We start from the raw sequence: 57,671 nt of genomic DNA, 5'->3' as shown, positions 1-57,671 counted from the left end.
AAATCTGGATCACGATTAGAGACAAGCCTTGGGATTTTTTTGATCATACGGATTTGCTCGATTTTCCCGGTTATCGCAGCCGTGGGCTGAAGGCGGCCGATTTCGACGGGGATGATGAAGCCGAAGGGCTCACGGGTATTGCCAAATATCTGGAGCAGAATGCCGACAAAACCCTGCAGACGCTGCTGTTGCGCGGCAAGGTGGAATATCTGTTTCAGCGGTATGTGGCGGAGCAGGAAATCACCTCCATGCTATTGTGTGCTCAGCCGAATAATCTTGATGTCGACCAACTGCCTCAAGTGGTTGCCAAATGGATCGCCGCCACCCACGGCGCGACCCCTATGGATCGCATCGACAAGGAAAGCTTATTGTTTTTTGTATTCACCAAGTTTGATTTGCATTTCAAACAGAAGACCAGCGACAGCTCCTTTGGGTTGGAAGGGCGATTGGAAGGGGCCATCGACAATCCACTGATCCAGTCTTATGGCAACAGCGCGGACACATGGGTGAAAAACTGGACACCGGGGGCGTCCTTCAAAAATAGCTTTTTGATGCGCAATCCGAACGTTCTTAATGGTGAGATTTTCGACATTGCTGATGAGCGCGAACAGGCGATCCTTGATGGCAAAAAAGACTTTCTTTCGAACCTGAAAACCACCTTTATCAATGTGCCATCGGCCATAGAGCATTTTGCAGATCCTGCTCGTGCTTTTGATGAAATGATGGAGCTGAATGACGGTGGTGCGAGCCATATCGCGCGCAATCTTGCCCCAATTTGTGAACCCGAAATCAAAGAAAAACAGATCAAGTTCAAACTCGCCAAGCTCAAGCAAAGATTGTTCGAGCGCCTCTCGCCTTTCTATGTCAGTTCCAACACGGACACGCGGCTGGAAGAGCGTTTGGTGGTGGCAGATCGGGTGCTGCAAGAGCTTTATGTTTGTGACGAGAATTTCCGGTTCGGTTCCTTATTAAAGGGCTTCATGATTGAGGCAGGGGACTTGGCCGATCGCCTTTATGACGCAAGCCTGTCTCGCGTCGTGGAACCCAAAGCGGATCAAGCTGTAGCCGATGCTCCGCAATCGACTGTGAGTGCTGTACCAGCGCGTCCGCGCCCGGGGGCAAACCGACCGCGACCCAGACCTGGCGCAAGTCGGACATCCGGCTCCGCGGCACCTTCGTCTGTTGCATCCTCGGTCACGGCTTCAGCTTCCGAAGAGGCGCGGCAGGCTGTGCGCAAAAGTCGCGAACGGTTGATGGCGGAGGCCGCAACCGCCGCGATGATCGAAAATCTATTTGACCGTGCGGATAACCCCAGTTTTTCTATGATGACCGGAGTGTCGGGTGAAGGGCTTCGCGAGATCGCTAAAGAAATTGCGCAGGCAGGCCAGAGGGTAGCGCTCGCCGATTTGCTGGAAAAACAAATCGAGCGCATTGCCTTTGTCGACCGCAGGGATGAACTCATCGACAAGGCAACTGTTGCCGCCGAACGTTTGCTCAATGGCTTTATATCAGATCTGGGCATGACGCGTTTGCCTGAAGAAAAGCGCGCAGCGATTCAATATGAGAGCGATAGCAGACCTGTCTTTAAAGCGCGACCAATTGCCTTTGACGCCAGCGGCATTGCCAGCGAGGCCGAGCCCTTTACCAGCCGTTATGTCGACGACTGGATCCATGCCTTCTACAAAACCGTTGAGGACAACGCAAAAGGCGGGACTCTGGATGTTGATCCAATCCTCAATGCCAAGCTGGGTGACATTATCGCTCAATTCTCCAACTAAAACACCAAAAGAGCCGATCAGGGACGCGATATTCCATGACCATAACTTCCGCACACAGAGAGCACGGACCGGGCCACGCTTGGCTCGATATTGGACAAGACGCTTCGCCACAAATGCGAGTGGTTGTGGAACGCGAAGCCGACAAAGATCGGTATTTGGGATTGGATTGTTGGCAGAGTACGCCACTAGAGCTGGCTGTCGAAGACGCCTCTGACAACAGATTGTTGTTAGGCCCCAATGTTGTCGATCATCTAAAAGAGGGCGATTTTATCAAGATTACAGTGCCTCAATTGGCGGCAATGGTCGAAGATTTTTGGCCCAATGTGCCGATCTCTGGTCGTCGGGGTGTGGGGTCGGGGCTGGTTTCATCTCAGCCTAAGAAGAAAAATAAGGGTCGTGATAATAGCGATGCGATAAGGAAAAATGCAGCGGCGTTCTCTGCTGGTCTGGAAACTGAGAACGAAGAAGCCCCTCTCGAAAATTTTGGCGTGGGGGAGGATACCCGACTATCCAAATGGAAGCTTTTTGCTGTGGTCGCAGGCATGTGTTTGCTGTGGATCGGGGCCGGAGTGTTTGCATGGCTTTATTATGATGAGCTCTCAGCCCTTTGGGGTGAGGAGCAGAGTGTTGTTGCTGAAGCTCAGCAACAGCTCCCCTCGCAAACATCCACAGCACCGGTTCGGGATCGTGCTTATTGGCAGAGCATGTTGGTCAATGAAGAATTGTCGGGTGACCAGCTCTATGAAGCCGCGCATGAGACATCCTCTCAGCCTGATTTGCTCGACATATCGGATGATTTTTTGCGTCTGTCTGCGGGCAAAGATCATGCCTTAGCAATGCGAGAGTATGCCGAGATCTTTGACCCCACAAAGGAAATAGCAACACGGCAGGATGCGATCAAAAATCCGCGCACGGCGCTTCAATATTACACCCAACTGAGCGCCAATGGGGACAATTCTGTGTCCACCGAAATCGACGATTTGTGTCAACTGCTAAAGCCCAAATATTACGAGGATGCAGAAGCACGGACAACCTTTGATGACTATTGCAGCTAGCAACTTGCGGGACATGTTACATGATTAAATCATTGACTATATTTGTATTTCTTCTGGTGTGCCTTGTCGTTAGTCCGTCACTTTTGGGTGGGCATCCGGCGTTTGCCGATGGAGTGAGCCGTCAGGCCCAACTCATGCCCGGCAAGAAAACCCTGTTCAGGCGCATTGTGGTCAAGCCGGGTGCCAAGTTGATGTCCAAGCCGGGAACAACAGCACGGGTGTTAGAGCATAATGTCCCGACTTTTTCTGTCTATTATGTCTATGGCGAGAAAAACGGTTTCACCGAGGTGGGAGCCAACAGCAGCGGTGAGGCTGCCGGTTGGATCAAGACCGATCGGGTTGTCGATTGGAAGCAGTCTATTGTTGTGGCCTTCAATAACCGTGCATCAGCCGGTCGTGTGCGGCATTTGTTTTATAAAGACGTTGATCAACTGGCTGAAGATCTGGAAACTTATGAAGATCCAGCCGCCTTTGCCTCCAGCGAACACGCCGTCGCTGTTGAGCCGGAAAATGCCATCAACGATACCAACAACTTCTACTTGCTGCCCATTCTTGATCATGAATCGACCTATTTCCCCGATGACAACGAGGGCAATTTGATCCAGGTCGCGTCGGTTACCAGTCGTGAGGCCAAAACGGAAGAACAAGAGTTTAAGGTTGGGGTGGTCTTTGTCATCGACACCACAAAATCCATGGTGCCTTTCATCCGCCAAACCAAGGAAGTCATCGAGCAGATCGGGGTTGAACTTCAGAACTCCGAACTGTCCGGCAAAGTCTCTTTCGGTTTGGTCGGCTTTCGGCAATCAAAAAAGACAAACCCCGGCATTGGCTATCACGTCAAGAATCTGTTGCCCCTTGGAGAAGAGGCTGATGTTGATCATTTTGTCACCGCCATCGACAAAATGGAGGTGGCAAAAGTCGCTACCAAAGGATTTCGGGAGGATTCAATCGGTGGCATTGCCTTTGCCAGAAGTGACAATAATTGGGAGCCCTACAGTGCAAAATATATCATTCTGGTCACCGACGCCGGCCCAAAGTCGCCGGAAGATGGCGATAATTTTGCTCACCAGTTGGATATTCCCGAGCTCGCCGGTGATCTGAACGATGGCGGCATCAAGCTGCTGGTGATGCATCTCAAAACCCCGCAAGGCAAAAAAGATCATCAAGGCGCCGAGGCGCGCTATCGTCAGGTGTCGCGGTTTGTAGGGTCGGTCAACGACCTCTATACCAGCGTCAAAGGCGGAGACATCGGAACGTTCGGTTCCAAGGTCAGCACTTTGTCCAATCTGATCGTTACCACTTCCAGAAAAATTTACAATGACAGCGAAATCCAGCAACCGGACGAGGCCGATACCTCTACAGAGGCCAACTTGCAACGTGCTGCGCGGGCCTTCCAGCTTGAGTTCAGAGGCAATCAGCAGGGTGAGCAGGCTCCGGACTTTTATAAAGCCTGGACCATTGATCATGCCTTTGGTGCCTACAGTCGACAAGCGCTGGACATCCGTATCATGCTGACAAGAAATCAGCTCTCTACCATGGCAGGCAATTTGCGCGAAATTGTTGATCAAGCCAATCGGCCCGGTGGCATAATCGATGCCAATGCTTTTTTTGAAGACATCCAGGAATTGGCTGTTCGAACGTCAAACGATCCAACGCAGGTGCGGGACGATCAAAAACTGGGTGATGCTATTGCCGAGTATCTCGACGATTTGCCCTATAAAAGCCAGACCACGGCAATGACTATGACAGATTGGGTGACATTGAGTGCGCCCGAGCAGCGCGACCTGATGAACGCGTTGGAATCCAAGCTTCTTTATTACGAGCGCGTGCATAACAATCCAGAACGCTGGTTCCCTTTGCATGAGGATGCGGTCGAGGGTGAGCATGTCACCACAGTGTCGCTGGACCGCATGCCATGATCAGGCTTGACGTTTCCCAGATTCACAAAAATCTCAAGGACCCTGATCGCTGTTTTGATCTGAATATACCCTGTTTTGAAGTCAAGAGCGGAGAGAAGGTCGCCATCATTGGAGCCACGGGATCCGGGAAAACCACCGCTATGGATATTCTTGCCATGGCGAGCCAACCCGATAAGTGCGAGCGATTTGCGCTGGCGGTCGGGGACAAGAGTTATGATCTGAAACAAATTGCCACCAAGCCTCAGAAATGTGCGCGCATTCGCGCTTCTTTCTTTGGTTATGTCATGCAAAGAAGCCCGCTTTTTCCATTTTTGTCGGTGCGTGAAAATGTCACCTTGCAACAGCTTGTTGCCAAGCGGCCGGACCCCGCTTTTATTGATGTGCTTTTAGATCGCCTTGGCCTGACGATGATTGCAGGGGCGTTTCCTTCCGAGATCTCGCAAGGTCAAAAGCAACGAACGGCCATCGCTCGCTCTTTAAGCCATCGCCCATCAGTGATCCTGTGTGATGAGCCAACTGGGGCGCTGGACCCTAAAACAGCCAGACAGTGCCTTGAAACAATCGACTGGGCTGCGGTTCAAACCGGCGCTGCCCTGATTATGATTACCCACGATTGGGAATTGGCTAAAGCATGCGGTTTTGAGTTTTGCTCGATCCAAACATGCTCTCTGGGCAAAAGCCACATGGCGGGGGAATTGGAGCGCCGATCTTGTGCTGCAGGACCCGCCAAGACCCGTCGGGGGGGAGACTTATCCCTTGGGCTGAGTAAGCAAGGGAGTGGGTCTTTGGTTGGGGGCGCCCGATGATCGCTTTGAGCCTTGCATTTAAAAGCCTCACACGCGCCCCGCGCCCCAATATTGCGGCTATGATCGCGCTTGTGTCTGTTTTGGTGCCCGCGATGCTGCTTTGGAGCATGAAGGTGGGCTTCATCCAATCCATGATGGACGCGCTGCGCTCGTCTCCCGCCAGCCTGGAGATCCGCGTCAAAGGCGACTATATAATCACATCCGAACAATGGTCTGAAATAACCGCGCTGGATGGTGTTGGTTTTTCCATCCCGACCGCTCGTTATTTGTCGACCCGCGCTTTTGCCAGCCGAGACAATGGTCGCAAGCGTACGCCGGTTTCTCTGATGCCAACAGCGGTTGGCGATCCGCTCGTGAGTAGCGGCGCTGGCTTGCTTGATTCCGGACATGCAGTGCTATCACAAAAACTTTCCAAACAAATGGGCCTGAGCATCGGGGACCATTTTGAGATCGCCAACGCACGACGGTCTCAAAGTGAGCATCTGCGCATCGGGCTAACCGTGGCTGACATCACATCGAAAGAAGGCGTTTCGGGTAATTGGGTGTTTGTGGCTCCTGCCATCATAAAGGATGTCGAAGCCTTTTTGGATGGATATGCTCTGCCCCATCGCGGCAAAAACAAGGGAACTTCGCTTGATGAGCGCCCTGACGTTGCTTCTGGCTTGCGCCTTTATGCGGACCGCATAGAAAGCGTTGTCCACTTGACCGAGGCGATGCGGCAGCTGGGATACACTGTCGAGAGCAACGCCAATCGCATCGAGGTGATCGCACGTCTGGATCGTGTTCTGAGCCGCATCGTCGTCGCAATCTCTCTGGTTTTAATGGTGGGGTTGGTTCTGTCGGTATGGTCCTGGATGGTGGTGCAGTTGGAAAGGCTCCGGTCTCATGTCGCGTTGCTGGGTCTGATGGGGCAGGGGCAAGTCGGGGTCGGCATGTATTTTGTGTTTATCGGGCTTTTTAATGCGTTGGGTGGTCTACTTATCGCTGGCGCGATCACCTACCTCACCATGCTTTTGGGTAATCACCAGTTCCGGTTTTACACGCTAGATCAAACCGATATCTTTGTTTTGCCAGCGGGGCATCTCGCGGTGATCAATGCCGTGGTGCTCGCCCTCCAGCTCTTGATCGCCTGCTTCATCGCTTTTCAATCATCCAAAATCCGGCCCGGGGACCTGTTTCGTGATGCCTGACCTATTGCAAAAAATCCAATCGACGCTGTGGCTTTTCTTGAAGGTTCTATTGGGACTTGCTGCGATGGCATTCATGGTTCCAATGGCGGTGGCTCAACAAGACTGGGACCCCAAATATTATAACCCAGCCGATGATCCAAATGTTCTTTTGTTGCCCATCCCGTGTGGTGGCAAAATTGCTTTGAAAAGGGTGGTTACGGTCTCGGAGGATACAAATTCAACCATCGGCCCTTTGGCCGACCAGAGAATTGTGCTTGGCCGAAATGCTGATCGCACGCGCGGGTATATCGAGGAAAATCACCCCGAATATATTTCGGGCACCCTCAATGATCCGACCACGAACGAGCGTTATTATTTACTCGGTGCCTATGAAGTCACGCAGGGCCAATATGACGCCGTCATGAAAGGCCCCGATACGTGTCAAAAGCGTATGTCGCGCAAGATGAATGTACCCATCACCAATGTCAGCTGGTATGACGCGGTCGATTTTACACGCAAGCTGAACACCTGGATTTATCAGAACGCCGACACCATGATGCGTGTTCTGACACAATTGGGTGCAGACAATGGCTTTGTTCGTTTGCCAACGGAAATTGAATGGGAATTTGCAACCCGGGGGGGCAGTGCTGTTTCAACGGCCGAGCGCAATGAGCCGTTGTTTTTCCGCGAGGGCACTATTGATGATTATGCGTGGTACAACGGGGCCACGTCTTCGGGGGGGAAGCCGAAACTTATTGGTAAGAAGAAGCCCAATCCAGTGGGTCTTTATGACGTTTACGGCAATGCCGAGGAGATTGTTCTCGAACCCTTCCGCATGACCAGATCCGATCGTCTGCATGGGGCCATCGGTGGATTTTCTGTGCGCGGCGGGTCCTTTCTCGACAGTCCGGACTTGATCAATTCAGCCCGACGCGATGAACGGCCGTTCTTTGATACACAAGCCGGAGGCGAATTTCGGCGGCGCACTATGGGGTTCCGCATCATGGTCGGTACCGCAAATATTCCGCGTGATGTTTCCTATGTTGATCGCCTCGAAACCGCCTATGAGGAAACGCAAAGGCAGGTTGAGGGCGAAGCAGAGGATCAGCCGCTCCAACAGATGGCGGATGCCGCCCGCCTGATTGAGAATGATGAACTCAGAGCGAAAATCGAAGCCTTGCAATATCAACTTGAGGCTGAATTTTCCCGCCGAAACGAACTCAAGGCGCGCAATATTCGGGTTACTGTTCTGAATGGTGGCCTGCAGGCGATGGAAGTGTTCCTGAGCGCCAGAACAATCAAGCATCTCAAAATCGCTTACAAGGAAGCCAAGGCCAGCAACGTGAATCCACAGTTTTACGTGCCGAGAATCCGTGCCGAACTTGCACACTACAACCTAATTTCGAACGCCTATTTCGAAACGGTCGAGACTCTTGCGGACTATGATGCCGATGACTTGTCATTGCAGGCTGACGTGGCAAAACGGGAGTTGGCCCAACGGGGGGACGACGACATGAAGCATTATGTCGGTCAGCTTGAAACATCAATTTCAAAATTTAAATCGGCGAGAAATATGCAAAACGTGCTGCATTTTCTCGACCAAATTCCGACTGCAACAACCAACTGACTATTGGGATGGCTGTGCCATTTGGCACTTATGGGGAAAGCGAAATGCAAATGAAAAAAACTAAAATGGTGGCAATGGTGCTTGTTACCTCCCTCTCACTTTCGGGCTGTATTACGACAAGCCAGCCTCCGGCTGAGATGAGCCCGACCGAAATGGCAATGCGCCAAAAAGCGACCGAAAACAAGCGCATGGTCCAAGGTGTGGTTACGGGAGCTGTTGTGGGCGCCGTGGTCGGTGGCGGGCTCGCTCTTTTGATGGGGGGAGATGAAAGAGCCATGGCTCGCGGCGCTGGTTTGGGTGCGCTTGCCGGTGGCACAATGGGCGGCATGGATGCACATCGTGTCAATAAGGAAGCCGGTGCTGAAATATCCAAACAGGACGAGTTGAAAGCCATTATTGCGGAGGCGGACAAAAACATTGCCCATTATAAACAATTGGCCAGTCAAACCGGAAAATTGGCAGCAGAGCGGAACAAACAAATTGCCGATCTCAACAGCAATTACAGCTCTGGCGAACTCGACGCGGAAGGCTATCGTTCCAACATGAGGGGCAGCACGGACATCGTTAGAGTGGTCAATGGCGAAATCTCTGAAGTGGATCGTGACATCAGTGATCTGGAAGGCATCGCAAAAGGTGGCAAAAAGGTCGATCCGCAAATTGCAGGGCTTAAACAGCAAAAAGCATCACTGGAAAAGCAACGTGACGCGCTCGTGCTCGCTTTCTCGCGGGTTCCAAAAGAAATTGGCGTGTCCGTCAGCGGATAGTCCATAGAGAGGAATTTTGAAATGATATGCTTGAAATTGAAAACTCTTAGAAATGTGCTTTTTCTTAGTGCCACTTTACCGTTGCTTGCTGCCTGTCAAAGCACCTGCTCGGGCGATGCCCGAACCGATGATTATTGGTGTGCCAGAAGCAATCTGAACAAGGGTGTGTATGCTGCCCAAACGGCAAAGCTGCAATCCGTTGCGTCCTTGAGACAGCATGAGCAACAGGATGCACGGGCGCTGCTATCCCAAAGGCAGGCTGAATTGGCGGCAGCGCGGGCCAGCAGTGCATCGTCAACCGAGATTGCCCGTCTGGAAGCGGAAGTGGCATCTCTGCGCCTTCAAGTTCAATCCTTGATGCAATAGGCAGGTAAACCGTGTTCGGATTTTCTGTAAGATCAATGCTGTTGGTCTTGTTATGGCTTGGGTTTCTCATCGTGCTTGGCGCGGTGGGGACCTTTGCACTTAAGGCTTGCGGTGTGCGAATTTTCGGTATTGAGCTGTCATGGTGCAATCAGTCGGGTGTGTCCAGATGGCAAAAGCTAAATGCGCTTCAACAGCAGATTCACAATCTTGAACAACAAAAAGCCGAACAATTCTCGTGTGACCTGCCTCTGGCCCAGTCGCCAAGTGCCGATTTGATCTCTGGTCAAACAAGCTTTTTGCCAAGGAATGGGGGGATACAAGGGGATGTGACGTCACCATCAGGCCTGTCAAACGGGCCTGCAAATCTAGATGGTGCCTCCGAAGCTAACGGCAAAGGGCCGGACGGCGAACCCTTGCTGCCTGCTTCACCCGCGTCATCCGCTGCCTCACAAGGGGGAATAGCCCAACCTAACGTTGCTGCCGGTCCAGCCTCCGGTTTGCCTTTGGCACCAGCTGCCAGCGGGCCTCCCCCGGGAGCAGGCCCGCCACCGGGTGCTGCCCCACCACCAGGAGGTCCGCCCCCCGCACCTGCAGGCCCTGATAGTTGCCCAGCAGGAAAAAGCAAAAGCCCCTATATTGTTTTGGCGCTGGATCATTCTAAAAGTATGGGTCTTCCTGCCGATATGGATGATGCTTTGGCAACAAAACTGGAAACTTTAATTGAACAAGGCGGCTCGGCGGGGTGGAGTGCCTCACAGAGGTACAACCGCTATGTCGAACAGGGCGGCAGAAAAAGGCTGGATGTTCTGAAGGACTCAGTGGCGCAAGTCACGAACAAACTCGACGATGCAATCGACATCGGTGTTGTAACATTCGCCGGCTGTGCTGGAGTGGTCGATTTGGGCGATTACACCATGGCGCGACGAAAGCGCCTTGTCGAAAAAGTGAGGAGGCTAAAGCCAGACCCTGCTACGCCTGCGGCGGACGCACTGAAGGTGGCCATCGAAAAAGCCTCAAAAGTGTTAGGAGGTCGGGTTATCCTCGTCAGCGATGGCAAGGATACCTGTGATGCAGATCCTTGTGCCGTGGCGCGCCAAAGCCAAGGTGTAAAAGTTGATGTGATCTCGATGGGCGGCGGCGATGTTTTGGCCTGTGTAGCACAAGCCACGGGTGGTCGGCTGATCAAACCCAATGCCGATCAAAGCGTCGAAGAAATTCTTGCCGCTTTGGGCCAAACACAGGGAGAACCGCAGTGCCGCTAGTCCGAATATTTACAAGTTTGAACAGCCTCATTTTTCCCAACTAATGTGATTGAATTAATAAAAAATCTAATCTTCTGCGAGAGGAAAAGGGCATGTTGCAAATTCAACTCAATGCAAGAATTGATGTGCTCGAGAAAGCCATTATTCGTGCTAACACTCGTCGATGATACGCATTTTATACTTATCGCATTTTTTCGATAATCAGGGTCAATATAAGGACCTAACCGGAGCTTGATAAAATTGCGGCTTTTCTAAAAAGATAAAAAGCGATAAACAGGGCCGAACGATGGGGTTGTTTCAAAGTTTGGCTGTATGTGCCTTGACTCTGAGACAGTCGCTGTTGTCGTCAATCGACAGATAAAGGACAGGCATGGCAGTCCAAACCGTGCGCGACAAATGGCGCCGCTTTTTTTCAGACCCCTCAACGTCCCGATATTTGATCTATCGGCTTCTGTCTGAGAATTTCCACCGTTACGCAAAGCAATATTTGATTGCCTTTGTTTTTATGGCGATTGTTGCCGCGACAACCGGGCTTAGTGCCTGGATTATGCGCGATATCGTCAATGAGATATTCATCTCAAAAGACTTCAATCAGGTCTGGATTATTTCTCTTGCGGTGCTGGCGATTTTTGCCACCAAGGGCTTTGCAACCTATTTGCAGGCGATCAGGCTAGCGCGTGTCGGCAATGCGATTGTGGCTGACCTGCAAAGAAAACTCTATCGCCATTTTATGAGCCAAGGTGCAGACTTTTATCACGACTATCCCTCTAGCGAACTGATTACGCGCATCTCGCACAATGCCTCTGCTGCACGCGGGGTCATGGATATGTTGATCACCAGTTTGGGGCGTGATGCGTTATCATTGATTGCGCTGGTCAGCGTCATGATCTTTCAAGATCCAATCATGTCTCTGATTGCCTTTGTGATTGCTCCTCCCGCTATCTTTGTTGTTTCCAAGCTGGTCCGGCGTGTTAAGCGCATCGCCAAAGATCAGTTTGTTTCGCTGACTCAAACGACCCACACCATGCAGGAAAGTGCGCATGGTTATCGCATCATTCGCACTTTTGGTCTGCAGGATGTGATGGCCGAGCGCATGAACCATGCCATTACGGGGGTTCAAACCCGGGCCAATAAAATGGCCAGTCTTGGTGCCCGTACCAGTCCTCTGATGGAGACGCTGGGGGGCATTGCCATTGCTTTGGTCATTTTGTACAGCGGTTGGAGAACCATCGTCGATGGACAAACACCGGGCGAGTTCATTTCGTTTCTGACGGCTTTGCTTCTTGCTTATGATCCGGCAAAGCGCCTGAGTCGTCTGCAAGTCAGTTTGGAAAGCGGCCTTGTTGGTGTTCGATTGATGTATGAAATTCTGGACCGGCCTAGCCGCTTGCTGGAACGCGATGACGCCGAGGACCTGACTGTCACGAACGGGCAGGTGGTTTTTGACAATGTTCAGTTTTCCTATGGTGATGAGGAAACCGTGCTTCGCGATTTGTCTCTCACCATGGATGGAAACAAAAAGACGGCTCTTGTTGGTCCTTCTGGTGGTGGTAAATCAACCATCATGGGATTGGTGCAACGGTTTTATGATGTTACGGGTGGATCTATTGAGATTGATGGCACGGACATTCGGCAATGTACTTTGGCTTCGCTTAACAGCCACATTGCATTGGTAACGCAGGACACCATTCTGTTTACGGGAACCATCCGCGAGAATATTCGTTTTGGCAGGCTTGATGCTTCCGATGCCGAAGTTGAGGATGCAGCAAAGAATGCCTTTGCTCATGATTTTATTGTGCAGTTGCCCGAAGGCTACGACACCATGATTGGCGACAATGCTGCTACTTTGTCTGGCGGTCAAAAGCAGAGGGTCGCTATTGCGCGTGCCATGATCAAAAACGCGCCTATTGTTTTGTTGGATGAAGCGACATCCGCTTTGGACAGTGAATCCGAAGCCAAGGTGCAAGCGGCCTTTGACCGGCTCAGTGAGGGACGCACAACTTTGGTTATCGCCCATCGCTTGTCGACCATTCGCAATGCTGACAAGATCTGCGTCATCAAGGATGGCCGGTTGGTCGAAGAGGGAACCCATGATGATTTGAATGAGAAAGGCGGCTTGTACGCCAATCTCGTCAAACTGCAGTTCGAACACTAGTGGATAGGTGACGCGTTTGAATGCTTCATGCTTTTGAGGATTTGCACGATATATCAAGCAAACCATTAGCAGCTAGACAAGATGTCCATGTTCAGTCAGGAGAGCGGTTCTTTGCGTAAAATCGGATTGATTAAACCTCGCTCGTCTTTGCCCCAACAGGTGCGCTTGACCCATGCTCGCGGGCCGATTGATGTGCAACTCAAGCACAACGCCCGCGCCAAACGCCTCATATTGCGTCTTGATGGTCGAACGGGGGAACCGGTGGCGACATGCCCTCCGGGTATTAGCGTCAAAAAAGTTAGCCAGTTTTTGCAGGCTCACGTAGATTGGTTGGTGGACAAGCAGCAAGGCAGGCCCCCAAATGTTGCCTTTGAACATGGTGCCGTGGTTCCCATTCGCGATCAACCACATACACTGGAACATCTCGATCAGGCGCGTGGCACTGTACGTGTTTTGGAAGACGAGGGTGAGAAAATCCTGCTGGTGAGCGGCAATGAATCACACATGGCACGACGGGTCACTGATTGGCTAAAGAAAGAAGCGCGGGCTGATCTGAGTGCTGCGGTCGCACTTCATTCAGACAAAATTGGTGTCAAACCGTCTTCGCTACGCATTAAAGACACCACGAGCCGTTGGGGGTCTTGCAGCTCTGCCCGGGTGTTGTCATTTTCTTGGCGCATCATTATGGCGCCACCTTCGGTGCTCAACTATCTCGCCGCCCATGAAGTGGCCCATCTGCGCGAGATGAACCATTCTGATCGCTTTTGGGCTCATGTCCAAGCCCTTTGCCCCGACTATGAAGAAGGCAAAAAATGGCTCAGACAAAATGGCCGCAGGCTCCACACCTACGGTGTTGAACCTGAATAGAGCTGCATGCCTCAAAGTGATGGATACTAACCACCAAACAGCCGCGTGAAAAAGTTTTTACGTTCGCGCGGCAAGGGTGGAGCTGTGCTTTCGCCTGCTGGCAGCAAGTCGGGATTGATCCAAGGATTTTCTTCCCCCCCAGCAACCCGACGGGTTTCGGCCAATTGATGCACATTCACACCCGGCAATCCGGCAATGGCCATGCCATTGTGTGCCCCCACCATATATTGTCTCCAAGCGGTAGCGGGTAGATTGCCGCCGGAGGCACGCTTGGTTGGTTTGCCATCATCATTGCCAAACCATACGCCGGTGACCAGATCAGCGGTATAGCCAACAAACCAGGCATCGCGATAGTTCTGGCTGGTACCAGTTTTACCGCCTGCTGGGCGTCCGGGCAACAATGCTTTTTTGCCTGTGCCGGAAATCAACGTCTCCTGCATCATGGAGTTGATCAAAGATAAAACCTGATTGTCAATCACCCGAGCACCGGGCAAATTGGGATTGATGTAGAGAGTGTCGCCCTCCTTTGTAACAATGCGCTGGATGACGTAAGGATTGGCACGGGCACCGCCATTGGCGAAGGGCAAATATGCTCCCACCAGTTCTAGTGGTGTTACCTCGGACGTTCCCAGCGCCAGCGACAAATGATTGGACAATTTTGATTGGATGCCCAATCGGTGCGCCACATCGGCCACATGCTCCGCACCCATTTCAAAGGTCAACTGCGCAGCAACCGTATTGATTGACAGAGCAAGAGCACGACGCAAGGTTATTTGGCCCATATATTTTTTGGAATAGTTTTTCGGCGACCAATTGCGATAGGTGACTGGTTCATCAACCCGCATGCTTTCCGGTCTGTTCCCCAATTCTAGAGATGCGAGATAGACGAACGGCTTGAAGGCGCTGCCCGGCTGGCGTTTTGCCTTGACGGCGCGGTTGAACTGGCTTTCACGATAGGACTTGCCACCCACCAGCGCCCGAACGGCACCCAGTGGCGTAGCAGATACGAGGGCTCCTTGGCCAACACCGAGTTTTTTGCCCGATTTGTCTATCGCATCGGCAACGGCACTCTCAGCCAATGATTGCATGCGCAAGTCAATTGTGGTCTCAACAATCAGGTCCTCACGAATATCACCAACCAAATCGGGAAGCTGTTCCATTACCCAGTCAGCGATATAATTGAGTGAGCTGGCTCTGTGCCTCGCCACTGTGTTGACTGATTGCGTTAAGGCAAGTTTGCGCTCTTGTGCCGTGATAAAGCCTTCGCGTTCCATTGCAGCCAGAACGAGCTTGGCGCGTTCTTTGGCGGCTTTGGGGTGTTTGTTTGGCGCAAGGCGGGATGGTGCTTTAAGCAGTCCGGCGATGGTTGCCGCTTCCGACAGGGTCAAAATGGCGGCAGGTTTGTTGTAGTAGGTGCGTGCCGCTGCATCCACTCCGGTGGCTCCGGACCCCAGATACACACGGTTTAGATACATCTCAAGAATTTCGGCTTTGGAGAATTTTGCCTCCAACCAGATGGCCAAAATCAACTCTTGAACCTTGCGCTCAATGGTTCGTTTGTGTTCCAGAAACAGGTTTTTTGCCAGCTGCTGTGTCAGCGTTGAGCCGCCCTGTGCGAGCCGCCCGCGCACCACATTGGTCACCATCGCCCGGGTGAAACCGATAGGGTCAAAGCCAAAATGGGAATAGAAACGGTGATCTTCGATCGCCACTACGGCATCCATCAAATAGGGTGGTAGGGTCGATAGGCGTACCTTCTGACCACCGGTTTCTCCGCGGTTGCCGATGAGACCGCCATCCATTGATATGATTTGAATGTTGGGTGGACGGTCAGGAATGCGCCATGCGGTCGACTGCGGCAGCTGGGCTCCATAATAGAGCAAAATAGCGCCAGCGATTATTGTGCCCCATATGCCCAAAACAACAAACCAATAGGCGATCTCCCGACCAAACCGAAACAGCCTTGTGGTCAGAGACACCTTTGGTGTTGTTTTTTTGCGGCCTTTTTTTGCACCACCGGCTCCATTGCCACCACCATTGCCGCCAGCAGCTTTGGGGCTGGGGCTACGGCGTGTGGCCGGAGGCTTGCCTTTGACGCGCTGTGTTTTTTTGGCTGGTGCCTTGGTGTTTGGATGACTGCGGTCCTCTTCGCTTAGGCGAATGTCACCAGACGGACGGGGACGGGCTGGGGGGCGTTTACGCGTCATGAGCGGGACTAGAATCTCTTTGTTTGGGCGGCGATAAACCGATAGCGTGGTCTGAATGGTGCGCAGGTATGACGCCAGAATAAGGCAAATTCATGGGCTGCCGAGGCTGACGATCCTTCGTGCTGTGATTCGCTGGAAGTCTACACCCAGAGTCCCAAAGCCCTATTAACATTCATATCAGGACCGGGTTCTTTCATTCTTGGCATAGGGCCGATATGGGGGGCAATTCAATCTGCTCCACATCCACAAATCGAGAATATGCGCGGAAATAGGGTTAATAAAGCGTTTCAGGTGGCTTCTCACAGAAGTGTGAACTGCGAAAATCAATTTAATTTCAAAGTATTAGGGGAATCGTTAAGCTTAACTTAAAGCAAGGCAAGAACCGCAGCGAAAGATGCGTCATATTGACACCAGCAGTTAAAATTTTAATCAAATTTCTAATGAACCTCCGCCGTGCGCTGTCTTGCCGATTGCGGCTTACTGGAGACTTTTTGATGGTGACCATGTCAATCAATGCCAAAGAGCGTAGCGCCAGAAAACGCGTTGAATGGGTGGATTTGGCCAAAGGCCTGACCATTCTCTTGGTCGTGATTATGCATGCGACTGGCCATGTCGAGATGGGGATGGGGGAAGACGGTTGGATGCATCCCATCATTGCCTTTGCAGCCCCTTTCCGTATGCCTGTCTTTTTTGCGGTGTCCGGCCTGTTCGCGGCAAAGGCAATCAGCAAGGATTGGGATACCTTTCTGAATGGAAAATTCGTCCATTTTGCCTATTTCTATCTGTTATGGATGACGATCCAATTCATTTTCAAAACACCGTTCTTCATTCAGGATTTCGGCATTGAGGGTACTTTGTTCTATTGGTTGGCGTCTTTCGTACAGCCTTTTGGCCTGCTGTGGTTTATCTACCTGCTGCCGGTATATTTCGTAGTCCTTCGACTAACCAAATCGGTCCCGATGCTGGCCCAGTTTGCCGTGGCCATTGCCGTCAAAATCTATGCAGCCCAAACGGGTATTGGTGTGGTGGATTTCTTCTCCAAATATTACGTCTTCTTCCTTATTGGTCATTTTGGGCGCGACATCTGGTTCCAGTTGGCTGAAACAGCCCAGCAAAACAAGCTATCTGCCATCCTTGGATTGGTGGTTTGGGCGGCAGCCAACGGTGCAATTGTCTATTTCGGTTATGACGATGTGGCGCTGGTATCTGTCGTGATGGGGGCCGTTGGGTTCATGGCGGTCATTGACTTTATGGCGATTCTGCCAAAGCGCGGTCTGGCGCAAGTGCTGCGTTTCTGCGGCGAGCGTTCACTGCCGATTTATCTGGGCTTCTTTTTGCCCATGGGTATTGCACGTCTCGTGATCCCCAAGTTGTTTGACTTTGGGCCCGGATTGACGGCGTTCCTCGTTTCCATGGCTGCGATTGTGGGGGCCATCGTGATGTATGAGATTGTTATGCGTCTAAAAGTCGGAACATTTCTCTATGTTCGCCCTCGTTGGGCCAAGCTGCCTGACCGCAAGGCAGCCATCGTGCCTGCGGAATAATTTCTGACCATTCTTACGGCCTGACAATTTTAAACCCCCGATTGTTTCACTCAGTCGGGGGTTTTCTCATTTGCCCTTTTCAATGCCCTGTTCGTTGGGTTATGGTCCCTTCCAATGATGATCATGGTTTGTTCGCGAGTTTGACGAGCCAGTAAGCCGCGGCCCCAATAGGCGGCCCAATTTGCTGTGACAGGGGAATATCAATGGCCGAAAAACCGCATCTCTTTTTGATTGATGGCTCTTCTTATATCTTTCGTGCCTATCATGCGCTGCCGCCCTTAACGCGTAAGGGGGATGGTTTGCCTGTCGGTGCCGTGTCCGGTTTTTGCAACATGTTGTGGAAACTGCTGCAGGAAAAGGAAAATGGCCTCGCGGGTGTTGATCCCAGTCATATTGCGGTGATTTTCGACGCCAAAGGTCATACGTTCCGCAACGAAATCTTTGATCAATACAAAGCACACCGACCGCCCGCGCCTGAAGATCTGCGTCCTCAGTTTGGCCTGATCCGCGACGCGGTACGTGCGTTTAATATCGAATCAATCGAGCTGGAAGGCTATGAGGCCGACGATATCATAGCGACCTACAGCGAAATGGCGTTGGATGCGGGGGCTGATGTCACGATCATCGGTTCGGACAAGGACTTGATGCAGCTTGTGCGCCCGGGCGTTGTCATGGTTGATACCATGAAAAACAAGCGCATCGAAGAGGCCGAAGTGATCGAGAAATTCGGTGTGGCACCCGATAAGGTGGTTGAAGTGCAGGCGCTGGCGGGCGACTCTGTCGATAACATCCCTGGCGTGCCAGGCATCGGCATCAAGACTGCGGCGCTATTGATCAATGAGTTTGGAGATCTGGAAAGCCTGCTTGCGGGTGCTGAGACGATCAAACAGAAAAAACGCCGCGAAAATCTGATCGAATTTGCCGATCAGGCGCGCGTGTCCAAAGAGCTGGTCTATCTCAAGCGTGATGTTCCCTTGGCTCTGGGCATTGATGCTTTGTTCCGTAATGAGCTGGACGGGCCCAAGCTGATTGCCTTCCTCAAGGCAATGAAATTCACCAGTATGACCCGCCGTATTGCCGAGGCAACCGACACTGTGGCCGACGCAATTGAGCCGTGCGATCTGGACATTGTCGGTTGGGAACCGCCGCAAAAAGTAGCGGCGGTTGAAGGCGATAGCATCGAGGGTGCAGACAGCGCTCAAGGCGCTCAAGGTCCGGTGCAATTGGCCGACAAGATCGCCGCTGATATCGCCAAGCTACCAATTGATAACAGCAGCTATCAGACCGTGCGCACAATGGAAGAGTTGACCCATTGGCTGAATGAAGCCAAACGGGTGGGTTATGTCTCTGTTGATACCGAAACCGACAGTCTGGACGCTATGCAGGCCAATCTGGTTGGTGTATCGCTGGCGACCGAACCGGGCAAAGCCTGTTACATTCCTCTGGCCCATGTGACGGGTGAAGGCGACATGTTCGGTGGCGGTCTGGCCGAAGGTCAAATTCCCATCACCGAGGCTGTCACCGCGCTTAAGGCCATGCTGGAAGATCCTAGCATTCTGAAAATTGGCCAGAATCTCAAATATGACACTTTGCTGCTCAGCCGCTATGACATCGATTTGGCGCCGCTCGACGACACACTGCTGCTGTCCTATGTGCTAGACGCGGGCAAGCATGGCCATGGCATGGATGAATTATCCGAGCTGTGGTTGGACCACAAACCTATTCCATTCAAAGAGATAGCGGGCACCGGTAAAAAACAGATTACCTTCGACAAGGTCGAGATCGATAAAGCCACGGCCTATGCGGCGGAAGATGCAGACGTCACCTTGCGGCTCTGGATGGTGCTCAAACCGCGCCTTGCAGCTGACCATATGGTCACGGTTTATGAGCGGCTTGAACGCCCGTTGCTGCCGGTCTTGCGCCGTATGGAAGCGCGAGGCATCACTGTGGATCGCCAAATCCTGTCCGGCCTGTCCGGCACATTTGCCCAAGGCATGGCACGGCTGGAAGAAGAAATCCATGCCCTTGCGGAGCAGTCGTTTAACATCGGCTCACCCAAACAGTTGGGTGATATTTTGTTCGGCCAGCAGGGCCTGCCCGGCGGCAAAAAAACCAAAACCGGCGCATGGTCCACATCGGCCAGCGTGTTGGAAGACTTGGCCGCTGAGGGCCATGAGCTACCCGCCCGCGTGGTGGAGTGGCGTCAGCTGTCCAAGCTCAAATCCACCTATACCGATGCGCTGCCCGGTTTTATCAACCCGCAAACCAAGCGGGTCCACACGTCCTATTCATTGGCGGCGACCACCACGGGCCGCTTGTCCTCCAGCGATCCGAATTTGCAGAATATTCCCATCCGCACCGAGGCGGGCCGCAAGATCCGCACCGCTTTTGTCGCGACCCCCGGCAACAAATTGATTTCGGCCGATTACAGCCAAATCGAGTTGCGCGTTTTGGCTCACATGGCCGACATTGGCCAGCTGAAAAAGGCCTTTGATGAGGGGCTGGATATCCACGCTATGACTGCGTCGGAAATGTTCAACGTGCCAATCGAAGAGATGGATTCGGCTACTCGCCGCCGCGCCAAGGCCATCAATTTTGGTATCATCTATGGCATTTCAGCCTTTGGTTTGGCCAATCAACTGGGCATTTCGCGTACTGAAGCCAAAGATTATATCGACATGTATTTCACCCGCTTCCCCGGCATCCGGACGTATATGGAAGACACCAAAACGGCCGCCCGCGAGCAGGGCTATGTCGAAACCATTTTCGGTCGCAAAATTCACTATCCCGAAATCAATTCTAAAAACCCCAACATGAAAGCCTTCCAAGAACGCGCCGCCATCAACGCCCCCATTCAGGGGTCCGCGGCAGACATCATCCGCCGCGCCATGGTGCGCATGGAGGGCGCGTTGGTCGAAGCTGGCTCTTCGGCCCGCATGTTGTTGCAAGTGCATGATGAATTGATTTTTGAGGTGGCGGAGGCTGAAGTCGACAACACCATCAAAGTCGTCCGCGACACCATGGAAAGTGCCCCGATGCCCGCGCTCCAGCTCAGCGTGCCCCTGAAGGTAGATGCCGCTGCTGCCGATAACTGGGACGAAGCGCACTAGGGGGTGAGTTGGACCGCGTTCTCTCCAGCTAGGAGGGCGTCGAACAAGAAATCCTGATAATTTGCGACGAGTTTAGCAAAGCGAAACAAATTCTTTTCATCTTTCATCCTCAAAAGCCGAAATTTTACCGCAATTCGAGGGCATAAAAGGGGCGCCGGACAATTTCGATTCCGCATAGGTTTGCTTGTGTAGTCTCTCCTCCTAATGGATGATTCCACACAAAAAACAGCGAAGCTGAAGATTGTCCGTTCATCCCATGTTCAGACTTGTTATAAAGCGGTATGAAAAAACAAATCACTCTATTTGTCAGTCGTGCGTTTTTGGCGCTCATTGTGTTAATGGCCATTGGTCACGCGGGGACGGCCCATGCGCTGGACAAGCGCACTCTTAATGCGCTCAAGCAGATGGTGCCCGAGGAGCAGTTGATACAGCGCTGTGAGTTGGAAGCTATGGATAAGCTGAACGCAGCGCGCATTGTGGCCTATACGTTTGAGCCGTTGGAATATGGCGACACCAAGCTCAAGGCTCCCGGCGCGGCCTATCGCAAAAAAGGCGATTGGTATCGGGTGAGTTACAGCTGCACCACCAGTGAAGATCGCATGGAAGTGGTTCAGTTCAGCCTTAAAAAAGGCGACAAAATCCCTAAACAGGACTGGGAACAGTATAATCTCTTTCCCTAAGGGGGCGTCTCGTCGCCATTAGCCTACCACCAAAATCAGCACGCCGCAGACAATCAAACCGCAGCCGACAATTTCGAGCCGGTTGATTTTTTCTTTGAAAATCAACACTGAAGAGGCAAAGTTGAAGAGCATTTCAACCTGCGCCAAGGCTTTGACCACGGCTGCATGCTGCAGCGTCATAGCCATGAACCAACCGAACGACGCGGTCGCGCCGGTAAAGCCGGTGGCCAGCGCCGGTTTCCACGCCCGCAGGATTGCGCCAAATTGTTGTGGTTCCCGCATTGCGATCCAAATACCCATGATGATGGTTTGAAAAAGGATGGCGGCGGCCAGCGTGACGCTGGCTTGCAAAATGAAATCTGGCTCCGGCATCCCGTTCGCCAACGACAGGCTCGCGCCACGATATCCCACCGCAGCAATGCCAAAAAACGCGCCAGATCCTAGTCCGATCAAGGCGGTTCGACTGATGCTGCTGGTGATAAGACTACGGATTGAGAACGTCGTACGAGCGACTGATATCAACATCACGCCCAGCACTGTTACACATATAGCGATCAGCGTTGTTGCTGTGATCGTTTCAGCAAAAACGACAAACGCAAAAATTGCCGCCTGTGCCGGTTCTGTGCGGCTGTATGCGGTGCCGACAGCAAAATTGCGAAATGCAAACAGATAGACTAGCAAAAACTGACCTGCGATCTGCGTCAGTGCTGCGACAACCACCCAAAACACAAAGGCTTGGTTGAGATCTGGCAGCGCCCTGCCTGAGTATTTCGTATAAACAAACAAATAGAGCAGTGCGAAAGGCACCCCGAACGCAAAGCGCACAAAGGTTGCGCCGGTTGTGCTGAGTGCCGTTTTGAGATGCTTTTGTAAAACAGAGCGAATATTTTGCAGGAAAGCCGAAGAAACGGTGATGAGCATCCAGATCGGCATATGTGGCAGGCCTCGGGTTTGGCAGCAGAAGTTGAATAGCAAGCGTCGGACGGGACCCGGCGTAAGAATGTGAAGATGAGAGTAACATAGCCAAGCTTTGCATGGCGAGCGAAGTGCCTCTGACTACCGCTTGCGTTGTCTATGGGAAAGTGCTTACGGCGTTTGAGGTGTTTGTGTTAATATGGCGATTAATCCACTGGTTTTCGATACATACTGAGGAGCCGACCATGACGATTGTAGATGGTGCTGTTTATTCCGTACCGACGGCAAAAAAACAAGAGTTTATCAAACACGCCCAGAATATGTGCGCTCTGTTCAAGGAATATGGCGCGCTCCATGTGGTTGATGCCTGGGGGATTGATGTGCCGGACGGAGACCTGACATCTTTCCCGATGGCGGTCAAATGCGAGCCGGATGAAACCGTCTGTTATTCGTGGATGACGTGGCCGTCAGAACAAGTGCGCAAAGATGCTTGGGACAAGATCATGCAAGACGAGCGCATGCAGCAGCCCATGATGTTTGACGGTAAGCGGATGATTTTTGGCACTTTCGATGTCGTGGCCGAAGCCAAATAATCGTTTGGCTGCTTAGTTTTTGCGACGTGAATGATAGGTCAAACCCAATGCAATGGCATGGCGTAATTCTGTATCTGGTAGGGGTTTGGCTGGGTCAAAATGTAGCCCGCGATTGCCCTCAAAGCTTAGGTTCGCTGGCGCAGTGTCTTGATAGTGAGCCCGCATTTCGGCGATTAGCTTGGTTTGGCATGGCACATAGAGCGCGCATGTTTTGCCATCCTTGGGCATGCCCAACCGCAATGGGCAGCCGGTCTTTGGTCGGGTGGCATAACTGGGCTGGCCCCATTTTAACTCTTCGATGAGAGTGCCGATATCCTCGCGACCGCCCGCGATTTCAATAATCCAGCTCCGCACTGTCAAAAGCGGTCCACGTGCCTGATCTGGCAAAGCGGCGAAGGCCGCTTCGATGTGGGGGGAGGGGAAATCCTGCATGGTCATCGTCAAAATGCCAATTCACGCAAGGTCACTTTGTTTTCGGTGAAGCAAATTGAATGGCCCTGCGGCACTTCGGTCCAGCATTCGGATTGCCGATCGATTGGTTCTGAAACGAGAACCACATCCCCATTGTCATAGCGGCGATAAAATAGTGAAGGGGCGAATTTGTCTGACGCATAACGAAAGCCGAACAAGCGTTTACCGTCAGACAAACAGGAGGTGAAACGCAGAGCATCTGCCACGCCTTTATCAAGCATATATTGTCGCACCTTGATCAACACTTTGGTTAGGGCCTTTACAGCGCAGCTTTGCAGATCTTCCTGCAAGGCCAAAAGGAATAACAGTTCTGAATCGGTCGTGCCTAGGCGCCGGCCATAATGATAGTCATCCAACTGGGACTCCATTGCCCGCCGCACATGTTCATATCCGCCAATCTGGCCATTGTGCATGAACATCCACGGACCATAGGAAAAGGGATGGCAATTGTTGCGGCTGGTGGCTGTGCCCGTCGACGCGCGCACATGAGCAAAAAACAGCGGCGATTGGATTTGCGCGGCAAGGCTCTTTAGATTGCAATCATTCCAGGCGGGCAGGACCTCGCGATAAATGCCCGGCTCGGACCGTGTACCATACCAACCGATGCCAAAGCCATCGCCGTTGGTTTCGGTTTTACCCTGTTCGGCATGCAGGCTTTGATGGATAAGCGAATGCTCTGCTGTGGTGATATAATGTTCGAGGAAAACCGGTTGCCCCTTGTAGGCGATCCAGCGGCACATATTGCTCTCCAAATTGGAATAATTCACGCAACCCTATCGTCCGGCTGCATAAAGGGAAAGAGCCAAAGCATGCAAATTTGTCTGGCTGGCCGACAACACCACCTCTATGCACATCTCATTTTTGGTCCCGAGCCGACCATTTCACGCGCCTGTAACATGATGGGGCTAAGGCAAAGTCCATTCAAACTTGTCGTAGGGGATCTACTATGTTGAACATTTCTTCCAAGGCGCTGCTTTTGGCCAGTTGCTTGACGCTTTCACTGGCCTCGCATGCTGCAGCTCTTACTCTGGAGCCGATCAGCTCCTATGAGACAAAGACCTTTGACGAAGGCGCAGCCGAAGTGGTGTCCTATGACAAGGCAGGCAAAAGGCTTTATGTCGTCAATGGCGCGGACAAAAGCATCGATATTTTAGACATTTCAAATCCGTCCGTGATCAAGAAAACCGGCGCCATTGATGTTACTAAACATGGCCATGGTGCCAACTCCGTGTCAGTGCATGGGGGATATGTTGCTATCGCTGTGGAAGTGAAGCCAAAGCAAGATGCTGGCAAACTGGTGCTTTATAAAACGGATGGAACATTGGTTGGCGAAGTCACTATTGGCGCGTTGCCTGATTCCGTTGCTTTTGCCCCTAACGGCGAATTTGTGGTGGTTGCCAACGAAGGCGAGCCATCGAGCGATTACAAAACCGACCCTGAAGGCACAGTCTCCATTGTTTCGATCCCTTCTCTTGAGGTCAAAACCGTCTCCTTTGACAATGTGAATGCGGATCTATTGGGCGTCGAGTTTCATACTCCGTCGCCAGAGGGTATCAGCATTGCGCAAGATATTGAGCCGGAATATGTCGCGATCACCCCAGACAGCGAAACCGCATTTGTTTCCTTACAGGAAAACAACGCTATGGCCGTGGTCGATACGGCAAGCGGCACGTTGAAAAATGTCTTCACACTGGGTTTTCAGGACTATTCCAAGCATCTGGTGGATCTGTCTGACAAAGACGGCGGTATCAATCGCAAAAACTGGCCTGTGCTGTCTATGCGCATGCCTGACACCATTCAGGCTTTTGCCAAGGATGGCATCAATTATGTCGTCATGGCCAACGAAGGCGATAGCCGCGACTATGATGGCTATTCAGAAGAAACCCGTTTGGGCAAAGTTAAACTGGATGAAAAGGCTTTTCCAAATGCAGCCGAGCTGCAAGATGAGAAAAATCTTGGCCGTTTGAAAATCACCACAGCCAAGGGTGATACCGATGGCGACGGTGATTTTGACGCCATTTATGGCTATGGAGGCCGGTCTTTCTCGATCTTTAATGAAATGGGCGAAATGGTTTTTGATTCCGGTACGGAGATTGAAGCCAAGCTGGCTGAGCTGATGCCCACTGCTTTTAACAGCCAAGGGGCCAATGAGAGCTTCGACAATCGCTCTGATGATAAGGGTGCCGAGCCAGAAGCGCTGGCGCTTGGCATGGTCGGTGGCAAACATTATGCGTTCATCGGGTTGGAGCGCACCGGTGGCGTGATGGTTTATGACATTACCGATCCTGCCAATGCCGCTTTTGTTACCTATGCAAACAATGTGAAACTGGACGGAAGTGCAGAAAAAATGACGGCAGGGGACATTGCGCCCGAGGGCATCGCCTTCATTGCCGCGAAGGACAGCCCCAATGGCGAAGCGATGATTGCAGTTGCTAACGAGGTGTCCGGCTCTACCACGCTCTATGCAGTGAAATGAGCCAACTCCTGGATGGTGGTAAAGCATCAAAGGCCCACCGTTTGGTGGGCCTTTTTTTCGTTACAAGACTTATGACTGCTAAAGCCAAACGCTAATCTCGTCTAACGACTTTTTCTCGATATCGGGCACCGTCGCTCCGTCTTTTGGATAGCCGACCACCAGCAGGATGTATGGTTTTTCATTATCCGGCCGTCCGCAGATTTGAGTCAAAAAAGACATCGGCGCAGGCGTGTGGGTCAGTGTGGCCAGCCCCGCTTGATGCAAGGCTGCAATCAGAAAACCCGTGGCAATGTTGACGGATTCGGGAACATAATAGTGTTTTTTGCGGCTGCCATCTTCGTTTATGCCCCAGCGCTGACCAAAAATTGCAATCAACCAAGGGGCTTTTTCTAAAAAAGGTTTGTCGGCATCTGTGCCCAAATGGGCCAGAGCATCAAGCCATTCCTCGCCTGCGCGACCATTGTAGAAACTGCGCTCTTCTTCCTCCGCAGCCAATCGTATTTGGCGCTTGATGACTGGGTTGGAGATGCAGGCAAAGGTCCAAGGCTGCTGATTGGCTCCCGATGGTGCGCGGCCGGCAGCTGCCACACATGTCTCGATGATTTCGCGAGGGACTGGCTGGTCGGAAAAGTCCCGTACCGTGCGACGCTTACGCATCAATTCAAAAAATGCATCAGCACGCAGCTGCATTTCCTCTTCGGGCAGGGTGCTAAAAGTGAGCGGGACAGTTATTTCTTGCGAGACCAATGTTTTCTCCTCTGCGGCACATAAGCACAACTTGCCAATGGTGAATGAGAACTTTATAAGCTGCATGCTTGTTGGCCGCAAATGATCTGGCACTGCCTCAGTCCGATTTGGCCTCCTCCCAAACATTCAAATGGGCACAAAAAGATGATCGTCACCAACAATGACCAGTTAGAAGGACTCAAAGCCTGCGGCCGCGCGGTTGCTCGCACCATTCGTGAAATGGGGGCGGCCTTAGAAGCGGGGATGACAGCGAAAGAGCTGGATGATCTGGCGCGCACGATATTGGAACAAGAGGGTGCGGAATCTGCCCCCGAAAAGATTTACAGTTTCCCCGGTGCGACCTGTATTTCGATTGAACCGGTGATTGCTCATGGTTGGGCTGACGGGCAGACGATGAAAGCAGGCGATCTGGTTAATATCGATGTATCAGCCTGCAAAAATGGGTATTTTACCGACGCTGGCGCAACCTTTATCTTGCCCCCAATAGCACCGGAAAAAGAAGCGATTGTTGCCGCCGCCAAACGGGCGCGCGACAAGGCGATTCTAGGCCTTAGGGCGGGTGCTCCGATGCAGGTCATTCCAAAGGCATTCCAAAAGGTCGCGAAAGCAGGTGGTTATTCGATCATCGAAAATCTGCTCGGCTGTCACGGGGTTGGCACTACTTTGCACGATAAACCCGAAATCCTGGCGATCCCTGACCGCGCAGACCGCCGGTTGCTTTTGGACGGGATGGTGTTAGCGATTGAGCCTTTTCTGTCTACTGGAGCGGATTATGCCAATGACGGCGACCGGGAATGGGAACTGTTTACGCCCGGTTGTCTGACGGCACAGTTCGAGCATTCCGTGGTGATTAGTAAAAATGGCCCGATTATTTTGACGGTCTGATTCTTCGGTTCTTGAGAGACCGCGCATAAAAAAAGGCCCGCCAATGGCGGGCCTTCTGTTTTTGATTGACTGCCCAAACTTAGGCTTTAGGAGCAGCTGCTTTCACAGCTTCGTCAACATGTGGAAGGTAGTATTCGAAGTTTTTCACGAACATACCAGCCAATTTTTTGGCCTGTGCGTCAAAGGCAGCTTTATCAGCCCAAGTATCGCGTGGCATTAGCAGTTTGTCATCAACACCAGGGCATGACAGAGGAACCTGAATGCCGAAGAAGTCGTTGGTGCGGAAGTCCATGTTAGCCAAAGAACCGTCAAGCGCTGCAGTTAGCAGAGCGCGGGTTGCTTTGATTGGCATGCGGGAGCCAACACCGTAAGGACCACCGGTCCAACCGGTGTTAACCAGCCAGCAGGTTACCTGATGTTTTTCCATCATTTCACGCAGCAGGTTGCCATATTCGGAAGGATGGCGAGGCATGAATGGAGCGCCGAAGCAAGTAGAGAAGGTTGCTTCTGGTTCAGTTACGCCTTTTTCAGTGCCGGCCACTTTCGCGGTGTAACCAGACAGGAAGTGATACATGGCCTGTTCTGGTGTCAGTTTGGCAATCGGAGGCAGAACACCGAAAGCGTCGGCGGTCAGCATGATGATGTTTTTAGGCTGTGGAGCGCGGCCGGTTAGGGATGCGTTCGGAATAAAGTCGATTGGGTAAGAAACACGAGTGTTTTCAGTTTTCGAACCATCATTGTAATCAGGGATATCGGTGATTGGATCGATAACCATGTTTTCAACGATCGCACCAAATGTATGCGTGGTTGCGAAAATTTCAGGCTCGGCTTCTTCAGACAGACGGATTGTTTTTGCGTAGCAGCCGCCTTCGAAGTTGAAGACGCCGTTTTCGCCCCAGCCGTGCTCGTCATCACCGATCAATGTGCGGTTTGGATCAGCAGACAGGGTGGTTTTACCCGTACCGGAAAGGCCGAAGAAGATCGCGGTGTCACCATCAGGGCCAACGTTTGCGGAGCAGTGCATTGGCATGATGTTCTTTTCTGGCATCAAGTAGTTCAGTGTTGTGAATACTGATTTCTTGATTTCCCCAGCGTAAGAAGAACCGGCAACCAGAATGATTTTTTTGGTCAGGTTGATCGCGATGCAGGTTTCAGAACGAACACCGTATTTTTCAGGATCTGCTTTAAACTCTGGGAAGTCGATCACTGTCAGCTCTGGAACAAAAGAAGCAAGTTCTTCATATTCCGGACGGATCAACATGTTGCGGATAAAATGAGACTGCCAAGCAAGCTCGGTTACGACACGGGTTGGCAGGCGATGCTCGACATCAGCTCCACCATAAAGGTCCTGAGCAAAAAGTTCTTTGCCTTCTGCATAGGCCATCATGTCTGCATGCAGCAGGTCGAAAGCTTCTGGCGTCATTGCTTTGTTGTTGTCCCACCAAATAGTATTTTCGGTGGTAGCGTCACGCACGGTAAATTTGTCTTTGGGAGAGCGACCAGTGTGCTTGCCTGTATCTACAGCGAAAGCGCCGCCATAGATCAAACGTCCTTCTTTGCGCACCAGTGCTTCTTCTACCAGTTTAGGAAAACGATAGTTCCAATGTACGCTGCCGAGGTTACGCAGACCAGCTTTGTCTACGCCATAGGATTCGTTCCATTTGCCGAATTGTTTCACTTTTCAAGCCCCTTGAGACACTCTTAAGTTGTAAAAAACTGACCTGTATGGTCAGTCCGATCGTACTTTTGCAGTTCAATCTTCGGTTCGCCAAGGTCTGTGAATCTTGTATCGTTTGGCGGGTGGCACCGCTCTTTACACGACACATGTTTCCAGAAAACTGCCTGACCTTCGTCTTTTCTTTATCAGGTCGGGCTCCGTAACAGTCCTAATGCCGAACACTGGGCATGTCATAGCCGCGTAAATTTGTCGTGTCGTTGATATTTCGCAAAACTGCGCTTGCGGAAATCAACAACTTATAAGCACTTAACCTGATGGAAATGGCTTCGAATATTACACTTTATGATAAGGTTTTGCGGTTTTCCCCCGTTAATTTACCGTCAGTGGGGAGAAAAGAATTGGCCGAAAGCCGCCAATAATTTTTGCAATCGTTACAAATTTTGTAAGTGGGGGAACTGGGTGTTGTTGCCACAATTTTGCAGCTTTCGCCCTTTAGGTCTGCAACCAAGGTGACAGAGCTGTGTTTTTGGCATATCTGTCAGGTAGCAAAAGCAGAGCTAAATTCGCTCCATGTCTTATGTTTGTTGATAACAATGACCGGCGGAACAGACTCTTCTGCATTCAACGCTTTTTGCGTATGCGGGACGATCAAGGAAAGGAAACGGCGTGGCAACCATTGCCCTTGTCGATGACGATCGCAATATTTTGACTTCAGTGTCCATCGCACTGGAAAGCGAAGGGTATAAAGTAGATACCTACACGGACGGTTCGTCCGGGCTGGACGGCATATTGCATGCACCGCCCGACCTCGCGATTTTGGACATTAAAATGCCGCGCATGGACGGGATGGAACTGTTGCGTCGTTTGCGGCAAAAAACAGATCTGCCCGTTATCTTTCTTACGTCCAAGGACGAAGAGATTGATGAGTTGTTTGGCTTGAAGATGGGCGCTGACGATTTTATCCATAAACCCTTCTCTCAGCGCCTGTTGGTTGAGCGGGTAAAGGCGGTTTTGCGTCGTGCACAGGCCCGTGAAGCCGCTGTGAAAGTCGGTGCTCAGACTGACAAGTCGGATATGCTTGAACGTGGCCAGCTATCAATGGATCAGGAGCGCCATACTTGTACGTGGGGCGGAAAAGCGGTGACGCTAACGGTGACGGAGTTTCTTATCCTATTTTCATTGGCTCAGCGCCCAGGCGTGGTCAAAAGCCGCAATGCCCTGATGGATGCGGCGTATGAAGATCAGGTTTATGTAGATGATCGCACCATCGACAGTCACATCAAAAGGCTGCGCAAAAAGTTCAAAGTTGTCGATGATAATTTTGATATGATCGAAACATTATATGGGGTTGGTTATCGTTTTCGTGAGCAACCGCTCTAGACCAGATGGGACAGGCGGGTTTGCGTTGTTTGCAACAAGGGTTTCGCCTGACCTGATTTGATCGATACAACAAGGGTCAATGACATCTAACGATACCAATTTTGAAACCTGTTTCGATTGACTGTATAAAAGCGAGGTGGGGTCGGTTTTCCGACCCTTCGGAACGCTTTGTTTGGTCGCCAACTGCTTTAATAGGTCGTGACCATCGCCGTTTCAGATGGCCCTGTTCGGAGCGTTGATAACGCCAGTACTCTCTTCGGTTGCATTGGTGATGGTGTTGATTCAATGGCTCACTAAAGGTCAATAGATCGGGCCGAATGCGTTCGTTTTGGGCGATCGGTCCGGTTCGGAAAAGTTATGCTGCAGAAAAACGAGCGAAATGATTTGGAACAGAAAAGAAAACGCAAGGTCTTCCGAAATGGCGGTCGTCGCGTCCGTTCGCTGTTCAGGCGTTTGACGTCTTCTGTTGCTTTTTCTTCTCTGACCCGGCGCATTGTTTTTCTTAATCTTGCAGCTCTGGCTGTACTGGTGCTTGGTATCCTCTATCTCAACCAGTTTCGGGAAGGATTGATCGATGCACGGGTTACATCTTTGCTCAGTCAGGGCAAGATTATCGCTGGAGCTGTCTCGGCATCTGCTGCCTCTGAGGCAGATGCGATCACCATCAATCCTGACCGATTGCTGGAGCTTCAGGCCGGGGAAACGTTTACTCCAGCAGATGATACTTTCGGTTTTTTTGATTTTCCGATTGATCCCGAGCGCGCGGCGCCCATTTTGCGCGCCGCTATTTCTCCCACAGATACCCGAGCGCGCATCTATGATGTGACTGGCAATCTGGTCATTGATTCCCGCCAGTTGCACGCGCGCGGAATCTTGAGATTTGATCTGGACGATCCAGTGCAGGTGCATGATGAAACATGGAGGGAAAAATGGGATCGGTTCATCAGTTGGCTACGTCAGGCCGACTTGCCGCTTTATAAAGAGTTAGGCAGCACAGACGGGCGTGGTTATCCTGAAGTGGCTTTGGCGCTTGATGGTACTTCAGCGTCCATAGTTCGGGTAAATGACAAGGGGCGCTTGATCGTTTCGGTTGCTGTGCCGATCCAGCGGACGCGCGTCATTGCTGGGGCACTCTTGCTTTCTACGCGGGATGGAGAAATCGACGAAATTGTTCAGGCCGAACGGTGGGGCATCGTCCGGTTGTTTCTCATTTCGGCGCTGGTGACGGGCACGCTATCAATCTTGTTGGCAGGGACGATCGCGGGGCCGGTGCGTAAGCTGTCTGAGGCTGCGGAACGGGTGCGGCGTGGCGTCAAAGACCGTGAACAAATTCCTGATTTTTCTGATCGCAAGGACGAAATCGGGCAGCTGAGCAAGTCCCTGCGAGATATGACCAAAACGCTCTACCAACGCATGGATGCGATCGAAGCCTTTGCTGCAGATGTCGCGCATGAATTGAAAAATCCGCTGACCTCATTGCGTTCTGCTGTTGAAACCTTGCCGCTTGCCAAAAACCCGGACTCCCACGAACGACTTATTAATATTATCTTGCATGATGTGCGCCGTCTTGATCGTTTGATTTCCGATATTTCGGATGCATCGCGCTTGGATGCTGAGTTGGCAAGGCAAGAATCGGAAACCATCGATTTATATGCGCTGCTTGGAACTATTGTAGAAATACAAAATGAAATCGGATCAAAATCCGACGTCAGCGTCGCTTTGGCACTGGGGAACGAGACCGATGATCCCTCTGTCTTTTATCGAGTGAACGGCAGTGATAGCCGGTTGGGGCAGGTTTTTGTCAATCTGATTGATAACGCGCGTTCCTTCACGCCGGAAGGTGGGCAGGTTCATGTTGGCTTGGCTCGCAAGGGCGGCTATGTCGTCGTGACCGTTGATGATGACGGAAGGGGCATTCAGGCCGAGGATGTAAACCGAGTCTTTGAGCGCTTCTATACCGACAGACCGGAAGGCGAGGATTTTGGGCAGAACTCAGGTCTAGGCCTGTCGATATCCCAACAAATTATTGAGGCCTATCAAGGAACAATCAAAGCGTCCAATCGCTTGCGTGAAGAGGAAAGCGACCAAGAGCCTGTCGTGGTGGGCGCTCGGTTTACTGTGTCTCTGCCTGCCATTGCCAGCCGCGCGACGAAAAAAACAGATTCAATTTCCGATCAATCGCGCTAAGCTGTTTTTGGCCAATGCCAGAGACCAAATTCCAGTTTAGCAGGAGAGGGTGATGCCTCTGTATCTTGATCCCGACTCAGATCAGACATGTGATGGGCCTCTTTTTGAACTGCCTGCTCATTTGCGCGCTCACGCTCAGACCATGCATGCTGCCGCAGTTGTACTTGGGCGCTTTTGTGTTTTGTTGCGAGGGCCGACGGGTAGCGGCAAGTCTTTCTTACAGCGGCAATTGCGGCAGCAAGCCGATTGGAAAGGACTTTATTCGGCTCTGATCAGCGATGACTACATTCAGTTGGCCCGGGCACCTCTGCGGTTTAAACAAACGGTTGCATCGGCTTGTCCGCCTTTGTTGGCCTTTGCACCAGTCGTCACTCGCAGACTTGAAGAAGTGCGGGGGGTGGGCGTCATATCAATCTCTCGAGATGATTTTGTTGAGCAAGCCGTTGTGTCTTTGCTTGTTGATTTGGTTCACCCAGTTCAAATGGAGCGCATGCCAACCAGAGAAAATGGAGTTGTCGACTGTTTGGGCCACTCCATTGCGCGCATGTCGGTACCCCAAAGATCGGCTTTGGCTGCTTCAGAATTGATTTTTGCCCGTCTATCCACATGGAAGGATGGCTGCTAGCCGCCATGCATCGACTTTAGGGCTTGCGTTCGGCACGTGAGTGGTGAAGATAGACAAACCTTTAGTGCATTCGGTGCACATTTTGTGATCAGATGGCAAGATCCTGCCCCTAGGGTCGCCAAGCACCGAGGAAAAGGAGAGCTGACACAGCATGATTGGTCTTGTTCTTGTTACACACGGTCGTTTGGCCGAAGAATTCCGGTCCGCTCTAGAGCATGTTGTTGGACCTCAGGAGCAGATTGAAACCATCTGCATCGGGCCAGATGATGACATGGAGCAGCGTCGGCAGGATATTCTTGATGCGGTAGAAACCGTCGATAAAAATCACGGCGTTGTCTTGTTGACTGACATGTTTGGTGGTACGCCGTCGAATATGGCGATTTCGGTGATGGATAAGGATCGCATCGAGGTGATTGCGGGCGTGAATTTGCCGATGTTGATCAAGCTCGCCAGTGTGCGTGCTGATCGTTCAATCATTGAAGCCGTAAATGAAGCTTGTGAAGCCGGCAGGAAATACATTAACATTGCCAGCAAGCTGCTATCGGGTGAATAGTGGCTGGCCTTCATGATTTGCAATTAGAAAGCACAGCGGTTTCCGTGTCACAAAATCCTGTTTCCGATCGACTAACTATCAAGAATAAGCGTGGTCTGCATGCCAGAGCCTCAGCAAAATTTGTCCAGTTGGTTGATCAGTTCGATGCTGCCGTTACTGTCTCAAAGGATGGTCAATCGGTGTGCGGTAATTCTATCATGGGGTTGATGATGCTCGCTGCAGCGCCGGGGTGCTGCATTGACGTGGTGGCATCGGGAAGTGACGCAAAAGATGTGCTGGATGCTATTTCCAGTCTCATTGATGATCGTTTTGGCGAGGGCGAATGACCCTCAGCTCGCTCTTCTGGGGTGGTTGCGTCAACCTAGCAATGCGCTACTGCTCTGACTATGATTCCTGTAATTCGTTCATTTATAACGAGTTTTCCCCCGTAAAAAAATCCCTATAATTCAATAGCTTAATATTCCAAAAAAATACTAGCGAACATTGATGGATGCTAGTAAACTTAGCTCGAAGTCTTTCGGGAACAGCTTTCTGTGACGTCTCAAAAGGATTTTGGCCAAGTGAACTTGTTTGTTTTTTTTGTGTCTAAAATGAAAATTTTAGGTATTCAAAAGGCATTCGATAGGATAAACGGCTGAATTTGTGATTTGAAAGGTTCTGAAGTAAAGTATATCTCAAATATAATCCCAACATCGATGCTTTTTTGATGGTGGCTGTTGTTTTGTGTCGAGATCGTTCATTGACGAGCTACCATAAGAATTGTTAGTCTCCGCAGCGTTGAAAAAATATGGACCATTCGTCGGCTGTGCAAGACTGATATGAACGGTGAAGGTTCGGATTTTATTCTTTTGACTGGCCAATGTCCCCCTGCGATTTTGGCGCAAACATTCTAGTGTCTATGCAGTGATGCAAAAAGGCACATATCAATTTCAGATGACCGGATTTTGCGAGAAGAATGCTTTTTGAAATGACAGGTCTCGAAGACATGAAACAACCACCCCGGAGGTTACTATGAAACGATTTTTGATCGCTGCCCTGATGTTGTCAGGCACAGCCATTTCTGCAAATGCTGCAGATTGCGGCAAAGTCACAATCGCTGATATGAACTGGAGTTCTGCTACTCTTATCGCCAATGTGGATCGCTTTATCCTTGAACATGGCTTTGGCTGTGAAGCAGAACTGGTGCCGGGCGATACGATGCCAACCGGTACATCCATGATCGAGAAGGGTGAGCCTGACATTGCACCTGAATTCTGGTCAAACTCCATGAAGGAAGCGCTCGACAAGGGTGTTGCCGATGGGCGCCTTGCAGTTGCTGGACAGTCTTTGTCTGACGGCGGCGAAGAAGGTTTTTGGGTGCCAACCTATATGGTTGAAAAAGACCCTAGCTTGGCGACTATCGAAGGTGTGATGAAAAACGCCAAACTCTTCAAACATCCTGAAGATCCAGAACTCGGTGGCTTCTATGGCTGTCCTGCAGGCTGGAACTGTCAGATTTCGAGCGGCAATCTCTTTAAAGCTCTGAAGCTTGAAGAAGCCGGTTTCGATTTGATCGATCCAGGTTCAGGGGCAGGCCTGTCCGGTTCCATTGCCAAGGCCTTTGCACGCGAAGAGGGCTGGTTTGGTTATTATTGGGCTCCAACCGCGGTTTTGGGCAAATATAAAATGACCAAAGTCGATTTCGGTTCTGGAATTGATGAGGACCATTTCAAGACATGTACCACTCAGGCTGAATGTGCGGATCCAAAACCAACGATGTATCCGCCTTCCTTGGTACAGACCATCTCCACTGCTGATTTTGCCAAAGGGCATGATGTCATCAACACCTATCTGGGCACACGTTCGTTCAAAAACTCTCAAATGAACGAATTGCTCGCATGGATGGAAGACAATCAGGCCGATGGTGAGACTGCTGGCATTCATTTCCTCATGGAGAACGAAGCCCAGTGGACAGCTTGGCTGCCTGCCGAAGCTGCTGCAAATGTCAAAAAGGCTCTTGCTGACTTGTAAGTAGCGTATTTACGCCCGTTTTGGGTGCATCGATCCCGGACCAGAGAACTGGTCCGGGATTTTTGCGTTCCAATACATTGATTTTACGCTATGGGGAAACCCACAAAAGAACATGGATTTTTCGCGGCACCATGTCGCAATGGCCTACCATTGCAAACCAGCTACGAAACGAAACAACATCGGAGAGAAGCAAATGGCGGAGTCGTCATGGCTAACCCAATTTCCAGAGCTCGATAGAGCGGATTTGTTATTAATAAAGAAAACCCTTGATGGTGGTTTTCGAAACTTCTCGCGGGAATATGGCGATGTGATCGAAAGCTTATTTGATCCTCTTCTCGCTTTCCTGATCTGGTTTGAAAAACTTCTTCTCACTACGCCTTGGCCGATCATTGTCTTCGTTATCGGAGCCATCGTGTTCAGCGCCAGCCGCTCTTGGAAGCTTTTGACCGGCGTTGTTATTTCTCTGTTTCTGATTGGTTATTTCGGAATGTGGGAAGATACGATGCGGACCCTTTCCATGATTACGGTCTGTACGTTGCTCTCCATTTTTGTTGGTATTCCTGTTGGCATCATCATGGCGCGATCAGATCGCGCCCAATCGGTGTTCACTCCGATTCTGGATGTGATGCAGACAATGCCAGCTTTTGTTTACCTCATTCCGGTGGTAATGCTGCTCGGGATCGGCAAAATTCCTGGTTTGATTGCCGTGGTGATCTATGCCATCCCTCCTGTTATCCGCCTCACCAATCTTGGTATACGGCTTGTTGACAAAGAGGTGCTTGAAGCGGCCACTGCGTTTGGAGCAACATCGCATCAGCGTTTGTTTAGCGTCCAAATTCCGTTGGCTATGCCGACCATTATGGCTGGTATCAACCAGACCATTATGATGGCGCTGGCTATGGTTGTTGTTGCTTCTATGATTGGCGTGAAGGGGCTGGGCCAACCCGTGCTCAAATCCATTACCAATCAGTATTTCACGCTCGGCCTTTTCAACGGTCTCGCGATTGTTGCACTAGCGATTATCTTCGATCGTGTTTCTCAAGCCTATGCAAAGCGTAGTCAGAAGCATATGAAGGGAGCCCACTGATGAGTGAACCTCTGATTGAAGTCCAAGGGCTTTACAAACTGTTTGGCAATGAACCTAAAAAGCATATGCATCTGGTTCATGAAGGCCTTTCAAAAGACGAAATTCTGGCAAAGACCGGTCATACGTTGGGTCTTAAAGATATCAACCTTAAGATCCAGAAAGGCGAAATTTCGGTTATCATGGGCCTGTCCGGCTCGGGAAAATCGACTCTCATTCGCCACTTCAACCGCTTGATCGATCCTACCGAAGGTCAAATCCTGGTGGACGGCACGGATGTTGTGAACCTGAACCAAGCTGAATTGGAACAGTTTCGCCGTCACAAAATGTCGATGGTGTTCCAGCGCTTTGGTCTTTTGCCTCACCGTACTGTGCTCGATAACGCCGCTTTTGGCCTTTCAGTTCAGGGTGTTCGGAAAAAGGAAGCGCATGAACGTGCTGTTGAGTGGCTGGAAACGGTTGGACTCGGCGGCTATGAAAATCAATATCCTTCCCAGCTGTCTGGTGGACAGCAGCAAAGGGTTGGGCTTGCTCGTGCGCTGGCCACCAATGCTGAAATCCTGTTGATGGATGAAGCTTTTTCCGCTTTGGATCCGCTGATCCGATCCGAGATGCAAGATCAGCTGGTCGAGCTGCAAGAGAAGTTGCACAAGACCATCATCTTTATCACGCACGATTTGGACGAAGCTCTGCGCCTTGGTAGCACTATCGCTATTCTCAAAGACGGGGAGCTGGTGCAAGACGACAAACCGGAAGAAATCTTGCTCAACCCAGCGACTGAATATGTCGAGGCATTTGTGCGGGATGTGAACCGCGCGCGTGCGCTTAATGTTGAGACGGTGATGCAGCCGCAGACCTTCCGTATCACTTCGGAAACCATTGCTGGTGCCCTTAAACAGATGCGAGCGCATAAAGATGATTATGCTTTCCATGTGACCGATGACGGCTATCAGGGCACTTTGACTCAAGAAGGCCTTGAAGAAGCCTATGAGGAAAATGCGACCGGTAAGTTGACCGAAGAGCATTATGACGACGTTACTCAGATTGCTCCGGATGCGGCACTTGAAGAAATTTTGCCTGAGACTATTTCAGCAGACCATCCTGTCCCTGTTGTCAATGAAGAAGGCGAACTGCAGGGCGAGCTGTCTCGAGATGCTTTGGCTGAAATTTTGAGCCCTGAGAGCTCTGATAATATGAGCGCTACAGAGCAAGTCGATGCCAAGGAACCTACTGACAAGAAAAGTGCCGAGCCTGCCTGATAGGGCGGAGTTGGGGCCGCTTTCACTTGGTTTGGTTTCGCAGGTTGACTAAGAGCGGAAGTAAAATCGGAATCACTAGAAACTAAAAAGGGTGCCTCCATTGGGCACCCTTTTTTAATAAGTTTTCAATCTTGAATGGGATTAGTCTATCCAAGATTGTTTCGCATTTGTACAAACCGCATCGCACGCCTCGATGATGAAATGTCGAGGTCTTTATAATGTACGATGCTGCGTCCCGCAGCGCTCAGTGGGAGTTTTAGCTTTTCACTACGCATGCCAATAAGCTTTGTGTAGGCCTCTACGCTTGTGTCCAGTGATTTGCATAAAATTGCAATCGGGTCTTCATTGGCCTGATAAAAGGCATTGGAGACAACCGCTTCATCCATGTCTGCAATCGCTGCCAACAGGAGGATGACATCCGGGCCTCTGTTTGCATCGGTCAGTTGTATCAAGACTTCGGAAAAATCAGCCTTGCCTTCTTTGACGTCGGCAATGAGCATCTTTGTTTCTATCCGACCTTTGCGTCCGGTAAATTTTTCAGCGACCACACGCTTTTGAGCCAAGTCGACCAATTCGCATGCAGCCTCTGAGTTGGTTGCAAACAACTTGGCTAATCGGCGCTTGCCTTCGGGAGGCAACAAAGGAAGGAGGGCCTTTGCAGCTGCTTCTGTAATATCGGGACGAGCGCTCAGGCTGGCTTGTAAATTCTGATCGCCGGATGCGTTTTCTACCAGTGAATCGAAGCCCTTGGGCGTAATCTCTGCACCATGGTTTTGCGTTACCTTATGCCAGACTTCTCGCGTTCCATTTTCGATCAAAGCGTCGGTGACTGTTCCGCTGAGCGTCTCTCGTTGGGCGATGCTCTCCAAATGCTGTTGGGACAGGGTCTGGGAAAATGCGACAAAATCTTCATCTGTCAATACCGGACTATGTTGCAACATAGGGCCCGCGACGGTTACGTCATCCTGCGCCAATTGCCGTGCAACGTCTGCTGGTAGTGTTTCTTGCGGGGCAACGCGCTGGGAAAATTCTGCGCGGCCATCCATGTCGACATCATCCAACATTTTAAGGACGATATCTCGAAATATGAGGGCCTCATGCTGGCTGTGGTGTTCAGCGCCATCGAAAAACATGTCTGCCACGCGTCCAAGCAGTTCGCGTCGTTTGTCGCTCGATTTTTCACGGGCAAGATCTGAAATTGTATCCAGCATTGAGAGCCTCTTTTCTAATTATTTGATGTAATTCTAGAGAAGTGACAATAAAATACTGTTAATTATGACAAGTCTTGATACGTATGAAGATAAGAAAATAGCCTCTTTTTTTCGCGAAAAGAGGCTATCTGTAAACAGTGTAAATTTTGTATGACTTACCAGGCGATGCGATCGATATTTTCAAACTCGATCTGGCTACCATCAGCGAAGTCAATTGTTCCTGAAGCATCGTCGGAGAGCAAAAACTCGTGATCATTGCTGTCAGAAACACTACCGCTGGTTATATTCAGGGTCCAATCATCACCAGCCGGGATCTCTTCTCCAATTCCCCCTTGTGTCGAGTTCGACCCATCCGCAGCGAAGAGTTCAATGGAGTCCGTCCAATCTGCTCCGGCACCCCCGTCGATATGGTCACTACCGTCGCCGATCATATAGAGGAACATGTCATTGCCATCCCCTCCGGCCATGATGTCATCGCCAAGACCACCTGTGATGGTATCATCGCCTGATAGGCCTGCAATTTTATCATTGCCTTCCGAACCGGTTAGAACGTCATTCCCGTCTGCGGTGGGGGCTTCTTGATATGTCACTTCGGTGATTTGATAATCAGAGCCATTGCTGCCATCTGTTTGCATATTGCTGCTAAAGACAATTTGATCGAAATTCTGATCAAAAGCCACATCAACAGTGCCGGTTCCGGACCCACTTCCTGTTTCGGTAAAGTCCCCCTCACCAACGAGCTTGCCATCATTATAAGCTTGATAATGCCCTTCCTCGCCATAATCAGACGAGTATAGATGCTGGAAATCAAAACTTGCAGAAGACACATCCTTGTCAAAATCAACAATAACAGTTTCTGATTGTCCCGTTGCTGAATCGTAGGCCAATTGATTGTCCATACCGCTATCGGTATGAGTGACGCCGCCGTTTGCGCCCAAACCGCTGTCCCAAGTGTCGATATTTGCGGCGCTGGCCTCGCTCAGTTCACCATTGACCAAATTTTGAGCGGTTACGGTATATCCATTCTCGGTATCAGACCAATTGGTTGTGTTTATAACGCCAGCTTGCCCAGACGTCATAGAGGTGCCGGTGATAGAGAGGCCTCTTGTTCCTTCATTCACATCTGCCACAGCGATGGTGAAGTCTTCTGACATCGTGCCGCCATTGCCATCATCGGAGGTTATTGTGAGGGCAATGTTTTCTTCTGTTTCATGATCCAGCGCTACACGATCTTTGAGTTTTAACTGCATGTTGCCCGCGCCATCATCGACGACTTCAAAGCGGTCATCGGAGACTGAATACGTATGCGTATCGGATGTGTCGACGTCCGTGGTTGACAGTGTGCCGATCACCGCGCCTGCGTTGTTCTCAGTCACAGAAGAGGACGAAAGGTCTACTGCCGTTGGTCCATCATTGGTGCCTGCTACGTTGAAGGTTAGCGTGCCCGTATCTGTCGATCCATTGCCATCAGCAGCTTCAAAGTCGACTGTAACAGTCCGCGTTTCTCCTGCTGCCAAATCGTCAAAATCAGATCCGGTGCTGAATTGGAACCCTTGATTGGTCCGTGTTTCTCCGGCCATGGACGGGTTCGAATTAAACGCAATAGAGCCGTGGCTCGGACCGTCGACGATCTTGAAGCTTGCCTGATCTCCATCCACGTCATTCGCCATCATTGAATGCCCTAGGTTTTGACCCTCAGAAATATTGTAACTGTAGTCATAGGCGGTGACTGCTTCATTGACATCGGCGACGTTAATGGTGAAGTCTTGATCAAAGCTGCCGCCATTGCCGTCATTGGAGGTTACGGTGAGGGTTACAGACTCTTCCGTCTCGTGATTCAGCGATACACCATCTTTGAGTTTGAGCTGCATGTTGCCTGCGCCATCATCAGCTACCTCAAAGCGGCGGTCCGAGACGGTGTAGCTGTGAGTGTCACTGGTGTCCGCATCGGAGGAAGACAGAGTGCCAATCACTGCGCCTGCATTGTTTTCAGTAACATCGCTTGCTGTCAGATCGACGGCTGTTGGTGCATCATTGGTGCCGGTAACTTCAATCGATATAGTGCCGGTGTCCGTTAAGCCATTGCCATCATCTGCTGTGAAGTCAAAGGAGACTGTGCGGCTTTCGCCAACGGCAAGATCATCAAAATCTGTGCCGGGTACAAAGCTGTAGGAGCCATCTGCATTGACCGTGACCGAACCTTGCGTAGGACCGGCGGACAGGCTGTAAGTGATGCTGTCACCATCCAGATCGGATGCGGTGGCCGTGCCTTTCAAGGACGCATTCTCAGACGTGGTGCTAGTGCCATCGTTTGCTGTGACGGCTTCATTGAGATCTCCTACGTCAATGGTCAACGTCTGGCTGTCACTCAATCCGCCGCTATCGGTGACCGTCACTGTGACGTCGAGTGTCGCTTCGGTCTCATGATCAAGGCTGTTGCCATCTTTGAGTTTGAGAACCGTTGAACCGGACCCGTTGTCGACCACTTCAAAACGGTCGTCAGAAACACTATAGGTGTGGGTGTCTGCATCGTCGGGGTCTGTTACACCCAAGACCGCAATTTCCGCGCCAGTTTCATTCTCCAAAACACCAAAGCCATCACTGTCGGTGATTTGGAAATTATCCAAAATGGTGCCGTAGTTATTGTCGCTGCCTATCTCGGTGAAGGTGATCGTATCAGAGCCGTCGCCCGACCCAGCTGTGATGTTCAAGGCATAACTGTTCCAGCCCATGCCGTCGACAGAAGGATCTATGGTGGCGATTACTTCCCCATTCCAGCTGACCTGAACCACGCTTTGGCCTGCCGCATCCTCGGCGCTGCCCTTACCGCTTCCGTCTGCTCCGCGAGATTTCAGGTCCAATGTGACAGTGTATTCGTCGCCATCTTTAAGCCCGTCCATTACGCGGCTCAATTCACCGTTGGTCTCGCCGGCAAGGTCAACGTGATAGTCGCCGTCGGAGGCTCCTAGTCCCATATGCCCTGCTTCATGGACATCAATATCGGTCTGGGTCCAACCGTCAATGGTTGCGCCTTGATACCAGCCTGTGCCGTCTCCTCCTCCATGTTCCCCATTGCTGAAGCTCTCAAAGCTTCCGTTATAGAGGAAGTTAAAGGAGCCATCCGCGCTGAGAGATGGCGCTTCATTAACATCACCGACATTGATCGTCAGTGTCTGGCTGTCACTTAGTCCACCACTATCGGTTACTGTCACAACCACGTCGACCGTGTCTTCCACTTCATGATCAAGGCTGTTGCCATCCTTGAGTTTCAGCGTCATCTGGCCGTCTTGTTCTACAACTTCAAAACGCTCGTCTGAAACGGCATATGTATGGCTGTCACCCTCATCTGGATCGGCTACGGACAAGATCGCAATGGAGGCTCCGGTGTCATTTTCTGACACGGTCAGCAATTCATTGCCGTCAGCATCAAAGTTGCTTATCCGCACATTGTCGATGCCGAAAGCTTCGTCGGCAATTGATTGGTCCAGTGAACTGGATATGCTGAAATCAATGGCACTATCAGGATTGTTGACGGTGATCTGGACCTGATGGACCTGATCATTGTACCCCCCGAACATGTCATTGGTGTTTTCGTCATTGGTGACCAGTGTCCAGGAAACATTACCAGATGTGCCCGAAGCCGTTTCATTGCTCCAGTTGAAATCCATTGGTATTTCAATGGTCTCGCCAGCGACTTCAATGATGATCATCTCTGCGCCGGAATTGCCACTATAATTATCACCTCGTCCGTCCCAGCTATCAATTTCGAGAAGATCAAATTCAATAACGGTGCTTTCGGCTGCGTCAGGTGTTGTCAAAGACGTTGAGGTCCCTTCCATGCCGCTTTCAAAGCCAAAGCGGCCAAGGATGGTGTTTGACGACCCATCATCGGTGCGTGTCGTGTTGGACCAACCGTCAGCATCACTCTCAAAGTCTTGCAGATTGTCCGCCTCGTGAGAAAGTACCGGTGCTTCATTAAGGTCTGCCACGTTGATCGTGAAGTCATCCGAGGCGGTTCCGCCATTACCATCATCTGAAGTAATGGTAAGAGTGACGTTGGGCTCTGTCTCATGATCCAGTGAGACATCANTAGGACAGCAGGGGAGTAAAGTGGCCAGCTTCCTCAGATACGCTAAATGTTATTTCGACGGTAAACTGGCTCTGGTCGCCTAAAATGTCGCCATTTTCACTGACCGAAACAAAGGCATTGTTGCCGCTATCTTCATTGAGACTGATGCCATTGTTTGAAGAATTCAGATCTATCGCTGTCGGCGCATCATTGGTACCGGTGACTTCAATGGATATGGTGCCGGTGTCCGTTAGGCCATTGCCATCATCTGCTGTGAANGTTGAGCCGTTGCCGTCATCTGCTGTGAAGTCAAAGGAGATTGTGCGGCTTTCTCCAACGGCTAGATCATCAAAGTCTGTGCCGGGTGCAAAGCTGTAGGAGCCATCTGCATTCAGTGTGACGGTGCCTTGGTCTGGCTGTCCATCAAGGCTGTAGCTGATACTGTCACCATCCAGATCGGATGCGGTGGCATTGCCGTTCAGAGTTACATTCTCGGAAGTCGTGCCAGTCCCGTCATTGGCGGTGACCGCTTCATTGAGGTCAGCCACATTGATAGTGAAGTTCTGATCGAGAGTGCCACCGTTGCCATCATTGGAGGTGACGGAGAGGGTCACAGATGCTTCTGCTTCATGATCCAGCGATACGCCGTCCTTGAGCTTGAGCTGCATGTTGCCNNNTCCTGATCCAGAGTGCCGCCGTTGCCGTCATCGGATGTTATGGTGAGGGTTACAGATGCTTCTGCTTCATGATCCAGCGATACGCCGTCCTTGAGTTTGAGCTGCATGTTGCCCGCACCATCGTCGACCACTTCAAAACGATCATCCGAGACGGTGTAGCTGTGAGTATCGCTGGTGTCCACATCGGTTGACGTGAGGGTACCAATGATGGCGCCTGCGTTGTTCTCGGACACTGCCTGATTATAGACAATGGAGCTTTCAGACCAAGAGCTACCCTCAACATGCCCTTCGGAAAGATCGTGGTCGTTACCAGAAAGGTCGGCCAATGGGTCAAGACCGCTGAAGCCCCAATGTGCATTGAGACCGGCGTCTGTCGAATCGATGCCGTTGGTCGCATCGTCTTGGATCTGAGATATATCTCGAGCTTGGGAAAAAATGGCGACTTCATCTATATCACCAACGAAAACCTGATTGGTCGCAAATGAGCCACCTACACTATCCTGCTCTTGGCCGAGCACGATGGTGCCACCTGATGTCAAATTGACGCCAGTTTGCAAATTGTCGACCGAATATTCCAGCTGGCCATCAATATAGATGTCCAGAGATCCATCATCAGAATCTCGCACCACGGCCAAATCATGCGTTCCCCCATCATAGATGCTTGAATTGGGAATAGAGGTGGTAATCTTCTGATTGTTCAAATAGACGCTCAAAACACCTTCGCCGCTGTGCGATCCGACCAAAAAATCATTTTGATTGGTACCCGCCGAATAGGACAGCAGGGGAGTAAAGTGGCCAGCTTCCTCAGATACGCTAAATGTTATTTCGACGGTAAACTGGCTCTGGTCGCCTAAAATGTCGCCATTTTCACTGACCGAAACAAAGGCATTGTTGCCGCTATCTTCATTGAGACTGATGCCATTGTTTGAAGAATTCAGATCTATCGCTGTCGGCGCATCATTGGTACCGGTGACTTCAATGGATATGGTACCGGTGTCGGTTGAGCCATTGCCGTCATCTGCTGTGAAGTCAAAGGAGATTGTGCGGCTTTCTCCAACGGCTAGATCATCAAAGTCTGTGCCGGGTGCAAAGCTGTAGGAGCCATCTGCATTCAGTGTGACGGTGCCTTGCGCTGGCTGTCCATCAAGGCTGTAGCTGATACTGTCGCCATCCAGATCGGATGCGGTGGCATTGCCGTTCAGATTTACATTCTCGGAAGTTGTCTCTGAGCTGTCTTTCGCTTGGACCAAATGATTGACGTGTTCTGCCGAACCTTGTGTCGTTGAGCTGCCTCCGCTTGAGGAGCCCGATGAAAGTGATGCTGCTGTTGCTGATGATGCTAAAGGCTGTTCACCCTGACCGTTTGGTTGCGCACGCTCTTTTGGTTCTGTTGTGTCATGATTGAGGGACCGGCTTTCAGGTGCATTGTCCTGTGCGATATCGTCTGACGGAGCTGACAATCCGGTCAGAGAACCATTTGCAAAGGATCCCTCATTCTGTGTGGTTGGGATCGAAGATCCCGAATAGCTGCCTGATTGGGCTGATGGCACATAGTCGCCCGAATTTTGTGCTGCTCCACCTTGCGTTTCAGGCATCAAAACTTCGGCGTCATTGGCCAGACCATAGTGCAAATTCGGATTGAGGATATCCTGACGGGAGGCAAGCACATCGCCGGTATCATAGTCGCTTGTGGTCTTTTCCGCGTTGGCTTTTTGCATCGTCTGTTGAGCGCGATTGGCCTCATGCTTTGCCACGTCGTTGCTTGTCTTAATATCCGGGGTCTTGGTGTCAGCCATTTCCGTGATCCTCAATCTTCACGACCTAGAACGGTCAGGTATTTGGCATCGACATTATATCCAGTGTGATTAAGCGCTTGTTTGCAGGCATGGTTACGACGAAGTAAAAGTGGCCGGCATAGCCTTATTTTGTCGGATAATTGCAGTGTTGGTTAAGGAATGGTCAACAGAATTAAGGGCATATAGAGGGGACGCAAGAATTTTCATCTGCGACGTTTGGACCCTATTCGGCGGGCTGGCGTATGTTGCGAAAGAGATCCTCGGGATGACGACTCCATATCGATCAGACAGCGAAAAGGGTGTTTCTGGCCGGCAGCAGTCTGCATGGGCACGTCTGCATGAAGTTTTTAATCCCCCAAAATCCATGCAAGATTCCTGGTTTGCGCATTTGATCCGCGTGCCAAGACGGATCATTGCTGCGTCATTTGTGATCAATATGCTTGGGTTGGGTATGCCGTTGGTGATCTTGCAGATTTATGATCGCATCATCCCGAATATGTCTTACAACACCTTGTTCTATCTCATGGCCGGTTTGTTTGTTGTGATGGTGGTTGACACCATGCTTAAGGTTATGAGATCCCATATTTCTGGCTGGTCTGCTTCCTATATTGATTATGTTGCGGGTGTTGAAGCCGTCCGACGCGCGTTGTTGGCTCCTCCGTCAGCGTTGGAAAATGATGCTGCTAGCACTCACATCGATCGAATGAATGCTCTTTCGGCGACATCGAGAATGTTCGCTGGACCCGCCCGTATGGGGTTGGTTGATTTGCCGTTCATTTTTGTTTTTCTGGGTGTGATGGCGATCGTTAGCCCCTTGATTGCAAGTTTGCTGGTTGGACTATTTGCGATTTTCGCTTGGAGGCTGCTTGCAAGAGCGCAAGACATACAAATACTGCAAGATGAACGCCAGCAGCTGGACCGCCGCAAATATGATTTTGTAATCGAGGCCCTTTCGGGTGTCGAAACCATCAAAACCATGTCATGTGAACCGCAAATGATGCGTCGCTATGAAAGGTTGCAGGAATCCATTGCAGTTGCCTTTCATCAGTCCGTTAAACTTGACGGGGCAACCCAGTCGCTCTCCGCTGCTTTTGCTGCAGTTACCATGGTAACCATCGTCACAAGTGGCGCCCTTTTGGTGATACAGGGCACTCAGTCCATCGGTTCATTGGCGTGCTGCCTGCTTTTGGGTGGGCGCGCTGTGGAGGTTTTGGTGCGCTCTGTTCGATCCTGGAGCGAGATGAGCAACTTTGATCTGGTCAAAAAAAATGTGGATGCTCTGCTTACTATCAACCCGGAGCCTGACCGGAAAATAGAGAAAGCTAACTTGCAAACAGGGGCTGTGGTTCTGAAACATGTCACCATGGCCTCAAGTATGAATGAGGATGATCAGGCTTACACCATTTCACTCGACATCCCGAACGGGTCGATTATCGGCATTAAAGGCAACCAGCCAAGAGATGACCATCAGTTCTTGAGAATGCTCCGAGGCGTCGCTAAACCAGATGCGGGTGAATTGATGATTGGCGGGCGTAGCATTTACGATCTTGTTGATGCTGATCTGACAGACTCCATCGCCTATGTACCAAACAGCCCCGCTATTTTTAGTGGAAGTATTCTGGATAATCTTACTCTCTTCAAGACGCGAGACGGTCTGCAACAAGCTCGTGCCGCAGCCCAGTTGATTGGGCTTGAAAGTGACATTCAGCAGCTGCCTCATGGCTATGATATGATGATCGGGACCGGTGGCAATGAGACATTGCCACCTAGCTTCAGGCAACGCATATGTATCGCGCGTGCCATTGCGCAGCAGCCTCGTATCCTCATTCTGGAGGAAGCCAATGCATTGCTCGATCAGCGTGCCGACAATCTTCTGCGCAAGGGGCTTGAACAATTGCGAGGAACGATGACGATTGTTTTCCTGTCCAATCGCCCGTCCTTCCTCGCTCTTGCAGAGCGGCAATATATTCTCATAGACGGGGCGCTACAGAACCGTGAGGACCACCCATACCAAGCGACCCAAGCCCAAGCTAAGGGGAATGGCATCGCAAAAGCCATGCCAACGGCGGCGTCAACACTGGGAATGTCCGCATGAACGATAAAACACATGAAAAATCGGCCCCAACGGATCGTTCTATGCCTTTCGATGGTAAATCAACGGCTGGCCCCAAGATGACTGTCGCGCCGATAGGGAAGGCGCCAACGAAACAGAAAATGGCGCTTCCTCGTATGTTCCAAGGGGATATGCCGCGCCCTCAAAGAGGCGAAATCTCTCCGAATGCGCGCTTGTCAGATGTCGCGCAGCAAGTGAAACATGGTGAGGTGTCGCTTCAGGGTTTGGCCAACTATTCGGCGGAAAAAGAGTTTGCGAGCTTACCTGTCGACAAGGGAATTATGTCTGCGGAGGCAAGCGTCCAAGAGACTTTGCCAATCGCACCTGCGGTAGAAATCGGCCTTCAGGCCGAGCCTGTAGAACCCGATGTTGCGGTGCCCTACAACGAATATTCGGACTATGAAACCCTTTTGGGAATCAATGAACGCTGGAATGGTATTGATTACGGCAGTTCCGCTGGACGTTGTTTGCAGGTCTTGCTCCCACTGATGGGTTGGGGTGGCGATGGGCGGCATTTGGCTCAAGTCTTGCCCCATTTTAACACCGTAAACGATTTGACAGGCCTCAAGGCCGTCTTGACGCGGCTAAATTTTGTCGCAGTGGCAGACCAAGTGAGGCTATCATCGCTCTCACAGGAAAAACTGCCTTGCTTGTTTGAAGATAAAACGGGCATCGTGCATATTCTGTTGTCGGTTAATCACGGTGAAGGCACGATCAATAGCTTTTGCGGAGCCACGGGCGAGGAGAAAACGCTCAACTGTTTGGACCGTACGGAAACGATTTACCTGATCAAGCCGGTAGACATTGCCAGTCAGAAGCGGTTTGTGCAGTCCTTTGGCTGGGTCACACACGCTGCGGCTTCTTTTCGGAGGCTGTTTTTATCGTTGTTTGTGATCAATTTTGGCATCAATCTCGCTGCGATGGCCGTGCCAATTTTCATCATGTCTGTTTATGGATATGCGATTCCCTCCAAGGCGCCGGCCAGTCTGGGCATGTTTGTGGTTGGCATTGGCCTGATCATCACTGCGGATTATGCATTACGGCATCTGCGCACGCGGATATTGGCTTACATTGGTGCACGGTTCGATACTGCTCTCTCTGTGGAAGTCTTCCAGCGTTTGCTCTATATGCCCTATGCGATGATGCAGAATGCTTCGATGGGGTCACAGTTGTCTCGCTTGCGGCAATTCGAGAAGCTGCGCGAAATTTTTCTTGGGTCCTTCGGCACAGCTGTGCTGGATCTGCCCTTTGTGTTTGTGTTTATTATTGCAATCGCCATCATTGGCGGTTGGATTGCCGTGATACCGGCGGTCCTGCTTGTGGCCTATACAATTCTGGCCATCGTAACCGTGCCCATTGCAAAACGTCAGACCATGCAGTCGGGGGACGCCAAGTCCCAAAAACAGAATGTTATGATGGAACTGTTTCTTATGCATCGCGAAATTCGCAATGTCGGGGGTGGGGAAATATGGCAACAGCGCTATGAACAATCGGCTGCCAGCTTTGCGGCTCTTGATTTTAGGGCGCAGCATTTTTCGCAGAAAATTCAAATTGTCAGTCAGGCGTTTTCGATGGCCGCAGGTCTATGTACGCTCGGTGTGGGAACCATGATGGTTATGGCTGGTGATTTGGGGGTTGGTGGCCTGATCGCGATTATGGCATTAATCTGGCGCGTTTTATCACCGCTGCAAAATGCGTTTCTAAGCTTGTCGCGAGTTGGTAAGTTGATTGAAGCCATCCGGATGGTCAACAATCTGATGCGAATGCAGCCAGAACGTACCCCCGGTGTCATCCCGAGTATATCTCGCAATTTTGCTGGTCATATTACCACCAAAAATCTGTCATTCCGGTATCCGCAAGCCTCCGATGCGGCCATCAAAAGTGCCAATGTGACAATCAAGCCCGGTGAGATAGTTGCCATTACAGGCCCTAGCGGTGGCGGGAAGTCAACGTTTCTGAAATTGCTTGCCGGATTGTATCGGCCTGTCGCGGGAGCGGTTGGATTTGACCATTTGGACATCCGGCAGATCGACATGGGGGAATTGCGGTTTGAAATCAGCTACCAACCCGATCATCCAACCTTCTTTTACGGCACGGTTGAGCAGAATTTCCATCTTAATGATCCAAAGGCAGATCATAAGGAAATTCTGAGATTGATGGAGCATTTCGATATCAATCAGGCCCATCCCAACCTGCCGGAAGGGTTGCAAACCCGGCTTAAAACCGAGCTGGTGCATCAAATGCCAGACAGTTTTAAGCAGAAGCTGTTGCTCTGCCGAAGCTTTAGCAAGAGTGCAACTTACTATTTTCTCGACGAACCGGCGAACTACCTCGATTTTGATGCCGACCGCAAGTTCATGCAGCTTCTGGCTGAGAAGCGTGGGAAATCGACCATTTTGTTTACCACCCAGAGACCAAGCCATATGAAAGACGCGGATCGGGTCATCGTTCTTCATGAAGGACAGATCATACTCAATGGTCCTCCCGAACAGGTCCTGCCACAGCTGGATGCGTTTAATAAATCCGTTGCGTGATGAAACTTAAGTAGGGGCAAGAAGCTTCGCAGCAAGACAGTATTAACGTTAAGAATGATATAGTGCGGTGTGAATTTTGGACTTGCTGAGCGTGTGTGTGCCAGCAAGGGGACACTGGGGTTGTTTTGGTGAAATTTTTTAAACCCAAAAGAGTTGATCTTGATGCGAAGACGCTGACCTTGCCTTTGGCATTGGAGGCTGAACAGCCTCCGCAGCTTTTTGCTTATGTGGTGTCTGGATGTCTTGTCTTTCTGTTGGCCTTTATCGCGTGGACCTTCATCACTTCGGTGCTTGAAGTGACCCATGCCAGCGGGCAGGTTCAACCTTCTGGTTCTGTGCAGATGGTGCAGCATTTGGAAGGGGGATATATCGAAAAAGTACTTGTTGCTGAAGGAGACCGGGTTAAGGCCGGGCAGCCTTTGGTCAAGCTGCGCTCCACCGCGACCGAAAGTGAACGGGATCAATTGGCTATCCGTGCGGCCTCTCTGCGCATGTCTGTTGCCAGTCTTGATGCCTTGATGGACGGGAGTGAACGCCCTGATTTTCGTCGCGATATGCGCGTTTATCCGGCCTTGGCACAGTCGCAATTTTCTGTTTTTCTCTCCGAGAAAACCCGCATCAATCGCGAAGAAGCCAAAGTAGCCTCGCAGTTGGTGCGCCGCAAAGCAGAATTTAATGCCGCTTTGTCCGAGAAGAAAAGTGTCGAAAAACGAATTGAGATCGCTCAAGAGCAATTTAGCAGTCTGGAAAAATTGCTGCGTCAGCAATATGCCTCGCGCCGTTCCGTGCTGGAAGCTCAAGCCGCACTTGAAGAGGCGCGTGTGCGTCTTTATGCGCTGGAAGGCAAAATTGCCACCACACGAGAACAAGCAACCGAAGCCGAAATTCAGTTGGAACAGACCCGCGCGGTTTTGCGCAGTGAATTGGCCAAGGAACGGACCAAAAATGCGGGTGAATTGGCGGAGCTCGAACGTATTCTTACCAAACAGCAAGACAGAGTAGAGAGCCTTGATCTGGTTTCTCCCCGTGATGGTATCGTTCAGGAATTGGCGATCAATACAATCGGTGCTGTTGTCCGGTCTGGGGAAGTTGTCGCGCGTATCGTGCCCGATGATCGGAAAATCGTGGCGGATGTGCGTGTTCAGCCCAAAGACATTGGTCATATTCATAAAGGCGCAGAAGCCAAGATTACGGTTTCAACCTTTGATCCCTATGTGTTTGGCAGCCTTGATGGGCATGTTAAAACCATTTCCGCCACTTCGTTTGAAGATGAACGGGGGGACCCTTACTTTAAAGTTCAGGTTTCCTTGAAGGACAATTTCCTGTTACGCAATGGCATACCTTACCCCGTGTTGCCTGGAATGGTTGTCACAGCAGATATTGTTACTGGCAAGAAATCCCTTGCGCGCTATCTGCTCAAACCGGTTTACCGATCGATGGATGTGGCTTTTTCAGAGCGCTAGGATAACGGGTCTCGCCGAGACTGTTTTATCTCTTTTTTAACCATAAATACCTATTAGTTAGACTGTGGTCCTGTGCTTTAGTTTGCGCGGAAATCGCAGACATGGTTGAGCGGAAATAGTCAATACGACATCCCATATGGGGAAAAAGACATGGTTGTCACTGGCAGCATGAACAAATTACATCAGGGTGCCATGCGTGTGTTGGTCCAGAGATTGCTGCGTCTTTCGTGTGCTGTATTCGCGGCTGTTTTAGGCCTGTCGGTGCTGGGTGCCGAAGGCGTGCGGGCCGACAATCTTTCTCAAATGCTCTATGATGTTTATGATAACAATCCAGACATTCGCGCAGAAGAAGCAGGTCTTGATGTAAAACGGGCATCCACAAAAAAAACGCGCTCGGCTTTTATGCCTCAAATCGATGCCTTTGGCTCTCATTCCCTGACCAAGGAAAGACTCAAGAGCGGATCGACCACCCGTACACGGACAAGCCAATATGGTGTGTCTGCCAGTCAGCGTCTGTTCAACGGGTTCCAAACGCGAAACAATTTGATCAAATCAAAATATGAAGAGCGCTCTAGTGCCTATCAAGTGCGCAATCGCGAACGACAAATTTTGTTAGAAGCGGTTAAAGCTTACATGGATGTTTACGCTGCACGGCGCATGATCAATTTGCGACGTCAGCATTTGTCTAATCTGGAAAAGCAACGGCGTGCAACGTTGGCCCGAATACGCGCAGGAGAACTTACGCGGACTGATCTTTCCAAAACCGAAGTGCTGCTTTATCGCGCAAAAGCCTCGTTGGAAGGGGCTCTTGCTGATTTGGGTGGAGCTGCGGGCCGCTATGAATCTTTGGTGGGATACAAGCCGGGTGAATTGATCTATCCGGAAATGCCCATTCGCTATATGCCCAAAACAAAAGAGGAAGCCGCGAATAAGGCTCTGCGAATGCATCCGGATTTGCGTTCCTCCCGTTCTGATATCAAAGCAACAGAATATGCGGTCAAGGCCGCCAAAGGTGCGTTCCTCCCGTCTATAGATCTCAGCGGTGAGGTGAGCCGGAACTTTGCTTCAAGTCAGGCTGAAACGACTAAGACTGAACGTAGTTTTTCCCTGCGTCTAAGCTTGCCAATATTTGATGGTGGTGCTCGTCTTGCAGATGTCGAGAAAGCTCAAGCCGAGCATAGCCAGCGCAAATATATTAGCAATGCTTTGGCTGCGCGCATCAAGGCTGACGCCAAAGAGCAATATCTGCGTAATCGTGCTGCACAAGCCACTTTGCGTCAGGCGAGCGCAGAAGTGAAAGCTGCCCGTGCGCTTTTGCGTGGTATCAAGATTGAGGAAAAAGCCGGTCAACGTTCTTTCCTCGATATTCTGGATGCTGAAGTTTCGCTTTTAGATGCGCAGGAACTTGAAATTTATTCTAAAGCTGACTCTGTAATTGCGCTTTACACTTTTCTCGCTTCAACCGGTCAGTTGACTGTGTCAGGTGCGCGTAAAGCGCAAATCCAACATGATCCGGATGCAAGAGCCGCGGTTGCAAAAGCCGAGCAATTGGCCCGAGCCCGCATTCAACCTGCCAAACAGGCAGGGCCACGCAAGCCCCAAGACCCTTGGTCAGGGCTTCGCTAATGGCGCGCGCTTCATAATGCGTTAATGATGTTCGCAACTTTGTCGCGCGTTTTTGTCTCATAAAACCCGTGTTCCCGCTGCATTAACTTCTTTGAGATAGCTTCTTTCCTGACAAACGCGAGCAGCCTGTTATTTGGGGATAGGATGGCGCGCTGAGCAGTTGGGGCTGACAATGGCATTAATCCTGATCGTTGACGATCAAAATACCAATCGGCAAATCTATGCACAGATCGCAAAACGCATTGAAGAGGACATTGAAGTTGTAACCTGTCCGGGGCCTGCGGAGGCTTTGTTGTGGCTGAAGACGCATGCACCCGATCTTATTTTGACAGATTTCAATATGCCCGGAATGCAAGGTGATGACTTTATCGGTCATATCCGATCCGATCCAAAACATGCTGATGTGCCTATCATTGTCGTCACGGTCTTTGAAGATCGCACATTGCGTCTGCGTGCCCTTGATGCGGGTGCTACGGATCTGTTGCTCAGTCCTGTTGATCATCGTGAATTTGTGGCGCGGGCCCGAAATCTTCTCAAAATGCATCGTCAAAGCCAGGTGCTATCTCATCGGGCTAATGCTTTGCTTGAGTCTCTCAAAAAAAGCGAAAGCATTCTGGCTTGGACGCAGCGGGAAAATGCGAGCCGGTTGGTGAATGTGATCGACACAATTCCCGTTATGGTCAGCGCAACCGATCTGGACGGGTGTTTCCTTTTCATGAATGTATATAAGGCCAATTTCCTAGGGCTCAAACCTGAGGATGTGATTGGCCGCAATCGTTTGGATGTGTTGGGAAAACAGAAAAGCGAGCGCAACTCTGCCATTGATCAACTTGTAATATCATCACGCAACGGTCTGCGATCCTTTGAAGAAGAGTTCACCGGATCAGACGGAACCAAACGGGTGTTCCTGACCAGCAAATCCCCTTTGATGGAAGGGGATACCGTCATTGGCGTTGTGACATCTTCGCAGGATATTACCGATCGCAAGGCCGCTGAGACTCACCTGCATCATATGGCCCATCATGATGCCATGACCGGGCTTGCCAATCGTTCGATGCTGCGCGACAGGGTCGATCGCGAGATTGGTCGATGTCGCCGGGGAGACGGCCGATTTGCTATCCATATTATCGATTTGGATGGTTTTAAACAGGTCAATGATGTTCACGGGCATGCAACTGGGGATGAGCTTCTGGTTCGGGTTGGCGAGGGCTTGAGAGAAATCGTAGGAGAAAACGATCTTGTTGCGCGTTTGGGCGGCGATGAATTTGCTGTGCTTCAGGCCAACGTGACCTCGGAGAGCCAGATTGAGCAACTAGGTAAAAATATTGCTGCCCATTTGCCTGGTGCTATCGCTTTGGTCGAAATGTCATCGCCAGTAACGGCGTCTATCGGTATTTCCGTGCATCCCGAAGATGGTGCAGACTTTGAACAGCTGGTTCGCAACGCTGATCTAGCAATGTATCGCACCAAGGCAGCCAGCGGTGATGGGTTCTGTTTCTTCGCCGCCAATATGGATGCTCGTGCACGAGAAGAACAGCGCATCGACAACGCTTTGCGACAAGCGCTGGAAGACGAACAATTTGTTTTGCACTATCAGCAACAGGTCGATCTTAAAACCGGACTTATAATCGGTTGTGAAGCTTTGTTGCGTATGCGTGACGGTGAGGGTGGGTTTATACCACCTGGTGAGTTTTTGCCGCGCGCTGAACGCAACGGGCTCATCATGCCAATCAATGAATGGGTTATTGAAGAGGCCTGCAGACAAGGCGCTCGTTGGCATCGCATGGGATTGCCTGATTTCACCATAGGGGTCAATCTTTCTCCCGTTCAGTTCCAGCGCCAATCGGTCCCGCTTCTGGTCGCACGAATTCTTGGTGAGACTGGCATGCCCGCGCATTTGCTGGACTTGGAATTGACTGAAAGCATTGTCTTGCATGATCGCGAGCAAGTGGCCATTCAATTGGGTCAGTTGCGTGATTTGGGTGTCAAAATTTCAATCGATGATTATGGGACAGGGTGCTCTTCACTCTCTTATGTGAAGCATTTCCCTGTCGACAGACTTAAGATTGATCAGTCTTTTGTGCGTGATATGCAGAGTAATCCTTCCGACGCTGCCATCGTGCGCGCAACCATCAATTTGGGGCATTCACTTGGATTGGAAGTGATTGCGGAAGGGGTTGAAACCAAAGCTGTTGCCAACCTGCTGTTGCTTGAACATTGTGATAAGGCCCAAGGCTATCACTTTGGGCGCCCGCAAGGGGCTGACGTTTTAGAACAACAGATGCTTGCGCAAACTGGCAACAAGATAGACCATGTTGAGAAGATCCAGGGGCTTGCGTAAGTATGCGCTCCCCTCTGCAAGTGCCATTTGCACTCTATACCCGCGCGAAATTCATGCTTGCTGCCCGAGACGATTCTGAGCATGTCGCAATCTTTATGCGCTATGTGATCATAGTCACACTCTATCTTTTCCTGTCTATTGGCATGGTTTTGAATAGTTCAACCTTACATAGACTCTATGAAGGTTCTGCGGGTGCAACGGTCATCTTTCTCGCAGTGGTCACATTCCAGTTTCTACATTTGCTCCTGTCGCCTGGCGTGTCGGTTGGCCGACGATTGCTGTCTATTGCCAATGATCTGGGGCTGTTAACGTTTGCCATTTTTGTTCTTGGGCCTGAAGGGACGGGGCTGTATCCATTCTACTTCTGGGTCATTCTCGCAGCAGGTTTCCGATATGGAACACTCTATCTCAAGGTCGCCGCACTATTTTCTGCCATCTCGTTGATCAGTATATTCTGGTGGTTAGACCTCTGGATGATCAGTCCAATGGTGTGTTTTGTACAAGTTGGCGGAATTGTGGTCCTGTCCTTGGCGGTGTTGGGCTTTTTACACACGATTCAAAGGGCGATCGACGGGGAGAAAAGAGCCAACAGGGCCAAGTCGACGTTTTTGGCAACTATTTCGCATGAAGTGCGCACGCCTTTGAATGCGATCAAAGGTTTGAGTGATCTGTTGGGAGATTCCAAACTTGATAGAGAGCAGCGGCGCATGGTGAGCACCATATCGGAATCGGGCTCCTCGCTGCTTACCCTGATCAACCATTTGCTGGACTATTCCCGCGCCGAAAGCGGAAAAATGCCTGAAAATTACGAAGATTTTGACCTCTTCGTCATGTTGGGCCGTGTTTATCGTTTGTTTCATGCGGAGGCCTTGCGCAAGAAACTTTATTTGAGCATTCACATCGACCCAGCTATGCGGCGGCTTTATCATGGCAACCATCGTTTTGTTGAGGATATTCTGATCAATTTTCTCAGCAATGCTCTCAAATTCACACAAGCGGGACATGTCACGCTGAAGGTTTCTTTGATAGAAGACGGAGAGATTGAACACAAAGTCCGCTTTGAAGTCATCGATACGGGTGTTGGTATTCCCGTCGAAGCGCAAGCCAAAATTTTCCACAGTTTCACACAGTCCGATGATCGCATCAAAGACAGGTTTGGCGGGTCTGGCTTGGGTTTGGCTCTGTGTCGACAATATGCCGACGCTCTTGGCGGACAGATTACGGTTGCCTCTACAGCGGGTAAGGGTAGTTGTTTTGCGCTTAACATTGGCTTGGATCTAATGCTTGAAGCAAAAAATCCAAGTTTCAGCAAATCTGTAATCGGGGACACTCTGGATCTTGCTTTGGTGTCTAGTGATGCAATCTTGCAAAGTCAGGTGAAGGCAATTCACAAACGAAGCCGGAGCTTTCTCGATCTTAAAGAGGCGGTAGTGGCTTTGGTAAAGAACAGTCGCAATGGCAACCTTGCTTCGCTTTTGTTGATTGATCACTGCGGCATGCCAGAGGATGTTGCTGTTGTACAAGCCCAGATTTCCGAATTGGGAAAGGGGGCAACGATTCATGTGGTATGGATATGCGCCGGATCTGAAAATCCAATCCATCTGGCCAAAATTCAGCCCCAACATGGACTTGCTTTCATCTCAAAAAGTGATGTTCGATATCGTCTTAG

General features: G+C 50.9%; 41 protein-coding genes (2 of these 41 cut by a window edge). 31 read left to right on the top strand and 10 right to left on the bottom strand.

All coding sequences use genetic code 11. The features are described 5' to 3' along the window. From C0081_RS06030 to C0081_RS05980, 11 genes are all read left to right on the top strand, one after another. Positions 1 to 1,778: the 3' portion of a virulence factor SrfC family protein gene (locus tag C0081_RS06030; protein WP_101532911.1), read on the top strand. 964 nt of this gene lie to the left of the window's left edge; 1,778 of the gene's 2,742 nt are visible here — the last part of the coding sequence; its start codon lies beyond the left edge, outside the window; its stop codon occupies positions 1,776 to 1,778. 35 nt (positions 1,779 to 1,813) lie between these two features. After that, complete coding sequence (locus C0081_RS06025) at positions 1,814 to 2,833, top strand: hypothetical protein (protein ID WP_146006415.1); 1,020 nt, start codon at positions 1,814 to 1,816, stop codon at positions 2,831 to 2,833. Positions 2,834 to 2,853: 20 nt separating this feature from the next. Beyond that, entirely contained in the window at positions 2,854 to 4,752 is a 1,899-nt protein-coding gene (locus tag C0081_RS06020) for a vWA domain-containing protein (protein ID WP_101532909.1), read from the top strand. Continuing rightward, positions 4,749 to 5,558, top strand: coding sequence for an ABC transporter ATP-binding protein (locus tag C0081_RS06015; RefSeq protein ID WP_101532908.1), 810 nt, complete (start codon positions 4,749 to 4,751; stop codon positions 5,556 to 5,558). The genes C0081_RS06020 and C0081_RS06015 overlap by 4 nt, the downstream gene beginning before the upstream one ends. Beyond that, positions 5,555 to 6,748, top strand: coding sequence for an ABC transporter permease family protein (locus C0081_RS06010; protein WP_101532907.1), 1,194 nt, complete (start codon positions 5,555 to 5,557; stop codon positions 6,746 to 6,748). The genes C0081_RS06015 and C0081_RS06010 overlap by 4 nt, the downstream gene beginning before the upstream one ends. Continuing rightward, a complete protein-coding gene (locus C0081_RS06005) occupies positions 6,741 to 8,354 on the top strand; it encodes a formylglycine-generating enzyme family protein (protein WP_101532906.1) in 1,614 nt (537 codons plus the stop codon). Before C0081_RS06010 ends, C0081_RS06005 begins: the two co-directional genes overlap by 8 nt. Before the next feature lie 50 nt (positions 8,355 to 8,404). Continuing rightward, complete coding sequence (locus C0081_RS06000) at positions 8,405 to 9,118, top strand: hypothetical protein (RefSeq protein ID WP_146006414.1); 714 nt, start codon at positions 8,405 to 8,407, stop codon at positions 9,116 to 9,118. A gap of 36 nt (positions 9,119 to 9,154) precedes the next feature. Next, on the top strand, positions 9,155 to 9,484 hold the full coding sequence (locus tag C0081_RS05995; RefSeq protein WP_146006413.1) for a hypothetical protein: 330 nt from the start codon (positions 9,155 to 9,157) through the stop codon (positions 9,482 to 9,484). 11 nt (positions 9,485 to 9,495) lie between these two features. Next, a complete protein-coding gene (locus tag C0081_RS23075; RefSeq protein WP_146006412.1) occupies positions 9,496 to 10,746 on the top strand; it encodes a vWA domain-containing protein in 1,251 nt (416 codons plus the stop codon). Positions 10,747 to 11,116: 370 nt separating this feature from the next. Then, positions 11,117 to 12,901 (top strand): ABC transporter ATP-binding protein, encoded by a 1,785-nt coding sequence (locus C0081_RS05985; protein ID WP_101532903.1) that lies wholly within the window; start codon positions 11,117 to 11,119, stop codon positions 12,899 to 12,901. Between the two features lie 81 nt (positions 12,902 to 12,982). Then, a complete protein-coding gene (locus C0081_RS05980; RefSeq protein WP_101532902.1) occupies positions 12,983 to 13,768 on the top strand; it encodes a M48 family metallopeptidase in 786 nt (261 codons plus the stop codon). Between the two features lie 26 nt (positions 13,769 to 13,794). Here C0081_RS05980 and C0081_RS05975 read toward each other — a convergent pair whose 3' ends face one another. Beyond that, positions 13,795 to 15,975 carry a transglycosylase domain-containing protein gene (locus C0081_RS05975; RefSeq protein ID WP_101532901.1) on the bottom strand — a complete coding sequence of 727 codons (2,181 nt, stop codon included), beginning with the start codon at positions 15,973 to 15,975 and terminating at the stop codon, positions 13,795 to 13,797. A 494-nt stretch (positions 15,976 to 16,469) separates the two neighbouring features. Here C0081_RS05975 and C0081_RS05970 point away from each other — a divergent pair, with 494 nt between their 5' ends. From C0081_RS05970 to C0081_RS05955, 3 genes are all read left to right on the top strand, one after another. Further along, the gene (locus C0081_RS05970; protein ID WP_180966775.1) at positions 16,470 to 17,519 is read left to right on the top strand and encodes an acyltransferase family protein; all 1,050 of its coding nucleotides are present in this window, start codon (positions 16,470 to 16,472) and stop codon (positions 17,517 to 17,519) included. Between the two features lie 203 nt (positions 17,520 to 17,722). Continuing rightward, on the top strand, positions 17,723 to 20,629 hold the full coding sequence (gene polA, locus C0081_RS05965) for a DNA polymerase I (RefSeq protein WP_101532899.1): 2,907 nt from the start codon (positions 17,723 to 17,725) through the stop codon (positions 20,627 to 20,629). Between the two features lie 281 nt (positions 20,630 to 20,910). Then, positions 20,911 to 21,309: a DUF930 domain-containing protein gene (locus C0081_RS05955; RefSeq protein ID WP_101532897.1), complete on the top strand. Its 399-nt coding sequence runs from the start codon at positions 20,911 to 20,913 to the stop codon at positions 21,307 to 21,309. Between the two features lie 18 nt (positions 21,310 to 21,327). Here the strand turns inward: C0081_RS05955 and C0081_RS05950 are convergent, their stop codons facing one another. Then, on the bottom strand, positions 21,328 to 22,242 hold the full coding sequence (locus C0081_RS05950) for a DMT family transporter (RefSeq protein WP_101532896.1): 915 nt from the start codon (positions 22,240 to 22,242) through the stop codon (positions 21,328 to 21,330). A 227-nt stretch (positions 22,243 to 22,469) separates the two neighbouring features. Between C0081_RS05950 and C0081_RS05945 the strand changes: the two genes are divergently transcribed. Then, complete coding sequence (locus C0081_RS05945; protein WP_101532895.1) at positions 22,470 to 22,817, top strand: DUF1428 domain-containing protein; 348 nt, start codon at positions 22,470 to 22,472, stop codon at positions 22,815 to 22,817. A 12-nt stretch (positions 22,818 to 22,829) separates the two neighbouring features. On the opposite strand, the gene C0081_RS05940 is transcribed toward C0081_RS05945, so the two are convergent. Beyond that, positions 22,830 to 23,255: a DUF1801 domain-containing protein gene (locus tag C0081_RS05940; RefSeq protein WP_101532894.1), complete on the bottom strand. Its 426-nt coding sequence runs from the start codon at positions 23,253 to 23,255 to the stop codon at positions 22,830 to 22,832. 2 nt (positions 23,256 to 23,257) lie between these two features. Then, the gene (locus C0081_RS05935) at positions 23,258 to 24,028 is read right to left on the bottom strand and encodes a class II glutamine amidotransferase (protein WP_101532893.1); all 771 of its coding nucleotides are present in this window, start codon (positions 24,026 to 24,028) and stop codon (positions 23,258 to 23,260) included. Positions 24,029 to 24,234: 206 nt separating this feature from the next. Here C0081_RS05935 and C0081_RS05930 point away from each other — a divergent pair, with 206 nt between their 5' ends. Beyond that, entirely contained in the window at positions 24,235 to 25,764 is a 1,530-nt protein-coding gene (locus tag C0081_RS05930) for a choice-of-anchor I family protein (protein WP_210200409.1), read from the top strand. 78 nt (positions 25,765 to 25,842) lie between these two features. Here the strand turns inward: C0081_RS05930 and C0081_RS05925 are convergent, their stop codons facing one another. Continuing rightward, positions 25,843 to 26,454, bottom strand: a complete 612-nt coding sequence (locus tag C0081_RS05925; RefSeq protein WP_210200411.1) for a nitroreductase family protein — start codon at positions 26,452 to 26,454, stop codon at positions 25,843 to 25,845. A gap of 201 nt (positions 26,455 to 26,655) precedes the next feature. On the opposite strand from C0081_RS05925, the gene map reads away from it, so the two are divergent. Continuing rightward, positions 26,656 to 27,396, top strand: coding sequence for a type I methionyl aminopeptidase (gene map / locus C0081_RS05920; protein WP_101532922.1), 741 nt, complete (start codon positions 26,656 to 26,658; stop codon positions 27,394 to 27,396). Between the two features lie 79 nt (positions 27,397 to 27,475). On the opposite strand, the gene C0081_RS05915 is transcribed toward map, so the two are convergent. Continuing rightward, the gene (locus C0081_RS05915; RefSeq protein ID WP_101532891.1) at positions 27,476 to 29,074 is read right to left on the bottom strand and encodes a phosphoenolpyruvate carboxykinase; all 1,599 of its coding nucleotides are present in this window, start codon (positions 29,072 to 29,074) and stop codon (positions 27,476 to 27,478) included. 666 nt (positions 29,075 to 29,740) lie between these two features. On the opposite strand from C0081_RS05915, the gene C0081_RS05910 reads away from it, so the two are divergent. The 8 genes from C0081_RS05910 (at position 29,741) to C0081_RS05875 (ending at position 38,172) form a co-directional block, all read left to right on the top strand. Further along, on the top strand, positions 29,741 to 30,454 hold the full coding sequence (locus C0081_RS05910; RefSeq protein ID WP_101532890.1) for a response regulator transcription factor: 714 nt from the start codon (positions 29,741 to 29,743) through the stop codon (positions 30,452 to 30,454). Between the two features lie 357 nt (positions 30,455 to 30,811). Then, positions 30,812 to 32,641: a sensor histidine kinase gene (locus tag C0081_RS05905; RefSeq protein ID WP_101532889.1), complete on the top strand. Its 1,830-nt coding sequence runs from the start codon at positions 30,812 to 30,814 to the stop codon at positions 32,639 to 32,641. A gap of 52 nt (positions 32,642 to 32,693) precedes the next feature. Then, the gene (locus C0081_RS05900; protein ID WP_101532888.1) at positions 32,694 to 33,266 is read left to right on the top strand and encodes an HPr kinase/phosphorylase; all 573 of its coding nucleotides are present in this window, start codon (positions 32,694 to 32,696) and stop codon (positions 33,264 to 33,266) included. Positions 33,267 to 33,417: 151 nt separating this feature from the next. After that, complete coding sequence (locus tag C0081_RS05895; protein ID WP_101532887.1) at positions 33,418 to 33,819, top strand: PTS sugar transporter subunit IIA; 402 nt, start codon at positions 33,418 to 33,420, stop codon at positions 33,817 to 33,819. 17 nt (positions 33,820 to 33,836) lie between these two features. Continuing rightward, entirely contained in the window at positions 33,837 to 34,145 is a 309-nt protein-coding gene (locus tag C0081_RS05890; protein WP_101532921.1) for an HPr family phosphocarrier protein, read from the top strand. Between the two features lie 685 nt (positions 34,146 to 34,830). Then, a complete protein-coding gene (locus tag C0081_RS05885) occupies positions 34,831 to 35,829 on the top strand; it encodes an ABC transporter substrate-binding protein (RefSeq protein ID WP_101532886.1) in 999 nt (332 codons plus the stop codon). 193 nt (positions 35,830 to 36,022) lie between these two features. Beyond that, positions 36,023 to 36,916: an ABC transporter permease gene (locus C0081_RS05880; protein WP_101532920.1), complete on the top strand. Its 894-nt coding sequence runs from the start codon at positions 36,023 to 36,025 to the stop codon at positions 36,914 to 36,916. Then, positions 36,916 to 38,172, top strand: coding sequence for a quaternary amine ABC transporter ATP-binding protein (locus tag C0081_RS05875; protein WP_101532885.1), 1,257 nt, complete (start codon positions 36,916 to 36,918; stop codon positions 38,170 to 38,172). The genes C0081_RS05880 and C0081_RS05875 overlap by 1 nt, the downstream gene beginning before the upstream one ends. A 146-nt stretch (positions 38,173 to 38,318) precedes the next feature. Here C0081_RS05875 and C0081_RS05870 read toward each other — a convergent pair whose 3' ends face one another. The 4 genes from C0081_RS05870 to C0081_RS05855 form a co-directional block, all read right to left on the bottom strand. Next, the gene (locus C0081_RS05870; RefSeq protein ID WP_101532884.1) at positions 38,319 to 39,383 is read right to left on the bottom strand and encodes a DUF2336 domain-containing protein; all 1,065 of its coding nucleotides are present in this window, start codon (positions 39,381 to 39,383) and stop codon (positions 38,319 to 38,321) included. 155 nt (positions 39,384 to 39,538) lie between these two features. Beyond that, a complete protein-coding gene (locus C0081_RS05865; RefSeq protein ID WP_101532883.1) occupies positions 39,539 to 43,372 on the bottom strand; it encodes an Ig-like domain-containing protein in 3,834 nt (1,277 codons plus the stop codon). A 97-nt stretch (positions 43,373 to 43,469) separates the two neighbouring features. After that, positions 43,470 to 44,120, bottom strand: a complete 651-nt coding sequence (locus C0081_RS05860; protein ID WP_146006411.1) for an Ig-like domain-containing protein — start codon at positions 44,118 to 44,120, stop codon at positions 43,470 to 43,472. Then, positions 44,063 to 45,724, bottom strand: a complete 1,662-nt coding sequence (locus C0081_RS05855; RefSeq protein ID WP_425349447.1) for a LamG-like jellyroll fold domain-containing protein — start codon at positions 45,722 to 45,724, stop codon at positions 44,063 to 44,065. Before C0081_RS05855 ends, C0081_RS05860 begins: the two co-directional genes overlap by 58 nt. 466 nt (positions 45,725 to 46,190) lie before the next feature. On the opposite strand from C0081_RS05855, the gene C0081_RS05850 reads away from it, so the two are divergent. The 6 genes from C0081_RS05850 to C0081_RS05825 form a co-directional block, all read left to right on the top strand. Continuing rightward, positions 46,191 to 48,020, top strand: a complete 1,830-nt coding sequence (locus C0081_RS05850) for an ABC transporter transmembrane domain-containing protein (RefSeq protein ID WP_101532880.1) — start codon at positions 46,191 to 46,193, stop codon at positions 48,018 to 48,020. Then, a complete protein-coding gene (locus tag C0081_RS05845; protein WP_101532879.1) occupies positions 48,017 to 50,572 on the top strand; it encodes a peptidase domain-containing ABC transporter in 2,556 nt (851 codons plus the stop codon). Before C0081_RS05850 ends, C0081_RS05845 begins: the two co-directional genes overlap by 4 nt. Before the next feature lie 128 nt (positions 50,573 to 50,700). Beyond that, entirely contained in the window at positions 50,701 to 52,035 is a 1,335-nt protein-coding gene (locus C0081_RS05840) for an HlyD family type I secretion periplasmic adaptor subunit (RefSeq protein ID WP_180966774.1), read from the top strand. Positions 52,036 to 52,185: 150 nt separating this feature from the next. After that, complete coding sequence (locus C0081_RS05835; RefSeq protein ID WP_101532877.1) at positions 52,186 to 53,661, top strand: TolC family protein; 1,476 nt, start codon at positions 52,186 to 52,188, stop codon at positions 53,659 to 53,661. A 172-nt stretch (positions 53,662 to 53,833) separates the two neighbouring features. Further along, positions 53,834 to 56,002 carry a two-component system response regulator gene (locus C0081_RS05830; RefSeq protein ID WP_101532876.1) on the top strand — a complete coding sequence of 723 codons (2,169 nt, stop codon included), beginning with the start codon at positions 53,834 to 53,836 and terminating at the stop codon, positions 56,000 to 56,002. A gap of 2 nt (positions 56,003 to 56,004) precedes the next feature. Further along, positions 56,005 to 57,671: the 5' portion of an ATP-binding protein gene (locus C0081_RS05825; RefSeq protein ID WP_101532875.1), read on the top strand. 943 nt of this gene lie beyond the right edge of the window; only the first 1,667 of its 2,610 coding nucleotides appear in the window; the start codon lies at positions 56,005 to 56,007; the stop codon falls past the right edge of the window.

Origin of the sequence: Cohaesibacter celericrescens, assembly GCF_002866925.1 — a bacterium.
GTDB classification, from domain to species: Bacteria; Pseudomonadota; Alphaproteobacteria; order Rhizobiales; family Cohaesibacteraceae; genus Cohaesibacter; species Cohaesibacter celericrescens.
Note: the sequence above shows the minus strand (reverse complement) of the source record. Positions and strands in the feature narration are given on the sequence as shown.

Coding starts and splice junctions, on each gene's coding strand:
- C0081_RS05985 (WP_101532903.1), top strand. CDS start 11,117: ATGGCAGTCCAAACCGTGCGCGACAAATGGCGCCGCTTTTTTTCAGAC.
- C0081_RS05975 (WP_101532901.1), bottom strand. CDS start 15,975: ATGACGCGTAAACGCCCCCCAGCCCGTCCCCGTCCGTCTGGTGACATT.
- C0081_RS05850 (WP_101532880.1), top strand. CDS start 46,191: ATGACGACTCCATATCGATCAGACAGCGAAAAGGGTGTTTCTGGCCGG.
- C0081_RS05875 (WP_101532885.1), top strand. CDS start 36,916: ATGAGTGAACCTCTGATTGAAGTCCAAGGGCTTTACAAACTGTTTGGC.
- C0081_RS05880 (WP_101532920.1), top strand. CDS start 36,023: ATGGCGGAGTCGTCATGGCTAACCCAATTTCCAGAGCTCGATAGAGCG.
- C0081_RS06010 (WP_101532907.1), top strand. CDS start 5,555: ATGATCGCTTTGAGCCTTGCATTTAAAAGCCTCACACGCGCCCCGCGC.
- C0081_RS05830 (WP_101532876.1), top strand. CDS start 53,834: ATGGCATTAATCCTGATCGTTGACGATCAAAATACCAATCGGCAAATC.
- C0081_RS05885 (WP_101532886.1), top strand. CDS start 34,831: ATGAAACGATTTTTGATCGCTGCCCTGATGTTGTCAGGCACAGCCATT.
- C0081_RS05950 (WP_101532896.1), bottom strand. CDS start 22,242: ATGCCGATCTGGATGCTCATCACCGTTTCTTCGGCTTTCCTGCAAAAT.
- C0081_RS06000 (WP_146006414.1), top strand. CDS start 8,405: ATGAAAAAAACTAAAATGGTGGCAATGGTGCTTGTTACCTCCCTCTCA.
- polA (WP_101532899.1), top strand. CDS start 17,723: ATGGCCGAAAAACCGCATCTCTTTTTGATTGATGGCTCTTCTTATATC.
- C0081_RS05935 (WP_101532893.1), bottom strand. CDS start 24,028: ATGTGCCGCTGGATCGCCTACAAGGGGCAACCGGTTTTCCTCGAACAT.
- map (WP_101532922.1), top strand. CDS start 26,656: ATGATCGTCACCAACAATGACCAGTTAGAAGGACTCAAAGCCTGCGGC.
- C0081_RS05955 (WP_101532897.1), top strand. CDS start 20,911: ATGAAAAAACAAATCACTCTATTTGTCAGTCGTGCGTTTTTGGCGCTC.
- C0081_RS05980 (WP_101532902.1), top strand. CDS start 12,983: ATGTCCATGTTCAGTCAGGAGAGCGGTTCTTTGCGTAAAATCGGATTG.
- C0081_RS05835 (WP_101532877.1), top strand. CDS start 52,186: ATGGTTGTCACTGGCAGCATGAACAAATTACATCAGGGTGCCATGCGT.
- C0081_RS05940 (WP_101532894.1), bottom strand. CDS start 23,255: ATGACCATGCAGGATTTCCCCTCCCCCCACATCGAAGCGGCCTTCGCC.
- C0081_RS05870 (WP_101532884.1), bottom strand. CDS start 39,383: ATGCTGGATACAATTTCAGATCTTGCCCGTGAAAAATCGAGCGACAAA.
- C0081_RS05895 (WP_101532887.1), top strand. CDS start 33,418: ATGATTGGTCTTGTTCTTGTTACACACGGTCGTTTGGCCGAAGAATTC.
- C0081_RS06015 (WP_101532908.1), top strand. CDS start 4,749: ATGATCAGGCTTGACGTTTCCCAGATTCACAAAAATCTCAAGGACCCT.
- C0081_RS05925 (WP_210200411.1), bottom strand. CDS start 26,454: ATGCAGCTGCGTGCTGATGCATTTTTTGAATTGATGCGTAAGCGTCGC.
- C0081_RS06005 (WP_101532906.1), top strand. CDS start 6,741: ATGCCTGACCTATTGCAAAAAATCCAATCGACGCTGTGGCTTTTCTTG.
- C0081_RS05945 (WP_101532895.1), top strand. CDS start 22,470: ATGACGATTGTAGATGGTGCTGTTTATTCCGTACCGACGGCAAAAAAA.
- C0081_RS05970 (WP_180966775.1), top strand. CDS start 16,470: ATGGTGACCATGTCAATCAATGCCAAAGAGCGTAGCGCCAGAAAACGC.
- C0081_RS05930 (WP_210200409.1), top strand. CDS start 24,235: ATGTTGAACATTTCTTCCAAGGCGCTGCTTTTGGCCAGTTGCTTGACG.
- C0081_RS05845 (WP_101532879.1), top strand. CDS start 48,017: ATGAACGATAAAACACATGAAAAATCGGCCCCAACGGATCGTTCTATG.
- C0081_RS06025 (WP_146006415.1), top strand. CDS start 1,814: ATGACCATAACTTCCGCACACAGAGAGCACGGACCGGGCCACGCTTGG.
- C0081_RS06020 (WP_101532909.1), top strand. CDS start 2,854: ATGATTAAATCATTGACTATATTTGTATTTCTTCTGGTGTGCCTTGTC.
- C0081_RS05900 (WP_101532888.1), top strand. CDS start 32,694: ATGCCTCTGTATCTTGATCCCGACTCAGATCAGACATGTGATGGGCCT.
- C0081_RS05905 (WP_101532889.1), top strand. CDS start 30,812: ATGCTGCAGAAAAACGAGCGAAATGATTTGGAACAGAAAAGAAAACGC.